This is a genomic window from Cohnella faecalis (genome assembly GCF_003570905.1).
GTDB classification, from domain to species: domain Bacteria; phylum Bacillota; class Bacilli; order Paenibacillales; family Paenibacillaceae; genus Cohnella; species Cohnella faecalis.
Genome location: NZ_QXJM01000052.1, coordinates 1 through 57671 on the forward strand (window position 1 = coordinate 1; position 57671 = coordinate 57671).

At 55.6% G+C, this 57671-nt stretch carries 55 protein-coding genes and 5 pseudogenes (1 of these 60 running past the window's edge); 47 read left to right on the forward strand and 13 right to left on the reverse strand.

Annotation, left to right across the window (positions count from 1 at the left end):
- The 10 genes and pseudogenes from D3H35_RS27590 to obgE form a co-directional block, all read left to right on the forward strand.
- Positions 1–184: pseudogene (locus tag D3H35_RS27590) on the forward strand (FtsW/RodA/SpoVE family cell cycle protein); the annotation flags it as partial.
- A 380-nt stretch (positions 185–564) separates the two neighbouring features.
- Entirely contained in the window at positions 565–897 is a 333-nt protein-coding gene (locus D3H35_RS27595; protein WP_147355966.1) for a hypothetical protein, read from the forward strand.
- A 4-nt stretch (positions 898–901) separates the two neighbouring features.
- Complete coding sequence (locus D3H35_RS27600) at positions 902–1390, forward strand: M23 family metallopeptidase (protein WP_158594308.1); 489 nt, start codon at positions 902–904, stop codon at positions 1388–1390.
- Positions 1383–2258 carry a M50 family metallopeptidase gene (locus D3H35_RS27605; RefSeq protein WP_199728629.1) on the forward strand — a complete coding sequence of 292 codons (876 nt, stop codon included), beginning with the start codon at positions 1383–1385 and terminating at the stop codon, positions 2256–2258. Before D3H35_RS27600 ends, D3H35_RS27605 begins: the two co-directional genes overlap by 8 nt.
- Positions 2259–2293: 35 nt before the next feature.
- A pseudogene (locus D3H35_RS27610) lies at positions 2294–3528 on the forward strand (Rne/Rng family ribonuclease).
- Between the two features lie 164 nt (positions 3529–3692).
- The gene (gene rplU / locus D3H35_RS27615) at positions 3693–4004 is read left to right on the forward strand and encodes a 50S ribosomal protein L21 (protein WP_119152331.1); all 312 of its coding nucleotides are present in this window, start codon (positions 3693–3695) and stop codon (positions 4002–4004) included.
- 13 nt (positions 4005–4017) lie between these two features.
- Positions 4018–4347, forward strand: coding sequence for a ribosomal-processing cysteine protease Prp (locus D3H35_RS27620; RefSeq protein WP_119152332.1), 330 nt, complete (start codon positions 4018–4020; stop codon positions 4345–4347).
- 17 nt (positions 4348–4364) lie between these two features.
- Positions 4365–4676, forward strand: coding sequence for a 50S ribosomal protein L27 (gene rpmA, locus D3H35_RS27625; RefSeq protein WP_119152333.1), 312 nt, complete (start codon positions 4365–4367; stop codon positions 4674–4676).
- Between the two features lie 158 nt (positions 4677–4834).
- Entirely contained in the window at positions 4835–5590 is a 756-nt protein-coding gene (locus tag D3H35_RS27630; protein ID WP_158594309.1) for a Spo0B domain-containing protein, read from the forward strand.
- A gap of 15 nt (positions 5591–5605) precedes the next feature.
- A complete protein-coding gene (obgE, locus tag D3H35_RS27635) occupies positions 5606–6940 on the forward strand; it encodes a GTPase ObgE (RefSeq protein ID WP_119152335.1) in 1335 nt (444 codons plus the stop codon).
- Between the two features lie 858 nt (positions 6941–7798).
- Here the strand turns inward: obgE and D3H35_RS27645 are convergent.
- Positions 7799–8833: an HD-GYP domain-containing protein gene (locus D3H35_RS27645; protein ID WP_158594310.1), complete on the reverse strand. Its 1035-nt coding sequence runs from the start codon at positions 8831–8833 to the stop codon at positions 7799–7801.
- Between the two features lie 238 nt (positions 8834–9071).
- Here D3H35_RS27645 and D3H35_RS27650 point away from each other — a divergent pair, with 238 nt between their 5' ends.
- The 18 genes and pseudogenes from D3H35_RS27650 to yajC all read left to right on the forward strand — a co-directional run bounded on the left by D3H35_RS27650 (position 9072) and on the right by yajC (position 24817).
- Positions 9072–9509, forward strand: a complete 438-nt coding sequence (locus D3H35_RS27650; RefSeq protein WP_119152338.1) for an ACT domain-containing protein — start codon at positions 9072–9074, stop codon at positions 9507–9509.
- Between the two features lie 61 nt (positions 9510–9570).
- The gene (locus D3H35_RS27655) at positions 9571–10857 is read left to right on the forward strand and encodes a homoserine dehydrogenase (protein ID WP_119152339.1); all 1287 of its coding nucleotides are present in this window, start codon (positions 9571–9573) and stop codon (positions 10855–10857) included.
- Between the two features lie 61 nt (positions 10858–10918).
- Complete coding sequence (thrB, locus tag D3H35_RS27660; protein WP_119152340.1) at positions 10919–11962, forward strand: homoserine kinase; 1044 nt, start codon at positions 10919–10921, stop codon at positions 11960–11962.
- The gene (gene pheA / locus D3H35_RS27665; protein WP_119152341.1) at positions 11959–12846 is read left to right on the forward strand and encodes a prephenate dehydratase; all 888 of its coding nucleotides are present in this window, start codon (positions 11959–11961) and stop codon (positions 12844–12846) included. Before thrB ends, pheA begins: the two co-directional genes overlap by 4 nt.
- A gap of 19 nt (positions 12847–12865) precedes the next feature.
- Positions 12866–13790: pseudogene (ilvE, locus tag D3H35_RS27670) on the forward strand (branched-chain-amino-acid transaminase).
- 985 nt (positions 13791–14775) lie between these two features.
- Positions 14776–15018 (forward strand): LysM peptidoglycan-binding domain-containing protein, encoded by a 243-nt coding sequence (locus tag D3H35_RS27680; protein WP_233568201.1) that lies wholly within the window; start codon positions 14776–14778, stop codon positions 15016–15018.
- The gene (locus tag D3H35_RS33795) at positions 15015–15140 is read left to right on the forward strand and encodes a hypothetical protein (protein WP_267901466.1); all 126 of its coding nucleotides are present in this window, start codon (positions 15015–15017) and stop codon (positions 15138–15140) included. The genes D3H35_RS27680 and D3H35_RS33795 overlap by 4 nt, the downstream gene beginning before the upstream one ends.
- On the forward strand, positions 15137–15640 hold the full coding sequence (locus tag D3H35_RS33800) for a hypothetical protein (protein WP_119152343.1): 504 nt from the start codon (positions 15137–15139) through the stop codon (positions 15638–15640). The genes D3H35_RS33795 and D3H35_RS33800 overlap by 4 nt, the downstream gene beginning before the upstream one ends.
- A 14-nt stretch (positions 15641–15654) precedes the next feature.
- Positions 15655–16398: a hypothetical protein gene (locus D3H35_RS27690; RefSeq protein ID WP_119152344.1), complete on the forward strand. Its 744-nt coding sequence runs from the start codon at positions 15655–15657 to the stop codon at positions 16396–16398.
- 65 nt (positions 16399–16463) lie between these two features.
- Positions 16464–17159 (forward strand): BofC C-terminal domain-containing protein, encoded by a 696-nt coding sequence (locus D3H35_RS27695; protein WP_158594311.1) that lies wholly within the window; start codon positions 16464–16466, stop codon positions 17157–17159.
- Positions 17160–17522: 363 nt separating this feature from the next.
- Positions 17523–18026 (forward strand): crossover junction endodeoxyribonuclease RuvC, encoded by a 504-nt coding sequence (gene ruvC, locus D3H35_RS27700; RefSeq protein ID WP_119152346.1) that lies wholly within the window; start codon positions 17523–17525, stop codon positions 18024–18026.
- The gene (gene ruvA / locus D3H35_RS27705; RefSeq protein WP_119152347.1) at positions 18023–18649 is read left to right on the forward strand and encodes a Holliday junction branch migration protein RuvA; all 627 of its coding nucleotides are present in this window, start codon (positions 18023–18025) and stop codon (positions 18647–18649) included. The genes ruvC and ruvA overlap by 4 nt, the downstream gene beginning before the upstream one ends.
- Positions 18650–18703: 54 nt before the next feature.
- On the forward strand, positions 18704–19681 hold the full coding sequence (ruvB, locus tag D3H35_RS27710; protein WP_158594318.1) for a Holliday junction branch migration DNA helicase RuvB: 978 nt from the start codon (positions 18704–18706) through the stop codon (positions 19679–19681).
- Between the two features lie 30 nt (positions 19682–19711).
- Positions 19712–20176, forward strand: coding sequence for a thiol-disulfide oxidoreductase DCC family protein (locus D3H35_RS27715; protein ID WP_158594312.1), 465 nt, complete (start codon positions 19712–19714; stop codon positions 20174–20176).
- On the forward strand, positions 20160–22286 hold the full coding sequence (locus D3H35_RS27720) for a SpoIID/LytB domain-containing protein (protein ID WP_158594313.1): 2127 nt from the start codon (positions 20160–20162) through the stop codon (positions 22284–22286). Before D3H35_RS27715 ends, D3H35_RS27720 begins: the two co-directional genes overlap by 17 nt.
- A complete protein-coding gene (gene queA, locus D3H35_RS27725; protein ID WP_119152351.1) occupies positions 22283–23329 on the forward strand; it encodes a tRNA preQ1(34) S-adenosylmethionine ribosyltransferase-isomerase QueA in 1047 nt (348 codons plus the stop codon). The genes D3H35_RS27720 and queA overlap by 4 nt, the downstream gene beginning before the upstream one ends.
- 21 nt (positions 23330–23350) lie before the next feature.
- Positions 23351–24484, forward strand: coding sequence for a tRNA guanosine(34) transglycosylase Tgt (gene tgt / locus D3H35_RS27730; protein WP_119152352.1), 1134 nt, complete (start codon positions 23351–23353; stop codon positions 24482–24484).
- Positions 24485–24502: 18 nt separating this feature from the next.
- Complete coding sequence (gene yajC, locus D3H35_RS27735) at positions 24503–24817, forward strand: preprotein translocase subunit YajC (RefSeq protein ID WP_119152353.1); 315 nt, start codon at positions 24503–24505, stop codon at positions 24815–24817.
- A 90-nt stretch (positions 24818–24907) separates the two neighbouring features.
- Here yajC and D3H35_RS27740 read toward each other — a convergent pair whose 3' ends face one another.
- The gene (locus tag D3H35_RS27740) at positions 24908–25765 is read right to left on the reverse strand and encodes a phosphatase PAP2 family protein (RefSeq protein ID WP_119152354.1); all 858 of its coding nucleotides are present in this window, start codon (positions 25763–25765) and stop codon (positions 24908–24910) included.
- 67 nt (positions 25766–25832) lie between these two features.
- The gene (locus D3H35_RS27745; protein ID WP_119152355.1) at positions 25833–26237 is read right to left on the reverse strand and encodes a TIGR04086 family membrane protein; all 405 of its coding nucleotides are present in this window, start codon (positions 26235–26237) and stop codon (positions 25833–25835) included.
- A 241-nt stretch (positions 26238–26478) separates the two neighbouring features.
- Between D3H35_RS27745 and D3H35_RS27750 the strand changes: the two are divergent.
- Positions 26479–27170 (forward strand): annotated as a pseudogene (locus tag D3H35_RS27750) (DUF421 domain-containing protein).
- On the opposite strand, the gene spoVB reads toward D3H35_RS27750, so the two are convergent.
- Complete coding sequence (spoVB, locus tag D3H35_RS27755) at positions 27171–28733, reverse strand: stage V sporulation protein B (protein WP_119152411.1); 1563 nt, start codon at positions 28731–28733, stop codon at positions 27171–27173.
- A gap of 178 nt (positions 28734–28911) precedes the next feature.
- Here spoVB and D3H35_RS27760 point away from each other — a divergent pair, with 178 nt between their 5' ends.
- The 9 genes and pseudogenes from D3H35_RS27760 to D3H35_RS27800 all read left to right on the forward strand — a co-directional run bounded on the left by D3H35_RS27760 (position 28912) and on the right by D3H35_RS27800 (position 38699).
- Positions 28912–29190: a post-transcriptional regulator gene (locus tag D3H35_RS27760; RefSeq protein ID WP_233568202.1), complete on the forward strand. Its 279-nt coding sequence runs from the start codon at positions 28912–28914 to the stop codon at positions 29188–29190.
- A gap of 175 nt (positions 29191–29365) precedes the next feature.
- Positions 29366–30619, forward strand: a complete 1254-nt coding sequence (secD, locus tag D3H35_RS27765; protein ID WP_119152356.1) for a protein translocase subunit SecD — start codon at positions 29366–29368, stop codon at positions 30617–30619.
- A gap of 40 nt (positions 30620–30659) precedes the next feature.
- Complete coding sequence (gene secF / locus D3H35_RS27770) at positions 30660–31514, forward strand: protein translocase subunit SecF (RefSeq protein ID WP_233568204.1); 855 nt, start codon at positions 30660–30662, stop codon at positions 31512–31514.
- Positions 31515–31546: 32 nt separating this feature from the next.
- Positions 31547–32467: a cation diffusion facilitator family transporter gene (locus tag D3H35_RS27775; protein WP_233568205.1), complete on the forward strand. Its 921-nt coding sequence runs from the start codon at positions 31547–31549 to the stop codon at positions 32465–32467.
- Between the two features lie 59 nt (positions 32468–32526).
- On the forward strand, positions 32527–34986 hold the full coding sequence (gene recJ, locus D3H35_RS27780; RefSeq protein WP_119152359.1) for a single-stranded-DNA-specific exonuclease RecJ: 2460 nt from the start codon (positions 32527–32529) through the stop codon (positions 34984–34986).
- A gap of 39 nt (positions 34987–35025) precedes the next feature.
- Positions 35026–35538 carry an adenine phosphoribosyltransferase gene (locus D3H35_RS27785; protein ID WP_119152360.1) on the forward strand — a complete coding sequence of 171 codons (513 nt, stop codon included), beginning with the start codon at positions 35026–35028 and terminating at the stop codon, positions 35536–35538.
- A 227-nt stretch (positions 35539–35765) separates the two neighbouring features.
- A pseudogene (locus D3H35_RS27790) lies at positions 35766–37966 on the forward strand (RelA/SpoT family protein).
- 18 nt (positions 37967–37984) lie between these two features.
- Positions 37985–38428, forward strand: coding sequence for a D-aminoacyl-tRNA deacylase (gene dtd, locus D3H35_RS27795; RefSeq protein WP_119152361.1), 444 nt, complete (start codon positions 37985–37987; stop codon positions 38426–38428).
- Positions 38429–38516: 88 nt separating this feature from the next.
- Positions 38517–38699, forward strand: coding sequence for a hypothetical protein (locus tag D3H35_RS27800; protein ID WP_119152362.1), 183 nt, complete (start codon positions 38517–38519; stop codon positions 38697–38699).
- A gap of 174 nt (positions 38700–38873) precedes the next feature.
- Here D3H35_RS27800 and D3H35_RS27805 read toward each other — a convergent pair whose 3' ends face one another.
- The 9 genes from D3H35_RS27805 to D3H35_RS27840 form a co-directional block, all read right to left on the reverse strand.
- A complete protein-coding gene (locus D3H35_RS27805) occupies positions 38874–40436 on the reverse strand; it encodes a hypothetical protein (RefSeq protein ID WP_119152363.1) in 1563 nt (520 codons plus the stop codon).
- A gap of 29 nt (positions 40437–40465) precedes the next feature.
- A complete protein-coding gene (locus tag D3H35_RS27810) occupies positions 40466–41701 on the reverse strand; it encodes a glycosyltransferase (protein ID WP_119152364.1) in 1236 nt (411 codons plus the stop codon).
- Positions 41619–42599: a glycosyltransferase family 2 protein gene (locus D3H35_RS34355; RefSeq protein WP_325050176.1), complete on the reverse strand. Its 981-nt coding sequence runs from the start codon at positions 42597–42599 to the stop codon at positions 41619–41621. The genes D3H35_RS27810 and D3H35_RS34355 overlap by 83 nt, the downstream gene beginning before the upstream one ends.
- The gene (locus D3H35_RS34360; protein ID WP_325050177.1) at positions 42518–44044 is read right to left on the reverse strand and encodes a GspE/PulE/PilB domain-containing protein; all 1527 of its coding nucleotides are present in this window, start codon (positions 44042–44044) and stop codon (positions 42518–42520) included. Before D3H35_RS34360 ends, D3H35_RS34355 begins: the two co-directional genes overlap by 82 nt.
- The gene (locus D3H35_RS27820; protein WP_119152365.1) at positions 44041–44289 is read right to left on the reverse strand and encodes a hypothetical protein; all 249 of its coding nucleotides are present in this window, start codon (positions 44287–44289) and stop codon (positions 44041–44043) included. The genes D3H35_RS34360 and D3H35_RS27820 overlap by 4 nt, the downstream gene beginning before the upstream one ends.
- Before the next feature lie 179 nt (positions 44290–44468).
- Positions 44469–45632: a cellulose biosynthesis cyclic di-GMP-binding regulatory protein BcsB gene (locus D3H35_RS27825; RefSeq protein WP_158594315.1), complete on the reverse strand. Its 1164-nt coding sequence runs from the start codon at positions 45630–45632 to the stop codon at positions 44469–44471.
- Positions 45629–46504: a cellulose biosynthesis cyclic di-GMP-binding regulatory protein BcsB gene (locus D3H35_RS27830; RefSeq protein WP_119152367.1), complete on the reverse strand. Its 876-nt coding sequence runs from the start codon at positions 46502–46504 to the stop codon at positions 45629–45631. Before D3H35_RS27830 ends, D3H35_RS27825 begins: the two co-directional genes overlap by 4 nt.
- Before the next feature lie 22 nt (positions 46505–46526).
- Entirely contained in the window at positions 46527–47390 is an 864-nt protein-coding gene (locus D3H35_RS27835; RefSeq protein WP_119152368.1) for a diguanylate cyclase domain-containing protein, read from the reverse strand.
- Between the two features lie 42 nt (positions 47391–47432).
- A complete protein-coding gene (locus tag D3H35_RS27840) occupies positions 47433–48461 on the reverse strand; it encodes a sugar phosphate nucleotidyltransferase (RefSeq protein ID WP_119152369.1) in 1029 nt (342 codons plus the stop codon).
- A 678-nt stretch (positions 48462–49139) separates the two neighbouring features.
- Here D3H35_RS27840 and hisS point away from each other — a divergent pair.
- From hisS to D3H35_RS27890, 9 genes are all read left to right on the forward strand, one after another.
- Positions 49140–50429: a histidine--tRNA ligase gene (gene hisS / locus D3H35_RS27855; protein ID WP_119152371.1), complete on the forward strand. Its 1290-nt coding sequence runs from the start codon at positions 49140–49142 to the stop codon at positions 50427–50429.
- Entirely contained in the window at positions 50426–52273 is a 1848-nt protein-coding gene (aspS, locus tag D3H35_RS27860) for an aspartate--tRNA ligase (protein WP_119152372.1), read from the forward strand. The genes hisS and aspS overlap by 4 nt, the downstream gene beginning before the upstream one ends.
- A gap of 27 nt (positions 52274–52300) precedes the next feature.
- Positions 52301–53050: a tRNA threonylcarbamoyladenosine dehydratase gene (locus tag D3H35_RS27865; RefSeq protein ID WP_119152373.1), complete on the forward strand. Its 750-nt coding sequence runs from the start codon at positions 52301–52303 to the stop codon at positions 53048–53050.
- A 5-nt stretch (positions 53051–53055) separates the two neighbouring features.
- Positions 53056–53712, forward strand: coding sequence for a YdeI/OmpD-associated family protein (locus tag D3H35_RS27870; protein WP_119152374.1), 657 nt, complete (start codon positions 53056–53058; stop codon positions 53710–53712).
- A 148-nt stretch (positions 53713–53860) separates the two neighbouring features.
- Positions 53861–54370: a hypothetical protein gene (locus D3H35_RS27875; RefSeq protein WP_119152375.1), complete on the forward strand. Its 510-nt coding sequence runs from the start codon at positions 53861–53863 to the stop codon at positions 54368–54370.
- Complete coding sequence (locus D3H35_RS33805) at positions 54346–54477, forward strand: hypothetical protein (protein ID WP_267901469.1); 132 nt, start codon at positions 54346–54348, stop codon at positions 54475–54477. Before D3H35_RS27875 ends, D3H35_RS33805 begins: the two co-directional genes overlap by 25 nt.
- 54 nt (positions 54478–54531) lie before the next feature.
- On the forward strand, positions 54532–55587 hold the full coding sequence (locus D3H35_RS27880) for a CotH kinase family protein (protein WP_119152376.1): 1056 nt from the start codon (positions 54532–54534) through the stop codon (positions 55585–55587).
- 56 nt (positions 55588–55643) lie between these two features.
- Entirely contained in the window at positions 55644–56951 is a 1308-nt protein-coding gene (locus tag D3H35_RS27885) for a replication-associated recombination protein A (protein WP_119152377.1), read from the forward strand.
- Between the two features lie 240 nt (positions 56952–57191).
- Positions 57192–57671: the 5' end (the start) of a hemolysin family protein gene (locus tag D3H35_RS27890; protein ID WP_119152378.1), read on the forward strand. It continues 861 nt past the right edge of the window; only the first 480 of its 1341 coding nucleotides appear in the window; its start codon is at positions 57192–57194; its stop codon lies beyond the right edge, outside the window.

The window sequence follows — 57671 nt, forward strand, 5'->3', positions numbered from 1 at the left end:
GCGAGGAATTCGGGTTTCAAGGCGCTGCATTGCTTATTGCTGCTGTATTTCATATTTATTTACAGGCTCATCATTATCGCCTATCAATGCTACGATTTGCGAGGCTCGTTCATTATTATCGGCATCGCATCGATGCTCGTGTTCCAAATTTTTTCAGAATATCGGATGATGATCGGGTACCAGAGGATCAATACTGCATCCATCACGAGCTCCGCGGGACAAACCGCAGCTATGAAGATCATGCTCCGGCATCGTCCGGAGACGGCTATTTGAAGGGCGAATCGAAGAACAAGCTTCCTTACACATACTCGTTCGATCTTCGTCGTCGTTGGCGAGGAATTCGATGGCGCTGCGCTATGATGCTGTATTTCATATTTAGCGGCTCATCATTATCGGTCTATCAATGACGGAAGAGGCTCTTTTTTCGCCGCATTGGTCATAATCGTATCGTCCGCCAAGCGTTGCGTAAGGGCGTGCGGACGATGGAATCCGGGCAATGTCCGTCAACGAAGGCGGGAAAGAATCGAGCTATCATCGGGACGACAGCAGCGCGGGAGAGGCGTCATGATCGAGCAGCCTGCCAAAGCGTCTTCGATCGCACGCCGACCGCCGCGGACCGATCCGGAGCTGGGTGGATCGCCAGCAGAGGTGGAAAGATCGGCAGGCGCGCGGCAACCGGCGATCCGGAGGAAAAAGGCGGAGAGGCAAGCCGTGACCCCTCCGGAAAGCTTGCAGACGCGCGTTCGTTGCGCGGTTCGCGCAAGGCTTCCTGCTTCGGCTGATCGGGTCGATCGCCGTGTTCGCGATTTGCTGGGGCTGGATTCGTTCGGATATTCCGGGCGGCGAGGAAGCTCGCCAATGGACGGTTCGCGCCGTTACGCAAGATATGGACTTTGAGGCCGTGGAGGCATGGTACGGACAAACGTTCGGAGGCTCTCCCTCGTTTCTGCCGAGCTTTCGGGGAGACGATCCGGCTGCGGAGGCGTCCGCGGGCTGGAGCCGCGATGCGACGGTGCTCCCGGTCGACGGAAGGGTCGTTCAATCGTTCGCCCAGAGCGATACCGGCATCATTCAAATCGCGGCGCCGCTAGGCAGCGATATACTGGCCGTTCATGCAGGACGAGTGACGCAGGTGACGACGGACAACGGCGGGAAAGCGACGATTATCGTGCAGCATTCCAATCGCGTAATGACCGTGTACGGAGATATTTCCAGCCCTGTCGTCAAGACGAACGACTGGGTACAAGCCGGTCAGAAGCTCGGAGTGATCGGAGCCGCGAACGAGGATGCCGCCGCAATCGGCGATCGGGACGGGGAAGGTACGCTGCGCTTCGCAGTCAAACAGAACAATAACTACCTCGATCCGGCGGAAGTGATTCCGTTTGATTAAGTGGCGCGGAATTGTTTTTCGGCTGCATCCTTTATTCGTGTTAATTATGCTGGCATCGCTCCTAACCGGGCGATTCGTGGAGCTAGTCACTTTGTTTTTCATCGTACTTTTCCATGAGCTTGGTCATCTGGCCATGGCGCTGAGATTCGGCTGGACCGTTCGCGAAGTGAAGCTGCTGCCTTTCGGCGGCGTCGTAGAGGTGGAAGAAGCGGGCTCCGTGCCGGCAAGGGAAGAGCTGGCTGTCGCGCTTGCCGGTCCCGCCCAGAACGTTTTTCTGGCGGGGGTCGGCTGGGCGCTCGGCCATTTGGGCTGGGTGGACAGTCTTTGGGCGGAGCATTTCGTTCGCGCGAACGTGCTGATCGGCCTTTTTAATTTTTTGCCGATTTTGCCGTTGGACGGCGGACGGATTGCTCAAGCCTGGATCAGTCTGCGCGTGCCGTATCATCGGACGCTGCTGTGGAGCGCGCGAATAAGCCTTCTTTTCAGCGTTCTCGTCGTTTTGTATGCGGTGTACCCGCTGCTGCGCGGCGACTTGCTGCAATTGAATCTTCTTGCCGTCGGCCTGTTTCTTTGCTTTTCCAACTGGACGTATTTGCGCAATGTCCCTTTCGTATTTCTTCGTTTTCTCGTTCATCGCAATCGCCGTTCCGAAGTCCGCTTCGATCAGGGCACGCTGGCACGTCCGATCGTCATCGGCGACGATGGATCGCTGTCGCTCGTCGTCCGATTGTTCATGAAAGAAAGCTACCATCTCGTCTATGTGATGAAACAAGGCCGAATCGCGAACGTCGTGCCCGAAAAAACCGTTCTCGACCGATTTCTCGGACGACTGTCTTCGGGGAATGCGGATTTGCGTTTTTTCATGTAAAATGAAGGGAAAACGGACGATTAACGGAGGTCAGCATGAAAAGGTTGCTTATCCACACTTCGCGAAACGTAACCCAGGCTGCTGTCCTCGAGGACGGAAAACTGGCGGAATTCAGTGTCGAACGGTCGGAAGGAACGTCTGTTGTCGGAAATATTTATAAAGGCCGGGTCGTGAACGTGCTGCCGGGAATGCAAGCGGCGTTCGTCGACATCGGTTTGCAGAGAAACGCTTTTTTATATATCGATGACGCGCTTCACCCGCATTTGGACAAACAACCGAAGGTCAAGCCGTCGATTGCCGAGCTGTTGAAACCGGGAACCGAATTGTTCGTTCAAGTTATGAAGGAGCCGCTGGGAGGCAAGGGAGCCCGCGTCACGACCCACTTCTCGCTGCCCGGCCGATGGCTCGTCTATATGCCCGAAGCGGATTACGTCGGCATTTCCAAAAAAATCGAGAACGAAGCGGAGCGCAGCCGTCTGAAATCGTTGGCGGAAGAAATTCGCGGAGACGGTGAAGGCGTTATTTTGCGGACGAATGCGGAAGGCGAAAGCCGGGAGGCTCTCGAAGACGATTTGAACGCGTTGCGCCGAATATGGCTTAACGTGCAGCGAACCGGCCAGACCGGCGCCGCCCCGTCGGAGCTCCATCGCGACTTCGGTCTCGTTCAGCGAATGATCAGGGACGTGACGACGGTCGATACGGAGGAGCTTATCGTGGACGACCGCGGAAGCTTGCGGGATGCGGTCGCTTATTTGCATCAGACGGCCCGGCTCTGGAGGGGCGGGTCCGTCTGTATCGCGAAGCGACGCCTCTGTTCGAGAAATTCGGAGTGAGCGAGCAGCTCGATCGGGCGTTTCAATCGAAAATATGGCTGGATAGCGGCGGCTACCTCGTCTGGGACCAGACGGAGGCGCTTACGGTCATCGATGTGAACACCGGCAAATATACGGGAACCGACGATCTGGAGGATACCGTGTTCCGCACGAACGTCGAAGCGGCGGACGAAATCGCGAGGCTGCTGCGGCTGCGCGACGTCGGGGGCATCATTATCGTCGATTTTATCGATATGGGGACGGAGGAGCATCGTCACCAGGTCGTCCATAGGCTGGAGGCGACGATGAAGCGGGATCGGACGAAGTGTCAGGTCGTCGGCTGGACTCGCCTCGGGTTGCTGGAGATGACGCGCAAAAAGGCGCGTGAAAGCGTTTCGACTTTCTTTTTCGAGACTTGCCGGGCTTGTCAGGGACGAGGAAAACTTCCGGTCAGGTAGGGATTGAATGTCCCGGCATTATGTGATAATATACTTGGGTGCGTGCAAAAGGTTTGCATGCTGTAACCGCTCTTTACCGGGTCGGCAAGCCCGGCAGCCCGACCGATTAGGCCGCGAGCTCCGGCACCCTGCGAGGCGAGTCTAAGTATGAGGAGGTGCACCAAATGTACGCAATTATCGAAACCGGCGGAAAGCAATACAAAGTTCAAGCGGGCGACGTCATTTTCGTGGAGAAACTTTCCGCTAACGAAGGCGACAGCGTAACGTTCGACAAAGTGTTGTTCGTTTCCAAAGAAGGCGGTTTGACGACGGGATCCCCGCTCGTGTCCGGCGCGTCCGTAACGGGCAAAGTCGAGCAACACGTGAAAGGCGAGAAAATCATCGTCTACAAGTACAAACCGAAGAAAAACTACAAGCGCAAGCAAGGCCATCGCCAACCGTACACGAAAGTGACGATCGAAGCCATCAAGGCTTAAGAGGTCTCTTACGATGATCACGGTAACGATCGTGCGAAGCGCAGAAGGCCGGATTCGGCGGTTTTCTATCGCGGGACATGCGAACTACGACAAGATCGGCAAAGATATCGTCTGCGCCGGAGTGTCGGCGGTTACCGTAGGCGCCGTTAATGCGATCGAGAAGCTGACGGGATTCGTTCCCGAAGCGACGATCCGCTCGGGCTGGCTTACCGCACAGTTCCCGATATGCGAAGAAGCCGCGCGCGAGGCCAACGTCCAGCTTTTGCTGGAAGGTATGGTCGTAGCGCTCGAAACCATCGTGGACGAATATGGGAAATACGTGAGAATACAACAATCTGAATAGCAAAGGAGGGTGACACCATGTTGAAGCTGAATCTTCAGTTGTTCGCCTCGAAAAAAGGGGTCGGTTCGACGAAGAACGGACGCGACAGCCAATCGAAACGTCTTGGCGTGAAGCGTTCGGACGGTCAAGCCGTTACTGCGGGCAGCATCCTCGTGCGCCAACGCGGCACGAAGATCCACCCGGGCAACAACGTCGGCATCGGCAAAGACGATACGCTGTTCGCGAAAGTGGAAGGCGTCGTGAAATTCGAGCGCTGGGGACGCGACCGTAAGAAAGTCAGCGTTTATCCGGTTGCTGTAGCGCCCGTTGCGGCTGCTCTCGAAGGTTAATAAGGCATCTAGAACCCCGGCCTGCGAATATGGCCGGGGTTTTTGCGTTAAGGGATGCATCTTTCCCAATCCATGGTATAATGGGAGCGGTCAATCGATTCCCGCAATCCGGAGCGGTTTGCAAGGAGAAGAGGAACGAAACGGGGAAGGTTTCAACGATGGATAAGAAAAAGTGGCAGATAGGGGCGGCGGCATCCCTTGTCGTTCCCATTACCGCTCTTTTGCTTTGGCGCGAGGCAGGGTGGTCTCTCATCCTGTTCGTCGTGTGGACGATAGCGGCCGCTGCGGCTGCGGTAGCGCTCGAACGGCGCCATGGTCGCGAACAGACGATTCGCATGCGCGAGCATTCCAATCGGACCTTGATCCGAACGCTTAGTCATCACCGGCACGACTGGCTGAACGAGCTTCAGCTCGTCTACGGGTATTTGCGGATGAGCAAGTCCGATAAAGCGGTCGGCGTCGTGGAAAGAATAAGAGAACGGATGAACCATGACAGCAAGGTGACGCATCTGGGCTCGCCGGAGCTGATCGCGTATTTTTTAACCTTCCGGACGCTTTGCAATACGATGCGGCTGGACGTTGAGGTCGAGGAAGGGATTTATTTGGATCGGCTCTTTCCGAATTCGGATAAATTGCCGGATGTCATCATCGGTCTCGTCAATGCGTTTCGTCGGAGAGCCGCAAGTGCGGAGGTTAGTGCGAATGTGCTTAAGGTGTCGTTCAGCAAGCTGGAAAAGGAACGCCGACTCGTTATCGCTTTAGGGTACGAAGGAGAATTGGCATCGATAGACAGTCTGGAAAGCGAACTGAACGGTTTGCTGGACGGATGGGGTACGATAGCATCGGAAGAAGCCGGGGCGGAAGAACACACGAAGGCGCATCGAATGGCCGCGCACATTCCGCTGCCCGCATAACGGAGTGAACTCAGCATGTTTGTAGACAAAGCGAAAGTGTATGTAAAAGGCGGAGACGGAGGCGACGGACTCGTTGCGTTCCGACGCGAGCTTTATGTACCGGAAGGCGGACCTGCCGGAGGAGACGGAGGCAAGGGCGGCAACGTCATTTTCCGTGTCGACGAAGGACTGCGCACGCTTATGGACTTCCGGTATCAGAAGCATTTCAAGGCGACCCGCGGAGAAAAAGGCCGGAACAAAACGCAGCACGGAGCGAATGCCGACGATATGATCGTTCGGGTCCCTCCCGGTACGGTCGTTATCGATGACGATTCGGGCGAGACGGTGGCCGATTTGACGCGTCACGGTCAGGAAGTGATCGTGGCGAAGGGAGGCCGGGGCGGCCGCGGCAACACGCGTTTCAAAACCTCGGTCAACACCGCGCCCAGCATCGCCGAGAACGGAGAGGAAGGCCAGGAGCGCTGGGTCAATCTGGAGCTGAAGGTTATGGCCGACGTCGGCCTCGTCGGATTTCCGAGCGTGGGCAAGTCGACGCTGCTCTCGGTCGTCTCCGGAGCGCGTCCGAAAATCGGCGCTTATCACTTCACGACGCTCACTCCGAATCTCGGAGTTGTCGATTTGGGCGACGAGCGGAGCTTCGTCATGGCCGACTTGCCCGGCTTGATCGAAGGCGCGCATACGGGAGTCGGACTCGGTCACGAGTTCCTCCGCCACGTGGAACGTACCCGCATTATCGTGCACGTCGTCGATATGTCGGGCATGGAAGGCCGCGATCCGTTCGAGGATTGGACAAAAATCAATGACGAGCTGAAGCTGTACAATCCGAAGCTGGCGCAGCGTCCGCAGATTGTCGCGGCCAACAAGATGGACATGCCGGATTCGGAAGCGAACCTGGACGAATTCCGCAAGCGGGTCGAGGAGACGAGCCCCGGCGTCGAAATTCTCGCGATTTCGTCATTGACGCGGCAGGGCATCCCCGAGCTGCTCTATCGGGTGGGAGATCTGCTCGATTCTTTACCGGAGCCTTCCGCGCTCGAAGAGACGGCGGAAGCGGGCGGAGACGAAGGCGTCGTATACCGGTTCGAATCGAAGGATTCCCAGGATTTCACGATCCGTCGCGAGAACGATACGTTCGTCGTCGAGAGCGAGTCCATCGAAAGATTGCTTAGACGGACGCAGTTCGGTTCTTACGAGGCCGTCATGCGTTTCGCCAAAATTTTGCGCACCATGGGCGTCGACGCGGAGCTTCGCAAACGCGGAGCGAAGGACGGCAATCTGATCCGCATCGGCGAATTCGAATTTGAATTTTTCGAAGGCGGAGCGGACAGCTACTTGTACGAGGATCAATAGAGCAAAAAAGGGCTGGGCAGAAGGTTATTCTGCTCGGCCCTTTTGCGTACCGGATGGACGGCAATTGTTGCGATTTCGCCGGATGTAGGGTACCTCTTCCCACTGTTGCGCCGATCCGCCAGCCAACCGCCGAAAGAATGGTACCTCTTCCCACTGTTGCACCGATCCGCCAGCCAACCGCCGAAAGAATGGTACCTCTTCCCACAGATGCGTCGATCCGCTAGCCAACCGCCGAAAGAACGGTACCTCCTCCCACTGTTGCGCCGATCCGCCAGCCAACCGCCGAAAGAAAGGTACCTCTTCCCATTGTTGCGCCGATCCACCAGCCAACCGCCGAAAGAACGGTACCTCGTCCCACTGTTGCGCCGATCCGCCAGCCAACCGCCGAAAGAAAGGTACCTCTTCCCATTGTTGCGCCGATCCACCAGCTAACCGCCGAAAGAATGGTACCTCTTCCCACAGATGCGTCGATCCGCCAGCCAACCGCCGAAAGAATGGTACCTCGTCCCACTGTTGCGCCGATCCGCCAGCCAACCGCCGAAAGAATGGTACCTCGTCCCACTGTTGCGCCGATCCGCCAGTCAACCGCCGAAAGAAAGGTACCTCGTCCCACTGTTGCGCCGATCCGCCAGCCAACCGTCGAAAGAATGGTACCTCTTCCCATTGTTGCGCCGATCCGCCAGCCAACCGCCGAAAGAACGGTACCTCGTCCCACTGTTGCGTCTGTGCGCACACATTATGTCGGATGTATGGTAGTGCGTCCCACTGTTGCGTCTTTGCGGACATAGCTTCTTAAAGTTACTTCGCTGGCTCATGGTCCGATTTCGGCAGCTGCGGGGCCCTTGATCTAGGCAGACTTTATCCCACGATTTGCTCCATGCGGATTCCCGGTTCCCGGCTCAAATCGAGAAATTGCCGGCCGATTTGAATAAGAGGCCTCGTCGGATCGACCGGATTGATCAGAACGACTTTGCCCACCCGGCCGTCGGTCAGTTCGACCTCGCTTCCGACAAGAGCATTCATAAGTCTGCGGGTAAACGTTCGCAAGATGGCGCGATCGAACGGACCGAGCGTTCCGGTGTACATGCGATGAAGGATTTCATAAAAAGGCGAGGCGGCCCGATAGACCCGGTTGCTCGAGAGGGCATGGAACACGTCCGCTACGGAAACGATTTTGCTCAAATAGTCGATTTTGTCGGAAGCAATTCGCAGAGGATACCCCGTCCCGTCGTCTCTCTCGTGGTGCTGCAGAGCGATCAACGCCGAGCGCCGGGATAAGCCTACGCAACTTTGAAGCATCTCGTACCCGTAGATAGTATGCTTTTTCATAATATCGTATTCTTCGTCGGTCAATTTTCCTTTTTTGTTCAGGATGCTCTCGGGTACGCGCATTTTGCCGACATCGTGAAGCAAGGCGCCGACGGTTAAGACGGCGAGCTCGTTCTCGGGAAGCCCGAGCCAACGGCCGAGCATGGAAGAAATCGCTCCGACGGCGACGTTATGGCGATAAGTATATTCGTCTTTAGCTTGGAGGGACAGGAGCAGTGGGAACACTCGCACATTTTCCGTCGATTCGTAGATGGCGGGCAGCACTTCGTTTCGGATTTCCAGCAGCGGTATTTGGCCCTTCAGACGGATGTTTTTAAAGATATCCTCCATCTGGGATACCGACTGCTCCAACGCTCGTAGTATTTCCGACTCATGCTTCGGTTTTTCGATATCTTGCTCGGACAATACAATTCCGTGCTCTGCGAGTCTGGACAAATCGTCCGGAGAAAGGCGGTGGGAGGCGTTCAGAATGAGCACGCCATTCGGTTTGAACAGATCGCGGCCAAGCCTCTTACCGACCCATTTCAAGGCAGAAGCTTCCCGGGAAGAAGGTTCCGGATTCATCGATGGCACCGCCCTTCGGTTGGTGGTAAAACAAGGAATAGGATGAATCGCTACGAGTATAGCACCGGGCGCTGACAAATTTCTTACAAGACGATTACCGGCCGAACGTTTGCATCCTGTCGCAGATTGGCAAGAAAAATGTCGACGCATTCGGGAAACAACCTATTGCCGCCAGGCGCGCATTCCGATATAATGTCCACTATATATAAACATTCGTCTTTCCTGGGAGGACGCAAAAATGGCGGAACGGTATTATGTCGTCCGCGAGGATTTGCTGCCGGAAGGCATTCTGAAGACGGAGCAGGCCAAAGAGCTGCTGCGTCGAGGAGAAGCGGCCACCATCCACGAGGCGGCTGAACGGGTAGGACTTAGCAGAAGCGCGTTCTATAAGTACAAAGACGGCGTCTACTTGCTGGAGCAAACGAACCGGGAACGGATCGTTACGCTGTCCACGGATCTGGAGCATCGCTCCGGCGTTCTGTCGAAGGTGCTCGGAACGCTCGCTTCAAGCGAAGGCAACGTGCTGACGATCCATCAGTCCATACCGCTTCAAGGGATGGCTAACGTCGTCGTATCGTTGGACACTTCCAATATGGCCGGCACGCTGACGGAGCTGTCCGATCGGCTGCGCAATATAGACGGAGTGAAACGGGTAGCGATTATCGGACGAAGCTAGGCTAGGCGGCACGAGCAAGATCAACATACGGATTTACGAGAGAGCGGAGGATTACACGAATATGAAACAAGTTAACGTAGGGCTTCTAGGTCTGGGCACAGTCGGAACTGGCGTTGTACGCATAGTGGAAGGTCATCGCGAGGATTTGCAAAGCCAGACGGGTTCTCCAATACACATCTCCAAAATATTGGTGAAGGATCGCGCCAAAACTCGAAGCATTTCCGTAGACAGCTCCAAGCTGACGGAAGATCCGTGGGAAATCGTTCGCGACCCGGCGATTGACGTCATAGTCGAAGTAATGGGCGGAGTCGGGGAAACGAAGCAATATATTTTGGAAGCGCTGGAGCTGGGCAAGCACGTCGTTACGGCGAACAAGGATTTGATGGCTCTCCACGGGCAGGAGCTTCTTGCCAAAGCCCGCGAAAAAGGCTGCGACATCTACTATGAAGCGAGCGTAGCCGGAGGCATTCCGATCATCCGCACGCTGATCGAAGGCTTCTCGTCCGATCGCATCACCAAAATTATGGGGATCGTCAACGGAACGACCAACTACATTTTGACGAAAATGAGCCAAGAGGGCGCGGCGTACGGCGACGTGCTCAAAGAGGCGCAAGCTCTCGGCTATGCGGAATCGGATCCGACCTCGGATGTCGAAGGATTGGATGCCGCGCGAAAAATGACCATTTTGTCGACGCTGGGCTTCCGTGCTAACGTGGCTCTCGACGATGTCGATGTCAAGGGGATCAGCTCCGTCACCCAGGAGGATATCCAATATGCGAAGCAGTTGGGCTATGAGGTTAAGCTGCTGGGAATCGCCGAACGTCAGGACGAATATATCAGCGTAGCCGTGGAGCCTACGCTAGTGAAGAAGAGCCATCCGATCGCTTCCGTTAACGGCGTTTTCAATGCGGTGTACGTATACGGCGAAGCGGTAGGAGAGACGATGTTCTACGGACCCGGCGCAGGAGAGCTTCCGACGGCAACGTCGATCGTCGCCGACCTGGTCGCCGTCGTCAAAAACTTGAAGCTTGGCGTCAACGGCAAACAAGCTGTCACTTCCTACAAAGAGAAGAAGCTGAAGACCGACGAGCAGATCGCTTCCAAGTATTTTCTGCTTCTTCATGTGGAGGATCGCGCCGGCGTGCTGGCGCAAATCGCTCAAGTGTTCTCCGACTGCGACGTCAGCATCGAATCGGTTATGCAGCCGGCTCCGCCCAACAAAGCGGGAGCGGAGCTCATCATTATTTCGCATAACGCAAGCAAGGCGGCGATGAGCACGGTTCTGAAATCGTTCGAAAGCTTGTCCGCCGTCCGCGAAATCAAAAGCGTCTATCGGGTTGAAGGCTAAGCGCCGCCGACGGCATCCATTGTCCAAGGGCGAACATTGAAGGATTGGAAGAGGTACATTTATGAATAGTGAAACGAATCGCACCGATAGGAAAGACGTCAAAGAAGCGGCTATTCGGCCGGATCGCGCCGTCGTCGTCAAAGTGCCGGCAAGCACGGCTAATCTCGGCCCTGGCTTCGATACGCTCGGAATGGCGCTGTCGCTGTACGCGTGGGTTTCCCTTCGTCCGTCCTCCGAGACACGGGTAACTCTCGTTGGCGGCAATCTGGACGGGGTAGCTGTCGATAAGTCCAATCTCATCTATGAGGTTGCGCAATCGGTGTTCCGGCGCGTTGGCGTCGACATCCCGGAGCTTGACATTATTATTAAGAGCGATATTCCGCTGACAAGAGGGCTCGGAAGCAGCGCCTCCGCCATCGTCGGAGCTCTCGTTGCCGCCAACGAGCTTATCGGGGGCGTACTGTCCGAGCACGAGCTGTTCCAAATGGCGACGGCGCTGGAAAAGCATCCCGACAACGTTGGGGCATCCTTGTTTGGAGGCATCATAGCATCGGCGTGGGACGGAACCCGCGCGGAAGCTGTTCGTTTGGAACCGCCGGCAGGCATGGACGTACTGGTGGCTATTCCAGCATTCGAATTGTCGACCAAGAAGGCTCGCAACGTCCTTCCGCAGAGCGTCGCGATGGGCGACGCGGTATTCAACGTGAGCCATAGCTCGCTGCTGACGGCTGCGCTTGCGACGGGAAGGCTCGACCTGCTTAAGATGGCGATGCGAGACCGGCTTCACCAGCCCTATCGCGCGGCGCTCATCCCGGGAATGACGACAATACTGGAAGAAGCGACGAACCATGGCGCGCTCGGCGCGGTGCTGTCGGGGGCGGGGCCTACTCTTCTTATGCTGACGGATCGTGCGGAAGCGCGAGGCGGAGAGCTCGAATCGTTCGTGCGGGAAGTCATGGCGGCGGAAGGAATCGAAGTCGATGCCCGCTGGTTGGAGCCATGCTTGCACGGACCGGCTCATTGGGAGCTGGATACGAGCGCGGCAGACTATCGCGAACAGCTTGGCCGGCTTCTCGAAGCCGCTCCAGAGGAGGTGCAAGTATGAGTAGAACCGACAAACGGCGATCCGTTGCCGTATTGCCGCAAGGCACCGTATCCGATGAAGCCATTCGTTATTTTTTCCCGGACGGCGCCACGGATTTCGTCTATTGCAAAATGATATCAGACGTCTTCCAATCGACGGCAAGCGGAAATACGGACTGGAGCTGCATTCCGATCGAAAATACGATTGACGGATCGGTCAGCCTTCATCTGGACTGGCTTGTCCATGAAGTCGATCTTCCGATTCGTGCGGAATGGGTTTACCCTTCCATCCAGAATCTGATCGGAAGCTCGAAGGAATTAGGCGGGGAGAACGGTTCGTGGGATCCGTTGAAAATAACGAAAGTGATGAGCCATCCGGTCGCAATGGCGCAATGCTATCAATTTTTGCGTGCCCGCCTGCCGCATGCCGAGCTGGAGACGCTGCCGAGCACTTCGACGGCGGTGCGCGCGGTGAAGGATAACCCGGGCAAAGGCTGGGCCGCGATTGGAACGAAGCTGGCTGCTGCGGACAACGAGCTCGATTTGCTTGAGGAAGGCATCACCGATCACGACAACAATTTTACGCGGTTTTTGCTGGTCGGCTCCGTTCCTTACGAAAGGCCGGCAACGAAGTTGCTCAAAACGACGATATTGGTCAACTTGCCGGAGGACTATCCGGGAGCGCTTCATCAAGTGCTGTCCGCGTTCGCTTGGCGCCGCATCAACCTCTCGAAGATTGAATCGCGCCCTACGAAGAAGAAGCTGGGCAACTCGTATTTTTACATCGATATCGAGCTTTCTCTCGACAGCGTATTGCTGCCGGCGGCTATCGCCGAAATCGAAGCGATCGGCTGTCAGGTTCGAATTTTAGGTTCCTACCCTAGCGTGCCTTACGTCAAACGTTAACCGGAGGTGTTCGAGCGGCATGGACGAGCAATGGATATACTTGAACGGGGATTTCGTCACGAAGGAGAACGCGAAAATATCGGTTTACGACCACGGTTTCTTATACGGGGACGGTATTTTCGAAGGAATCCGGATTTACGACGACAATATTTTCAGATGCAAGGAGCATTTGGACAGGCTCTACGATTCGGCCAAATCGATCATGCTGGAAATCCCGCTCTCCTACGCGGAGATGCAAGCTGCATTAGTAGAAACCATTCGCAAAAACGGCCTGCGCGACGGCTATATCCGACTCATCGTTTCGAGAGGCCCGGGCAATCTGGGGCTTGATCCGACTCATCGTTTCGAGAGGCCCGGGCAATCTGGGGCTTGATCCGACTCGTTGCCCGAAGGCGTTCGTCATCATTATCGTCGAGCAGCTGTCGATTTACCCGGAAGAGGCTTACCGCGACGGCCTTCGTTCCGTGTCCGTCAGCCAACGGCGCAACATCCCGGACGCTCTCAACCCTAAGATCAAATCGCTCAATTACTTGAACAATATCCTCGTTAAGCTGCAAGCGAATCTCGCCGACGTCGGCGAAGCCATTATGCTGAACTCGCAAGGCTATGTGGCGGAAGGGTCCAGCGACAATATTTTCATCGTGAAAAAGGGAGTCGTATGGACGCCGCCCACGTATGTCGGGGCGCTTGAAGGAGTTACGCGGGGAGCGATCATGGATTTGTGCGGGCGGCTTGGCATTCCATTGAAGGAAGAGCCGTTCACGCTTCATGACGTTTATACGGCCGACGAGGTGTTTTTTACAGGTACGGCTGCCGAAGTCATCGCCGTTCGCGAGGTTGACGGCCGTGTGATCGGCGAAGGCAAAGCCGGACCGGTCACGACGGAATTGTTAAGGCAGTTCCGGGCCATCGTGTCGCAAGAAGGAGTTCGAGTGTACGACTAAGCTTGTATAGGAACCGTCCGGCCATTGGAAGATGGCTGGGCGGTTTTTATATTTCATTGTATAACCGGCCAGTAACCCGCCCAAACCTCGCTAAATCGCCGAAACCTCCGTCCGCGTTGCCAGTAACCCAACGATACCCGGCTAAATTGCCGAAGCCTCTGATGGCACTGCCAGTAACCCGCCCAAACCTCGCTAAATCACCGAAACCTCCGTCCGCGTTGCCAGTAACCCAACGCTACCCGGCTAAATTGCCGGAACCTCTGATGGCACTGCCAGTAACCCGCCCAAACCTCGCTAAATCGCCGAAACCTCCGTCCGCGTCGCCAGTAACCCAACGATACCCGAATAAATTGCCGAAGCCTCTGATGGCACTGCCAGTAACCCGCCCAAACCTCGCTAAATCGCCGAAACCTCCGTCCACGTTGCAAGTAAAACCCAACGATACCCGGCTAAATTGCCGGAACCTCTGATGGCACTGCCAGTAACCCGCCCAAACCTCACTAAATCGCCGAAACCTCCGTCCGCGTTGCCAGTAACCCAACGATACCCGGCTAAATTGCCGGAACCTCTGATGGCACTGCCAGTAACCCGCCCAAACCTCGCTAAATCACCGAAACCTCCGTTCGCGTTGCCAGTAACCCAACGATACCCGGCTAAATTGCCGAAGCCTCTGATGGCACTGCCAGTAACCCGCCCAAACCTCGCTAAATCACCGAAACCTCCGTCCGCGTTGCCAGTAACCCAACGATACCCGGCTAAATTGCCGAAGCCTCTGATGGCACTGCCAGTAACCTGCCCAACCCTCGCTAAATCGCCAAGCACCACTGATACTTTATTCAATAACAGGGCCGATATTTTAAATATAAATTGTGCAGCTTTTTTCCGGTAATGATGTCAAATGCCCAACACCTGCATAGGATGTAAAGATTGAGAGAGGGCTAATGCCCCGCTCGTGAATGACGACAAGCTATCAGGAGGGAACGGCGTGAAAATCCATATGGTTAAAAAAGGGGATACGTTGTATCTGATTGCGCAAAAGTACAACGTATCGCTCGAAGACGTTTTGAAGGCGAATCCGGAAATCGAAAACCCAGACGTCATCGACGTCGGAATGAAGGTGAAGATTCCGGGGCCTCCAACGCCGGCGCTATTGCACCAGCATATCGTTCAGCAGGGCGATACGTTATGGAAGCTGTCCAAAGCGTGGGAATACCGCTGGAGGAAATGATCAAAGCCAATAAACAGCTCAAAAATCCCAACGTGCTGTTAACGGGAGAAGTCGTCAATATTCCGAAGCTTGCTCCGGCGGGGAACATCACGATTCAACTGGCGGGCAACATCACGACATGAGTCATCATGGCAAAGCCAATACGGGAGTCATGCACGGCGGAACGGAAAAGCCGAGCACCTCCGTCAAACCGAGCACGGAAGTGCTGCCGGAGGTGCCAACTCCACTGCCCGCACCGACTCCATTGCCCGCACCGACTCCGCTCCCGGTCGCTCCGATTGCGCCAGCGCCATATCCTATCGCACCAATTGCGCCAATCGTGCATGCGCCAGCGCCATACCCCGTCGCCCCTGTATCGCCTATCGCAAACGCCCCAATGCCGATCCATCATGCGCCTTCTTACGGTTATGGCGTTCAAGAGCATGTCGATCTGTTCAAGCAATACAATGTGCCTGCGGTGGAAGCAATGGCACCGATCGCTTCGCCCGTCTACCCGTACCCTATGCCTGTTAGCCCTGTTTCGACGGGGGGCACGGTTACGGTCATTACGACCACACAACCGCCGTTGCGCCGGTCACCTCTCCGGTTGAAGAAGAATGCTATGAATATACGCAAGGCATAGGCACGCTCCCGGGCTTGCCGATTGCTCCGATCGGCACTCTCCCGGGTCTTCCGGTCGCGCCGATCGGTACACTTCCGGGCTATCCGATAGCGCCAATCGGTACGCTGCCAGGTTTGCCGATCGCGCCGATCGGTACGATTCCGGGCTATCCGATCGCGCCGATCGGTACGCTCCCGGGCTTGCCGACTGCGCCTATCGGCGGAATCCCGAATATGCCGATAGCGCCAATTGGCACGCTTCCTGGGCTGCCGATCACGCCAATCGGCACTCTTCCGGGCTTCCCGGTCTACGCAGCCCCTGTCAAGCATGGCTGCAAGCCTTGCCAAGCGCCGACTCCGGTATGGCCGACTCCGTTAGCGGCTAGTCCGCTGGCGGTCAGTCCGTCTTCCGTCGGTCCGGCCGGTGTCGGTCCCAACGGCTATTACGACGGAGGGTACGGGTCCAATGTCGCAGCCGCAAATGTTCATGTCCACGCTGCGCATGCAGCCCATGCCCATTACCCGTATGGAGCTCCGACGAGCGTGTCGCCGTTATCGGCTGCCCCGGTCGAATACCCTTATTACTCGGATCAGCAGCATGGGCTGTCTTCCTCCAGCGGCTATTACGATCCGAAGGAGCCGCGTCTACATGCCTCGGAGGAAGAAGATCAGCTTGAACAAACGACAAAGCGGGTCTCCGTTAAACCTAAGTCCAAATCGTCAGCCGCCAGACAGAGCAAGCCCAAACGCAGGGGAAGCTTGCCTTGGATTAAAAGTTAACGAATAGCGAATATTGCCGGAATCCCCAGGGAACACTGGAAAAAAAGGCAGGGATGGGGATTCCGGTGCTGCGCTCACGTGTAATGAAGGAACTTAAAAAAAGACTTAAGCGGAAAAAATGGCCCGTCTGGTCACTAGGTTTAGTGGCGGCGATCTTTCTGATTTCGGCGGCGGTCGGAGCGGCTTCCGTTTATTTGATCGTTTCATCCGGCAAGACGGAACGGGTGGCCGAAGCTTGGTCTCCGGTTATTTCGGCGGACGAGCCCGGGGTGGACGCCACGCCGCGAGAACGGACGCTTCACTCGTTGTCCAGGTGGAACGGCGAAGTCGAGGTCGTGCTCCACCGCGTTTATTTATGCGGGGAAGAGACGCGCATGTTAGGCCGGCACGCGACGTCCGAAGCTCGCGATCTGCTGATCTCCCATTTGGATTGGGACGCGAAGTTCGATCGAACAGGAACCGTCGTTATGGAGGAGAAGATCGACGATTTGTCACCAGCCTGCAGAAGCACCTCCTATATCGGTCTGGACGAGGACGGCAATCTGTCGCTGTTCGACGGTCCGCCGCGCAAAGATAACGTTGTGCGCACTTTTTTTCAGCTTGACGTTGGTTTGCTCGAATCCAGCCTTTCCAAAGAACGGCTGCACGAGCTGGCCAACGGGATCAAAGTATCGGACAAGGACGAATATAACAGCGTTCTGTCTACTTTCAGCGATTATGCGCTGGAAAGATCGGAAAGCGTTCTGCAGCCCAGGACGTAACGGGACAAGCGGACTCGAAAACCATAGCATCCCATACGAAAATGAGCACAGACCACGTCACGGAAAAGACGCTCGAACGCGAACGTCTTTTTTTGCCGTTCAATCATTGCTAGGCGACTGCTTGCAGGTTAAAACTCCCCATTCGATAAAATGACGGAACGAGAGGTGCCGCTTTTCAGCAAAAATTTGGCGGTTGGCCGGGGTTTCATGAGAGGGAACGGCGCTTTAGGGCGCATCTTCGCGTTTCATTGCGGCCTCGTGCTGGCGCCGTTATGTTCTCCTTCCGTTCTCATTGGCGGCAACATTTGATATAATCAGATGAACGCGAAAGAGAACGATACATAAGAACGGGGGAACATCCCTATGCGGGTGCTTGGAATCGACCCCGGAATCGCCATAATGGGCTTCGGATTCATCGATAAAATCGGGCATAAGCTCGTGCCGGTGCAATACGGCTGCATCGAGACGGAAGCGGGCACGCTTCCCGAGGTGCGGCTCAAACAAATCTATGAAGCTTCCTGCTCGCTGCTAGACAAGTATAAGCCGGATACGGTAGCGGTAGAGAAGCTGTTCTTCAATCGCAACGTCACAACCGCATTCAGCGTCGGACAAGCGCGCGGAGTGTTGTTGCTCGCCGCCGCCCAGAGAGGCTTGCCGATCGGGGAATACACGCCGATGCAGGTTAAGCAAGCCGTCGTCGGTTACGGAGCCGCGGAGAAGAAGCAGGTGCAGGAGATGGTCAAAATGTTTCTGAAGCTGTCCGTCGTACCCAAGCCGGACGACGTTGCGGACGCGCTCGCGGTCGCCGTCTGTCATGCGCATTCCTACTCGTTGAACGATAAGCTGAACGGAGCGAAGCGTAGATGATCGATTTTTTGCGCGGGCGGGTTGCCCATCTGGAGACAGAATACGTCGTGCTGGACGTTCATGACGTCGGCTACAGAGTGTTTACGCCTAACCCATACGGACTGTCTCGTACGAACGAGGCCGTCCAATTGTTTATTCACCATCACGTCCGCGAGGATGCCATTCAATTGTTCGGATTTACGACGAGGGAAGAGCAGGCTATGTTCCGGAAGCTGCTGGACGTATCGGGAATCGGACCGAGAGTGGCGCTGGGCGTGCTGGCGGGAGGGCGGCCGGATTCGATCGTGGCGGCTATCCAGCAGGAGAACATCACCTTTTTGACCAAGCTGCCTGGAATAGGGAAGAAGACGGCGCAGCGGATGATTCTCGATCTGAAGGACAAGCTCGGCATTTCCGGCAGCGTGCCTTCCGACGCTCTGGCCGGTTTCATCGTCGTCGATGAAGCGGCGTCTGCCTCGGGCGGAGAATCGTCATGGGCATCCGCGAAGGAAGCGTTGTCCGGGCTGGGCTATCGCGAAGCGGAGCTCGACAAGGCTTGGCATTCCATGAAAAATTCCGTAACCGGAGACGAGACTGTGGACGTCCTTATGAAAAAAGCGCTTCAGCAATTGTTCCAAGGATAATAAGCAGGGAGGCATTCGAGGGTGGAGGATGACCGGATCGTCACGGCTCATTTGATGATGGAGGACCAAGCGGTCGAATATAGCCTGCGTCCTCGTTATTTGGCCGAATATATCGGCCAGGAGCAAGTCAAAGACAATTTGAAAATTTACATAGAGGCGGCCAAAATGCGGCGCGAGCCGCTTGACCACGTCCTTCTGTACGGGCCTCCGGGTTTGGGCAAGACGACGCTGTCTAATATTATCGCGAACGAGCTTGGCGTCAATCTTCGCACGACGAGCGGACCGGCTATCGAAAGGCCGGGAGACCTGGCCGCGATTCTCACGAATCTTCAAGAGAACGACGTTCTGTTCATCGACGAGATTCATCGGCTTCACCGCACCGTGGAGGAAGTGCTGTACCCGGCCATGGAGGATTTCGCCCTGGACTTCATTATCGGCAAAGGCCCCAGCGCCCGTTCCGTCAGGCTCGATTTGCCGAAATTCACGCTGATCGGCGCGACGACGAGAGCGGGGCTGTTGTCCGCTCCTTTGCGGGATCGCTTCGGCGTCGTCAGCAGGCTCGAATTTTACAACATCGACGAACTGGCTTATATCGTGTCCCGGACGGCGGACATTCTGGGGGTCGGCATTGTCGGAGAGGCATCCGTCGAGGTGGCCCGCAGATCGCGCGGAACGCCCCGGATCGCGAACCGGCTGTTGAAGAGGGTGCGGGATTACGCTCAGGTGCGCGGGGATGGCATCATTACGGACGAGATCGCGCACGATTCGCTGGAAAGAATCCAGGTCGATCCGATGGGGCTGGACGCCATTGACCATAAGATGCTCCGGTCGATGATCCAGAATTACCGGGGAGGACCCGTCGGTCTCGACACGATTGCCGCTTCTATCGGTGAAGAGAGCCAGACGATCGAGGACGTGTACGAGCCGTATCTTATGCAGATCGGTTTTTTGCAGAGGACGCCGCGCGGCCGGGTCGTCTCGCCGCTTGCTTACCGTCATCTCGGACTGCCGATTCCGGATAATAACGTCTGATCAGTCATGAAGCGGGAGGAATCGACGCGTATGGGCAACTTTCCCAAGCTTACGCTCGTCTATGACGGCGAATGCAATTTGTGCTTGGCTGCCGTGGACAAGATCAAGTCGATGAAGGTGCGGGCGAACGTCACATTCGTACCGCTTCAGGCGCTTGTCAACGGCAAGCTTCAGCCTTGGCCGGGAATCGCAGACGTCCCGCTGGACGAGCTTGCCGGGCAGATGCACGTTACGGATGAAAGCGGAAGAAGACATAGCGGCTCGGACGGCGTGCTGTTGTTGCTGAGGCACGTCCCCTCGCTCGCTTGGCTGGGAGTGCTCGGTAATATCCCCGGGCTGCGCGGCATAAGCCGACTGGCGTACCGCATCGTCGCACGCAACCGCTACCGGCTGTTCGGCCGAGCGTCCTGTTCGGACGGAGTCTGCTCGCTTCCTCGCGGCAACCAAACAAATCTACAAGATGGAGGCGCGCCCCCTCATGACGAACGACGGTAACCGTTTTTTCAAACGAATACTTTTATTGGCATCCGCTGCACTGATCGCTTCGTCGGGATCGACGGGAATCGTATCCTACGGAGCGGGTACGTTCTCGGTTCCGAGTCAAATACGCGTCGGACTGTTCCTTAATCTCGGAGCGGGCAAATTTCAGTCGCTTACGAACGCCGCGACGCTGCAGTCGGCCGGAGGCTTGAAGCTCTTATGGAGAGAGCCCGGAGGCAGCTATAATATCGGGAATGCCGCGCCCGGGCAATCGATCCGGTTTGCCCTTGACGGCTACAAAGCTTTGGTGCTGGAAACCGGCGATTTGAGCGGTGCTATTGCGGCGCTGAAGAAGATGCAGGCTTCTTCCTCGGCCGCCTTCATTACGAAGGTGACCAAGAGGGGAGCGCCCGTCTATCAAGTGACGGAAGGCGTCTACTCGACGGCCGCAGCCGCATCGACCGCATTGGAAAAATGGAAGAACGCGGGAGTTGCCGCAAGCGTTACAGCTCTCGCTCCACCGAAAATTGCCGGTCCATGGGCGGTGGAAGCCGGTCCGTACGGAAGCATGGCCGAAGCGTCCGCCGCCGCCGATCGTCTCGGAGCGGCCGGACTTGACGCTTTCGTTACCTTGAAGCTGCAAAGCGGCGGCATCGCTTTCGGCGTGCGAATCGGCCAAGAGAGCTCCGCCGCCGCGCTGCCCGCGCTGCAGCAAGCGGCAGCGGCAGCCGGAGCTCCTAATGTCGTCATTCCCGAACCATCTGCGAAATATGCGGTCGTTCGCAACGACATGACGGTGAACGGAGCGGCCGGAAGCCCGATGCAGCTCTACGCAGTGCCTCTGGCGGCCGGAGTTACGCTCCGGGCGGATCCGGCCGCAGACGCTCCTATCCAACTTGTCGAACGGTCCAAGAGAAATTACCGGGGAAGCATGGAAGCAAGCGCGCTGAACGGTTCGCTTGCCATTATCAATGAAGTAGGCTTGGAGCCGTATTTGTATTCGGTCGTTGGGGCGGAAGTAGGCTCGGGGTGGCCGGCGGAAGCGCAGAAAGCGCAAGCCGTCGCGGCTCGCTCGTACGCGGTGTCTTCGGGAATGGGCTTTCAAATTGCGAACGTCGTCGACACGACGTTAAGCCAGGCCTACAACGGAACAAGCTCCGAGAACGCCAATTCGACGTCGGGAGTAAACGCGACGGCCGGCGAAGTGGTTATATCGGGCGGGAAAGTGTTCAACGCCATGTTCTCTTCGAACGCGGGCGGAATTACGGCCGACAGCAAAACCGAAGTGTGGGGCAACGATGTTCCCGGCTTGGCCAGCGCTGTGATTAGCCCCGACTCCGGAGCGGGCGCCGGTCAGTTGAATTGGTACAATGTCTTGCTGGCTTCGGGTCAAACCGGCTATATTCGCGAGGATTTGCTTGTGGACGACGGCCAAAAGAACGCCGCGGGTCTTAAGCTGCTTCGGGTAAAGGGAGAGGCGACGACCGTTCGGACGAAGCCGATCATCGATAACACGATTGCTCCCGTCGATAAGCTGTCGGCGGGCACGATAGTCGTATCGCTCGACAAGGTTCCGGCTAACGGCGACTATAGCTGGATCGAAGGGCCGTATACATCGGAGCAGATGGCTGCTCTCGCCAAGTTCGTAAACGCGACGGGACCGGTGAAAACCGTGGAAATTACGGGCGTAGGCCCGTCGGGCCGCATTACCGAGGTTACGGTGAACGGAGTGCCGTACAAGCCGTCGTCTCCCTACGGCTTCAGAGCGGCGTTCGGCGGGCTGAAGAGCACGCTGATTTCGGTGGAGCAGACCGGGAAATATACGGTTCTGGATGGCAACGGAACGAAGAGGGAGCTGCCCCAAGCCGTCGGAGCCGTTCATGTCATCGATGGTGACGGCAACGTCAGTCCGTCCGACGGCAATCTCGTTATTATGGACGACAAGGCTCAAGTACGCGTCGTAACCGGAGAGCCGACCTTTGTCATCCACGGCAAAGGCAACGGCCACGGGCTCGGAATGTCCCAATGGGGAGCGCGCGGGCTGGCCGAACAAGGGTATGACTACAAATCCATTCTGCTATACTATTACAAGAACGTTACAATCGAGAAGGATGCAGCCATATGAACGTAAGCGACTTTGATTTTGAACTGCCCGAGAGTTTAATCGCGCAGACGCCTTTGAAGGAGCGAACCTCGTCGCGTCTGCTCGTGCTCCATCGGGAGAACGGGCTAACGGAGCATCGTTCGTTCACCGATTTGAAATCGTATTTGAAGCCGGGGGACACGCTCGTATTGAACGATACGAGAGTGCTCCCCGCCCGTCTGTTCGGAGTGAAAGCGGACACCGGCGCGAAGGCGGAAGTGCTGCTGCTGAAACGGCTGGAGGCCGATCGCTGGGAAGCGCTCGTCAAGCCGGGCAAACGAATTCGCAAAGGAACGGAGCTGCATTTCGGTTCGGACGAGAACGGGAAGCCTTTGCTCGTCGCCGAAGTGGAAGAGGAAGGCGAGCTGGGCGCGCGCACGATCGCGTTCCGGTACGAAGGAATATTCCACGAGCTGCTCGACAAGCTCGGGCATATGCCGCTGCCTCCATATATCAAAGAGACGCTGGACGATCGAGACCGTTATCAGACCGTCTATGCAGCGCACGAAGGGTCGGCGGCCGCTCCTACGGCGGGGCTTCATTTTACGGAGCCGTTTCTGGACGAACTGGCGCAATACGGAGTGAAGCTGTGCCGTATTACTCTGCATGTCGGACTAGGGACGTTCCGGCCCGTATCCGCCGACACAATCGAAGAACACGAGATGCATGCGGAATGGTATTCGGTAAGCGATGAAAGCGCCCGTCTGCTGAACGATGCGAAAGCAAGCGGAGGCCGGATCGTGGCGGTCGGCACGACCTCAGCCCGTACGCTGGAATCGATCGGCCAACGGTTCGCGCCGGGGCAGATTGAAGCTTGCAGCGGCTGGACGGACATCTTCATCTATCCGGGCTACAAGTTCACGATGGTAGACGCCATGCTGACCAATTTCCATCTGCCGCGTTCAACGCTCGTAATGCTCATTAGCGCTCTGGCCGGAAGGGAAGCCGTGCTCGCCGCTTATGCCGAGGCGGTGGACCGGCAATACCGGTTTTTCAGCTTTGGCGATGCCATGTTTATAACATAAGCAACCGGAAGGGAAACGATTATGGCCGTTACTTACGAATTGATTAAGACATGCGCTCAGACGGGGGCGCGTTTGGGCAGAGTTCATACGCCGCACGGAATCATCGACACGCCGACGTTCATGCCCGTCGGAACGCAAGCGACCGTCAAAGGGATGAGCCCGGAGGAAGTGAAAGAACTCGGCGCGCAAATCATTCTTAGCAATACCTATCATTTGTTCGTTCGTCCCGGGCACGAGCTGATCCGCGAGGCGGGCGGCTTGCACAAATTCATGAATTGGGACCGGCCTATTCTAACCGATAGCGGCGGTTTCCAAGTATTTTCGCTGGCCGAGAATCGTAAAATTACCGAGGAAGGCGTCACTTTTCGCTCCCATCTGAACGGAGACAAGCTGTTTCTGTCGCCGGAAGTGGCTACCGGCGTCCAAAACGCTCTCGGCTCCGATATTATTATGGCGTTCGACGAGTGCCCGCCTTATCCGGCGGAGTATGAATACGTCAAGAAATCGACGGAAAGAACGAGCCGATGGGCGGAGCGATGCCTCAAGGCACACGCCCGGCCGAGCGATCAGGCACTGTTCGGGATTGTTCAGGGCGGCATGCACGCGGATTTGCGCCGCCAGAGCGCGGCGGATTTGACTTCCCTCGATTTTCCGGGTTATGCTATGGGTGGACTGAGCGTTGGCGAGCCTAAGCATCTAATGTACGAGATGCTCGAAGAGACGGTACCTTTTCTGCCGTCGAACAAGCCTCGTTATTTGATGGGAGTAGGTTCTCCGGATGCGCTTGTCGAAGGGAGCATGCGCGGAGTCGATATGTTCGACTGCGTGCTTCCGACGCGAATCGCCCGCAACGGCACGACGATGACGAGCCGAGGCCGGCTTGTCGTGAAGAACGCCAAGTATGCCAGCGATTTCGGTCCGCTCGACCCGGATTGCTCCTGTTACGCGTGTCGCAATTATTCGCGCGCCTATATCCGCCATTTGATCAAGGCGGACGAGATGTTCGGACTTCGTCTGACGACCATACATAATCTTCATTTTCTGGTCCATCTCATGCAGGATGTCAGGCAAGCGATTCAAGAGGACAGGCTTCGCGATTTCAGGGACGAATTTTTCGAAAATTACGGAATGGCCGGCAACGAAAGCGGTTTTTAGAGAAGGGAGGGGACATCGATGTGGTTGGCAGAAGGCGGCGGCAGCAGTATTTGGGGAATGATTCTTCCTTTCGTGCTTATGTTCGCGATTTTTTACTTCTTGTTGATTCGTCCTCAACAGAGGAAATCGCGGGAGCGCGGAAGCATGCTGAGCGCTCTTAAGAAGGGCGATAAAGTCACGACGATCGGCGGCCTTCACGGTACGATCGACACCATCACCGACGATACGATCGTACTGAAAGTGAACGACGTATCGAAGCTTACATTCGATCGCTCCGCGATCAACAATGTGACGGCGCGTTCGACCGAAGTTAAATCGGAGAGCGAAAGCTAGAACGGATTATGAAAAAGCTGCCCGAAAGCCGAATGAATATCGGCATCGGGCAGCTTTTTTGTACGCGGCGAGCGCTCTCCGAAATCGAAATTACGACCCGAGAGACCTCGACGTCTGCATCTTCGACTTTTTGCGCCGGAGCAGAGGATCGGGAGATGTACGGTCCGCCCATGCACCTATTTTGAGCCCGATCGTCGCGGCAAAGACGGACAGAGCGCATCCGGCCAGCATATCCGTCATCCAGTGAATGCCCAAGTAGAAAATCGACAAAATAATGATCCCCGCATTGATCCAGGCGAATATCATCCACCTTCGGTTGCCCGAACGGCTGGCGATCAGCGCCATCGTAACGGATATGGACGTATGCAGGCTCGGAAAGCAATTGTCCAGTCCCGACAAGCTCCGATATGCATGCTCGAATGTAGGGAAGGAATCGAGCATTAGAAACCGCACTTGCGGCTCCGCGAACCATACTTCGTTTACGGGAACGAACAAATAGAAGGGAACGGCGATGCAATAGTTGAGAAGCAGCGCGATGCAGAACGAGTAATACATTTTCAAGTTGCGATCTGCCGTATAGACTCCGATGGACGCGATCATGACCGATTGGAAGACAACGACGTAAAAAAATACGCAGACGGCGGTCAACCAGTCCGAATGTAGAAAGCTTTGAAAGCCGGCGTGCCACGAGCCTTCCCAGCCGGTTAACGTTTTGGTCAGGTCGTAAGAGACGTCAAAATGGCGCTCCAGCTTTAATTCGTTCTTGTTCAGCATAAGAATCGCAGACATCGAAACGAAGAAAAGCAAATACTTACGGGATGTCGCCAAGGAGCGTAATAACAAATAAGCGGTTCCGAACGGCTGCCGCGAGGTTCCGTACCAGATCAGAATGGTCACGGTCAGCGCGGACCACATGGTGACGGATGACATGGATTGAAACAAAATCATTCTGAGTCCCCCGGCTATCGTAATGCCTGTCCAAACGCCGTCTTAGTATAGCATATTTATGCCCGCATTATCGAACGCGAGAGCTTCCTCCGGAATTAACCCCCAGCATTCCTCCGAAAGCGCCGGTCAAGCTCGTTAGTCCAAGTACGACGAGCACTCGCAGCGTCCAATCGATATCTGTGGCAAGAAAGCTTGTGAGCAGAATCAAAAGCGTGTACAGCAGTCCGTTCACAAAGCCGAAATACCAGCCTCTGCGGCCGGCGCGCCGAGCGGATACAAAACCGCCGCACAAGGAAGCGAAGCCGTGTATCCCGATTGCAAGCGATGGGATGCCGTCTTCTTTGACGGATGTGCTCGCAAGCAGGAAAGACAGAAAGAGCGCACCGATTCCTAGCCAAATGAACGACCAAATCAAACCAGATAAGACCGGGGAAGCAATTCGAATTCCGAACAGCCGGGAAATTGCGCTCATAAGGAAACACTCCTTTTTCCTATTCGTGCTTTGTACAGCTTATGGCGGCTGCCGCCAATCTAGTACAAGCTTTCCGTCGGAAGAAAATTCAGGGAGCCTGCCCTTGCATACGAACGTTCTGCCACATATTCCGTTCGAATGACTTGCATGATGCCAAGGACGCGCGGTGAAACTACAGGCTCAAGCGGCCGCCGGCGGCGCTGCGGACCACGCTAACCGATATTGCCATGGAGGGATCGACATGGAGCTCACGGCCATCCTGCTGCGCACGGTGATCATGTATTTCATCGTTTTTGCTTCTCTCCGTCTAATGGGCAAGCGCGAAATCGGCAAGCTGTCCGTCTTCGACCTCGTTATTTCCTTCATGATCATCGAGATCGCCGTTATCGTCATCGAAGAACCGGCTAGACCGTTTGTTAACGGAGCTGCGCCAATTATACTTCTTGCGTTCATGCAATTAGGCATCGCCATCGTTACGCTCAAAAATCGCAAAGCAAGGGACTGGTTCGACGGGAAAGCAAGCGTGCTGATCAGCCAAGGCCATCTGAATAAAGACGAAATGCGCAGGCAGCGTTACAATTTGAACGATTTGATGATGCAGCTTCGGGAAAATAAACTGACGAGCGTCGAAGAGGTGGAGCTGGCGGTGCTGGAATCTTCGGGGAAATTATCGGTTATTCCGCGCGACCCGAAGGAGGAGAAGCCTTCGGATCGAATCGGGAAAGAACCTTTGTCGTGGAAAATCAGATACGAGCTGCTCCCTTTGCCGCTCATTATGGATGGCAAAGTTCAAGACGAGAGCTTGGAGAAAATCGGAAAAAACCGTTTTTGGCTGAACAAGGAATTGAAGGAGCAGGAGTAGAAGGTTTCAAAAGCGTCTTTTTTTGCAGCGTCGATCACAGGGGCAAAATGTACGTCGACCGCAAAGACTGATTACCGGAACAATCGGCCGAGCAGAGGAATGCGCTCGACGTCGTGCCGGTCAACGAGACGGAACAGGATGAGCAGCAGCAAATAGACGAGCGTCGACAGCAGCGATGCGGTACCGAGCTCGATGCCGTCTCCCGGGAGCCAATTTCGATTCCATATCCAGAGAGCGACGGCGCTCATTATCGTCATAGCTCCGGTTACTTTCAGAAAATCGAAGGGCTGCATTCGAAAGCCCGTTAACCGGGCGATGCTGAACCAGTGGAGCACGGTGACAAGAGCCATATTAGCGGCGATGGCGATAACGGCTCCGAGTATGCCAAGCTTGGGATCGGTCGCCAATTGGACGATCAGTGCCAGCTTGACGGCAGCTCCGGCGAACGTATTGAACAAAGCGGTTCCCGGACGGTTGAGCGCTTGAAGCGCTGCTTGCAAAGGGGCTTGCATGTACAAAAATATCGCGATGGGAGCAAGCCAGCGCAGCATGCTCGCCATGGAATCGTCCCCGTACAAAAGCGTACATATCGGATCGGCGAGCATGCCCAGAAGGACGACGAATGGCGCTCCGGTTACGATGGCAAGGCGCATCGACTGATGGAGCCGCTTGTGAATCGTCGGCCAATCCTCTCTGGCGGCTGCCTCCGACAGTGAGGGAACAAGCGAGACGGCTAGCGAATAGGTCAACGCGCCGGGCAAAAGCAACAGAGGAATGACCATGCCTTGAAGAGCCCCGTATTGGGCGGTAGCCGCAGCCGCCGTAAGTCCGGCCGCCGCAAGGCTTCGGGCGGTAAGAATCGATTCCAGCAAGTACGAGAGAGAGCCGATCAGCTTGCTGCCGGTTACCGGAACGGCTATTCGAAGCAACTGGCGGGTATAAGAGTTGGCGCGCCTCGGAGCCGCTGTCTTCGCCTCCGGATCGGCGTTCGTCTTTTCCGGCTTTCTGTCCCGAACGATCTGAATCCAGAGAACGAACAGTCCCGCGAGCTCGCCGGTTACCATACCGACAACCGCCCCGGCCGCTGCGGCTTCAAGTCCGTATGGGATAAGCGCGGCAGCCCCAATGAGGGTCATTACAATCCGAAAGATCGTTTCTACCGTCTGGGAGAGCGCCGTCGGAATCATGTTCTGTTTTCCTTGAAAATAACCTCGCCATATGGACGAAATTCCGACGAGCGGCAGCACGGGAATCATCGTCAAAAACGCGGCATGAACTCTCGGGTCCGTCATGACTCGGCTAGAAATCCAGTCGGCCAGCGCGATGCAAATCGCGGCTGCGGTCAAGCTTAAGCCGATAGCGAGCGACATCGCCGTCCTGACGATCGGCCGAATTGCATCTTTGTCGTTTCTTGAATTGGCTTCGGCAACCAGCTTGGCGACGGCCAGCGGCAAGCCGCCGGCTATAATCGTAAGCAGGACGATGGTGAACGGATAGACAAGCTGGACGAGCCCGACGCCTTCGGCGCCGATCATTCTAGGAAGCGCGATTCGGGGCACGAAGCCGAGCAGCCTGTTCAGCACTCCCGCGGCCAGAAGGATCATCGCCCCTTGAATAAACGATTGCTTGCGCAGAGTCAAGGCCATCCCTCATCTTTACGTTCGGATAGTTCCATATGTATGCCCCGATCCGATCGCTTCATGACTGCCCGTCCCTTCATTATTTCAGAGACCGGAAGGAAATCGGGCAGCGGGCGGAGAACAACAAGTAGACGGAAAGCAAACGCGCGACAGAGCAGGAGGGATCAATCAGGTGAGCGATACTGACGAAGCGAAGGCATCTCCCATCGACGACGAGATGAACAAAACCATTGAAAGTCTATGCGAGAGCAAGGCCGAGGAGTTCAAGCTCATCGGCTACGATCACGTAAGCGGGGCGGATGTGTGGGAATGCGTCAGCGACAAGTACCACGTCAAGGGAACGCCTGCGCTGCACGTGATTGTGAACGATATTTTGTCGTTGAAGGTGAATCAGTTCATGAATTTTATTACGTTGAACATGTATCGGGGAGATTACCGCCCCAAGCGGTAGGCGATCTTTCGCCGCGCTCTCCCAATAATTGGCGGCTTCTGCGCCCTGTCCGGGCGGCGAAGCCGTTTTTTGCTTGTTATTTCGGAGCTTTTCACCTCTTTTCGGCAAATTGACTTCCATTTCCGGCGATAGGTATAATAGGAACATTGAGAATCGAAAGGGGATCGCACCACCAATGAATCGACTTCTTGCTTTCGTGCTCGTCGTTGTCGTAACTTTCGGGGTTATTGGCTTCACTACTCCCGGATTGCTGCACAACACGAAGCTCGGGCTTGACCTGAAAGGCGGCTTCGAAATTTTGTATGAAGCCGAACCCTTGACCCCCGGCGGGCAAGTGACGAAAGATTCGCTCAAACAAACGGCCATCAGTCTGGAAGCGCGGGCCAACAAATCCGGCGTATCCGAGCCTGAGGTGACGACGGAGGGCGAAAACCGGATCCGCGTCAAAATCGCGACGGGCAAAGGCGACGAAGACGCGGTTCGCGACTTGATGAAGCGTCCCGCGGATTTGGAATTCCGCAGCGCTTCGGGCTGCTCATCCGCCACCGATTACTGCAAGGTTGAGCTTGTAGGCGGAGACTTCAAGGAGAACGCCGCGACGACGGGCTTTGACAGCCTCAATCGTCCGCTCGTCAACATTGTCGTCAAAGAAAAATCCAAGCTGGCCGAAGTATCTTCCCGATTGGTCGGACAGAATCTGGCTATCTTCCTTGACGGAGTGCTTCAATCCGACCCCGTCGTTCAATCGGCTTTGACGGATGGAACCGCTCAGATCACGATGATAGAGTCGATGGATAAGGCTCGCGAGCTGGCAAAAGTTATTAACTTGGGCGCGTTGCCGCTCAAGCTGACGGAGAAATATACGCAAAGCGTCGGCGCTTCTCTAGGCCAGAAATCGCTCGATCAGACGCTGTTCGCCGGAGGCCTCGCTTCCATCCTGATTTTGCTGTTCATGCTCGCGCTGTACCGGCTTCCGGGCCTGATCGCGTCGATCTGCTTGATTACGTTCGTCTGGCTGCTGCTCGGCGTATTCTGGCTCATGGGCGCGACGCTCACGCTTCCGGGCATCGCGGCGTTCGTTCTCGGAATCGGGATTGCCGTCGACTCCAACATCATTACGGCCGAACGGATCAAGGATGAGATCCGGCACGGCAAGACAGTCGCTTCGGCGCTTCGTTCCGGCGCGAAGAACAGCTTCCGTACGATTATCGACGCGCATATTACGACGATAATCGCGGCCGGCGTCCTGTACTTCATGGGACACGGCATCGTAAAAAGCTTCGCGATCGTCTTGATCGCAAGTATTATCGCGAACATCTTGACCAACGTGTTCATGCCGCGTTTCCTGCTTCAGCTCCTCGTGCGCAGCGGACGCTTCACCAAGCCTGGCTTATATGGCGTGAAGGAGAGTGAAATCGGTGCACTCTAATAAAAAATTCAATTTCGTACACACGAGTCGCACTTTTTTGATGATCTCTCTGATCATTACCGTTCTCGGAATCGCAGCCGTCGGCATTTTCGGCTTGAATTACGGAATTGATTTCAGCGCGGGCACCGCACTGGATATTACAACGAACAAGCAAGTCGAAAAAGCCAAAATCGAATCGTTCCTCGACGAACAAAAGCTGGGCGAGTATACGCTCGTCACTTCGGACAACCGGGCATCCGTTCGGTTCAAGGCGGCGCTTAACGACGTTCAGGAAAAGAAGATCAAAGCCGATTTCAGCAAGCAGCTGGACGACAAAGCGGACTACGAAATGCATATCGTAGACGCCGAGATCGCCCGGGAGCAGCAGCGGAGCGCATTGATCGGAATGGCCGTCGCCTGCCTCGGGATCGTTCTCTACGTCAGCATTCGGTTCGAGTGGCGCTTTGCCATTGCGGCGGTATTGTCGCTTATTTACAACGCCTTTTTCGTTATCGCCGTCTTCTCGATTTTCCGGCTTGAAGTAAACTTGCCGTTCATCTTGGCGGTATTGACCATTATAGGTTATTCCATCAACGATACGGTCGTTATCTTCGACCGGATTCGCGAAAACCTGCGGTTCGCCAAAATCAAATCGACGTCCGATCTGGACGTCCTGGTCAACAAGAGCATCTGGCAGACGCTCGCGCGTTCGATCAACACGGTTATTACGGTATTGATCGCAGCCGTCTGCTTGTTCATCTTCGGCAGCGAATCGATCAAGCTGTTCTCGCTCGCCATGATTCTGGGTCTCGTCAGCGGAGCTTATTCCTCGATCTTCATCGCAAGTCCGATCTGGCTGTACCTGAAGAAAAAAGAACCGTTGAAAAAAGCGGTCAAAACGTCCAACGCGCAGTAATCGCATGTAAAAAAGGGGTGGCTCTTGTGAAGATGGAGCAACGTTACGCATCTGCGGAACGAAGCGCTCTCGTTTCCCTGCTGGGGCTGCTCGGCTTGACGGTGGCCAAAGGCGCAGCCGGCTGGCTGACCGGAAGCAAGGCGCTTCTCGCCGACGCTTGCCATTCGGCCGCGGATTGCGCCGGCTCGTTGACCTCCTTCATGGGCATTCGAAATTCGAAGCAGTCCGAAGCGAAAAAGCAGACCGAGTCGGCTATTGCCATCGTCCTGTCCGCGTTTTTGCTCGTCGCGGGCATCGAAATCGGCGTTTCGTCCGTCCGGAGCATGGCTGCCGGCGCGGATCAGCCTCCGGAGTGGGGATCGGTCATCGTTATCGTCGCGGGCATAGGAGCCCGCGAAGCTCTGGCCCGTTACAAGCGCAGCAAGGACATTCAGCTTGGCATCCGCGCGGAACGTTCGGGCGAAAGCCGTTCCGACATCTTCGCCTCCATAACCGCCTTGGTCGGAACGACGGGGGCAATAGCGGGGGATTTGCTGGATATTCCGATTTTGTACGTCATGGACCCGGCAGCGGGAATTGTAATCGCCGCATTCGTCTTGAGAATGGGCTACCAGCTTATTACGACCGTTCTTCAATCGACAGGCCGGAGCGCTCTTAACGAAATCGACGCGCAGACGCTATTGGAATCGATGCAGCGTATCGACGGAGTTGTGGCCGTGGAGGAATTGAGGGCTCGGGAGCAAGGGCATTATCTCGTTCTCGATGTCGTCATTCGCGTCAATCCCCGTATTAGCGTTACGGAAGGACAAGAAATCGCCTTAAGGGTCAAACGGCATTTGACGAAGAGGTTTCTGCACATTTGCGACGCTTGCGTTCAAGTCCAGCCCTATGATCCGGGTTTTCCTTATAAATCCAATCATCACGAAGAAGAACTGCCGTCCTTTATCCAATAAGACATCGAATTCCGCCGCGCATCTGCTGGCGGATTTTGATTTTACTCTGGGGGTTTCCAATGTTTGCATCCCGTTACCGATGGGAATGGCGCGAGCCCGATGAAGCGGGAGCTCGCGATTTGGCAGAGAAGCTGGGCTTGCCGATGCTCGTGGCGAAGGTGCTCTCGTCCCGTGGCTGGACCGATCCGGACGCTGTCGAACGTTTTTTGAATGCCGGCGAACAGGGCTTGGAGGATCCGTTCCTTATGAAAGGGATGACCGAAGCCGTCGAACGGATTCGGAGAGCGCTGAAAGAAGGCGAACGAATTCGGGTTTACGGCGATTACGATGCGGACGGAGTAACCTCCACCGCACTAATGAGCCGTCTGCTTGCCAAGCTTGGGGCGAGCTTCGATACATACGTTCCCCATCGCAGCCGGGAAGGATACGGCTTGAATAACGGTGCGATCGATCTGGCTGCGGAAGCCGGGGTCAAGCTGATCGTAACGGTCGATAACGGAATAAGCGCAGCGGCGCAAATCGCTTATGCGCGAGAGATAGGGATAGACGTCGTCGTCACCGACCATCATGAGCCGCCGGAGCTGCTGCCCGAAAGCGCATGCGCGATCGTGAATCCGAAGCAGCGCGATTGTCCTTACCCTTACAAGGGATTAGCAGGTGCGGGGGTCGCTTATAAGCTTGCCCATGCCTTGCTCGGAAGGCCTGCGACGGAATATTCCGATTTGGCCGCCATAGGCACCATAGCCGACTTGATGCCGCTGACCGGCGAGAATCGAATCATCGCTCGATTAGGGCTGTCTATGATGCGCAACGATCCTTCGCTCGGCATTCAAGCGCTGGCCGCCGTTTGCGGAATTGAAGCGAAAGAGCTGTCGAGCGGGCGAATCGGCTTTGGCGTCGCTCCTAGATTGAATGCCGGAGGCCGGCTCGACAGCGCGGAAAGCGCCGTGCGTCTGCTCGTTACCGAGGATCGGTCGGAGGCGGAGCGGATTGCGGGCGAGCTGGACTTGCTCAATTCGGAGCGTCAAAGACTGGTGGAGGAAACGGTTAAGGAAGCGGAAGCCAAGTGGGAGCAACGTCGCTCGGATTGGGGAGGCCAAGGCCCGCGGGTCATCGTTCTGACCGGAGAAGGCTGGAATGCGGGAGTGGCGGGGCTTGTCGCTTCCAAGCTGGTCGAGAAGCATTACCGTCCGGCTATCGTTCTGGCGTACGATGCGGGGACGGGCAAGTGCAAAGGCTCGGCCCGTTCCATAGAAGGCTTCGATATTCATGCCGCGCTCTCGGAATGCTCCTCTCTCATGGATCATTTCGGCGGTCATCAGGCGGCGGCGGGAATGACTCTGGCGATCGACAAGGTTCCGGAGCTGGAGCTCGCCTTGGACCGGATAGCGGGCGAGAGGCTGACTGCCGAAGATTGGCAGCCGAAGAAAAGGGTCGATCTCGTCTGCGAGCTGACCGATGCGTCTCTCTCTGCGGTGGAAGAGCTGTCTCGCCTGGAGCCCTTCGGCAGCGGCAATGCGACGCCCCGGGTGCTGATTCGGGATTTGAGCTTGCGCGAATGCCGCACGCTGGGCAAGGACGGCAAGCATCTCCGCATGACCGTCGTGCGGGAGGGACGTCCGCTTGAGGCGGTCGGCTTCGGTCTGGGCGAATGCGTCGAGCGTCTCGCCGGCGGAGTTTCCGTCGATTTGCTTGGAGAGCTCTCCGTCAACGAGTGGAACGGCAATCGGAAGGTTCAACTGATTTTGCAAGATTTTCGCTCGGATGAGCTTCAAGTATTCGATCTCCGGGATGCGAAGGATGCGTGGAAAGAGCTGGACAAGCTCGCTCGCAGCCGCAGGGGAAGCTTGCTTGCGCTAAGTCCGTCTCCTCGGACGGCCGGCGAAGCGAAGGAGCGGGAAGGTTTGGAAGGCATTGCCGTTCTGCCGTACGATTTCGATCGATCCGGAATAGCAGCGACGTTAAGAGAAGTAGCCGCAGGCTCGATGCTTGAAGCCGAACAAAGCGGAGGCCCGCGGCACCTCGCTTTGCTGGGACTGCCCGAAAAGCCGGAGGAAGCGGAAGCGCTAGGGCAAGTTCTCTCCGAACTGAAACGCCTGGAGAGCGTTCATATTTTCAAGCTTCCCGGCAGGCGAAGCGAACCCGGCGCCTCTGGCTCGTCGTTTCCCGACCGGAGCCGATTCGGTGAAGCGTACGCGATGTTCCGCGAACGCGGCGCATGGATAGACGGTCCGGACGGCTATTTGCGTCAAATCTCGATCCGGACGGGCATGTCTCTCGCGGTCGTTCGAATGATGCAAGAAGTGTTCGAGGAGTTGGGATTCATCAGGGCGCGCGGAGCGGAACGGAAGATGAACGACAACCCGCCGCGCAAGCCTTTGGAGGAATCGGAAAGGTATCGCAAGGCCAAGCGGCAGGCGGAAGCGTTGCGCTTGGCGGACATGCCGAAGGAGCGGCTGGCGGAATGGCTGACGGGGTTGAAAACAGAGGGTAGTCAGACGACGGTCAAAAGGGTATAATGCTCTTCGGAAATAGAAAGCAAAAGGAGCTCGATTCCAGTGGATTTTAAAGAGTATATCCGGGTTATTCCCGATTATCCGCAGCCAGGAATTCGTTTTAAGGATATTACGACGCTGTTGAAGGACGGGCCCGCTTACCGGGCGGCCATCGAAGCTCTTAAAGAAAAAGTGGCGGGACTCGAAATCGATCTCGTGGCGGGTCCGGAAGCGCGCGGCTTCGTCGTCGGCGCCCCTCTTGCGATAGCGCTTGGAGTCGGCTTTGTTCCGATTCGCAAAAGCGGCAAGCTGCCGAGCGAGACGATCGAAGCGTCTTACGATCTGGAGTATGGCAAAGACAAGCTGGCCATCCACACGGATTCGATCAAGCCCGGTCAGAAAGTGTTGATCGCGGACGATCTGCTCGCTACCGGCGGCACGATCGCCACGACGGTGAACCTGATCCGTCAGCTCGGCGGGGAAATCGTCGGCGCCGCATTCCTCATTGAGCTCGGGTATTTGGACGGCCGCGACAAAATCCAAGGGATCGAGGTTTCCTCGCTGGTTACCTATTAATACGCCCCCAGACTCCTGCGAGAGACGCTTCATAGCCGTCCGCAGGAGTCTTTTGTTTTCTAACGGAATAGTTGTCGACACGGAATGACAATTGGGCAATTCTTTCTCTTGATTTCAGAGGCGGAAGTCCCGTATGCGGTTGACGTTTCACGTCGCAAAGAGGCATAATGAAAGGAATACCTCATGGGAAGTTCACGGCGGGAGGCGCCGACGGAAAGGAAACAGGCATGGGCATGGAGCAGTTGCTCGAGAAGGCTTCCACCTATATGAAAGAGCCGGATTTGAACCGCGTTCGGATCGCCTATGAATATGCGGAGGAAGCGCATAGGGGGCAGACGAGGAAGTCCGGCGAACCTTATATTTTGCATCCGGTAGCCGTTGCCGATATTTTGGTGAACATGCAGATGGATGTCATCACCGTAGAAGCGGCGCTGCTGCACGACGTCGTCGAGGATACGAAAGTAACGCTCGATGATCTTCGCGATAGATTCGGCGATACGCTGGCCGGACTCGTGGACGGATTGACCAAGCTGGAAAGAATTCAATTCCGCTCCAAGGAAGAACAGCAGAACGAGAACTATCGCAAAATGTTCGTGGCGATGGCCAACGACATTCGCGTTATTCTGATCAAGCTGGCGGACCGCCTGCACAATATGCGGACGCTTAAGTTCCAATCCGAGGAGAGCCAGCGGCGAATCGCGCACGAGACGCTCGAAATCTATTGCCCGATCGCCCACCGCCTCGGGATGAGCGCGATCAAGTGGGAGATGGAGGACATCGCTCTCCGCTTTCTCAATCCGCAGCAATATTATCGCGTCGCCCACCTAATGAAGAAGAAGCGGGCCGAACGCGAGCAGTATATTTCCGAGCTGATCGGCAAAATTCGCGAGAAGCTCGAAGAGATGGGCATTCAAGGCGATATTAGCGGGCGCCCTAAGCATATTTACAGCATTTTCAAAAAGATGACGACGAAGAACAAGCAGTTCAACGAAATTTACGATCTTCTGGCGATTCGCATATTGGTCGAGAACGTGAAGGATTGCTACGCGACGCTCGGCATTATTCATACGCTTTGGAAGCCGATGCCCGGCCGCTTCAAGGATTATATCGCTATGCCGAAGGCGAATATGTACCAGTCGCTCCATACGACGATCGTAGGACCTACGGGCGAACCGACGGAGGTGCAAATCCGCACCTGGGATATGCACCGGACGAGCGAGTACGGGATCGCGGCTCACTGGTCCTACAAAGACGGCAATTCGGGGGAGTCACTCCGGGTACGTTCGGCGACAAAATGAACTGGTTCCGCGAAATTATCGAGCTTCAGCACGAAACCCGCGATGCGGCCGAGTTCATGGAATCGGTCAAAATGGATTTTTTCACCGACCTCGTCTTCGTGTTCACGCCAAAAGGCGAAGTGTTCGAATTGCCTTCGGGAGCGGTTCCGCTCGATTTTGCTTATCGCATTCATACCGAGGTCGGCAACCGGACGATCGGCGCGAAGGTGAACGGTCGGATCGTGCCGCTCGACCACAAGCTTAAGACGGGCGACATCGTCGAAATATTGACGTCCAAGCATTCTTACGGTCCGAGTCAGGACTGGCTTAAGGTTGCCCAGTCCTCGCATGCCCGCGCCAAAATCAAGCAATGGTTCAAAAAGGAAAAGCGCGAGGAGAACGTCGAGAAAGGCCGCGACCTTCTGGAAAGAGAGCTGAAGCGGATCGGTCTGGAGCCTCACGAGTGGATGTCGGACGACAAGCTTCTGGAAGCGGCCAAAAAATTCACGTTCAACGATCTTGAAGATATGATGTCGGCGATCGGCTTCGGCGGCATTACGGCGGCGCAAGTGTGCACGAAGCTGACGGAGAAGCTCCGCAAGGAGGCCGAGGAAGCTCAGCAAATCCAGCTTACGAGCGCCGTCAAAGAAATGAAGCAGTCCGCCGCCGCTCAAGCGGCTGCCGAGCGCAAGCGCCCGACTCACGGCGTCAGCGTCAAAGGCGTGGACAATCTGTTAGTCAGGTTCGCTCGCTGCTGCAATCCGGTGCCGGGCGACGACATTATCGGATATATTACTCGCGGGCGCGGCGTGTCGGTTCACCGGACGGATTGCGCGAACATACCGACCGCATCGGACGGCGAGGAAGCTGCGCGCGTCATCGAGGTCGATTGGGAAAACGCGGTGGAAGCGAATTACAGCGTGGAAATTGAAATTCTCGGCCATAACCGGAACGGGCTTCTGAACGAAGTGCTGGCGACGGTATCGGAGAGCAAAACGAACATTTCGGCCGTCTCCGGACGGTCCGACAAAAACAAGATGGCGATCATCCATATGACCATTCTTATCCGCAACAAAGACCATTTGCATTCGGTCGTGGAGAAAATCAAGCGGGTTAAGGACATTTTTTCCGTTCAGCGGATGATGCAATAGACGGAGGCCCTTCAGCATATGAAAGTCGTTGTTCAACGCGTCTCGCAGGCGCGGGTTACCGTAGAGGAGAACGTCGTCGGAGAGATCGGCTACGGTCTCTTGCTGCTCGTCGGTATCGGTCACGAGGACGGGGATGCCGATTTGGCGTGGATGGCGGATAAGCTTGCGGGTTTGCGGATTTTCGAGGACGAGGACGGCAAAATGAATTTGTCGGTCGTTGACTCGAAGGGAGCGATTCTGTCCGTATCTCAATTCACGCTGTATGGCGACGTTCGCAAAGGAAAGCGTCCAAATTTCATGGCGGCGGCTCGTCCCGAACAAGCGGAGGCTCTGTATGAGCGGTTCAATGCCATGCTGAGGGAGCGCGGCCTGCAAGTGGAGACCGGACGCTTCGGCACTATGATGGACGTGTCGCTCGTCAATGACGGTCCCGTAACGCTGATCGTGGACAGCAAGTCTTAGCCTCTAGGCGACGCCAAGATTGAAGATGCCGACTTGCGGCAACACTACATGTCGAGATCACTTTTTCCATGTGGAAAGGATGAGCGGCATGCGGCAATCGCGCAAGGAAGCCAAATTGGAATGGATGATGAGGGAAGGGCTGTTTCCGGAGCGCCGGGAAGCGATGGCTTTTCATGAGGGGAGCCGGACGGAGTTCGCGGACGAGTGGTCCTCGGGTTCTCCCGCAGGCTCTAGAAGCGGCAAGCGCAACTCGCCGGGCGGCAGAGGGTAAAGCTTCTGTCCCAAGCTTAGGTGACAAATTGCAGCGCTTACTTTATTGTAATCTAACTGTAATCTCTTTAACATCAATCCTTAACCTAATTGGACTAGGATAAAGAAGACCCCCTTTTTTCAATAGAGTGAAATTGAACCTGCCGGATTCCCGGCAGGTTATTTTCTGTTCATTTTACGGATGCGGCTCGCCAACGATGCGATAGAGCTTCCAACGGTCGTCAATATCGAACACAAGCTTTGCCCAATCGGCGTTACCCTCGTACAGCAAAGGGTATTTGACGTGAACGGCGTTAAGAGCGGAGAGCCCTTCCGGCTTCGGAACCAATAAATATTCGACATGGAATTTCAACGGTTGATCCAGCACGGCTTTGAAATCGCGGTCTGTCGTATTCACGAAACGGCGGGGATTCCGGCTGTTCAGGATAATCTCGAAAGCGTTGAAGGAATCTGCAATAACCAAGGCGTTCGGATCGCTGTCGAAAATTTCACGATCGAGCTTTTGCGATATTTTCCGGTTCAGCAGCGTCTTTTGATAAGTTGCGCTGTCGCGATAATGGATAACCGAATATTCCTCGGGCGACAGAGAGGCGTTGTTCATGACGGGAACGACCAGAACGGCGGAAACGGCTAGTGCCGCGAGCATGCTTGGCTTCAGAGCCCGGGCCATGCTCGGCTGGGCGTTCGAAGATAATTCGTAGGGAAGCCAGGCGATCGTTATGAGCAGCGGATAATAGAAAAACCGGAGCCAGCCGAAGGACAGGCCGCCGTACAGCATATACCATTGAAAAAGAGGGATGGAAAACGTTAAAACGGTGAATACGAGAAAATCCCAGCGAAGCGCCGTCCGCGAAAGCAAACGAAACAGGAGGAGGACGGCATAAGGAATCGCAAATACGGCAATTCTTTTGCATACGAATTTGAAGCTGGCCTCAGGATTTCCGATTAGGACCGACATAACGGGGTTGTCGGCCAGAAATTCCGATTGTCCCGCATTGGAATATGAAGAATGCAAAAAGTAAAGAGCATCTCCCATAATCGTGTAATTAAGCACTAGCCAAACGGTTACCGTAAAGAGGACAGGCAGCAATAACATAAGCAGAGTGCTTTCGATTTTTGCGAATACTGATTTTTTGGCGAGCATGTACCAGAAGGTCGCAAAAACGATTGCAGCGCTGAACGGTATAGCTTCGTAACGGGTAAGGAAGGCCAAGCTGAGCATGAGGGATACCATCGTAAGCGAATGGACGCTGTTATCGCGAATCCATTGCGTCCAGTGAATGACGGAGACAAGGAGAAAAAAACCGAATAACGCTTCGCTCATGCCGTTGGCCCCGTACCAGAACTGGAAGGGATTCAAAACGAAGAGCAGCGTGCAGGCGATCCCGAAAAACGTCGCGGAGCCCAGATTTTTATAGAAGGCTTGCAAGAGGACAACCGCCGTCAATCCGGCGAACGCGGAAGTTATAATGACGCTTGAAAGCCCGGCGGAAGATAAAGTCGGCAGCCACGGTTGGAACAGCAAAACGGGCATTGCCAAAAAGCTCGGCAGAGGGTTCCAAATAAATCCGACAGCGGCGAGATGCGGATCGCGGCTGTAGAGCACGTAGAAGGCGTTCGCAACCCTGCTGATTGCGTCTCCATTAATATAGGGAAGATGCACGGCAACATAATATCCGAAGATAACTTCCAAGATGAATATGAATGCGAACACGACCGTATATGTTTTTTTGGTCATTTCAATCACCAGCTTTTTCGTTTCATCCGTTAGAGGGGCGGGTCTTTGGAAATCGGAGACAGAATCGCCGGCAGTTTCTTGAACGTCCAAACGTTATTCAACGCGAAGTTGGAGCCGGTCGAGACAAGTATGCCTATTAAGCCGGCTACCAAGTAATGGACGCCGAACCAGGAATGAAAGCAGGTCACAATGAAGCTCGACAAGCATAGTCCGCTTAGGCTTACCAACGAAAACTTGAAAATACGATACCAAAGCTTGTCGCTCTTGCTATCCTTCCACGTTAACAGGTTGTTCCAGGTGAAGTTGTTGAAGGTGGCGACGATCGTTGCTCCGGCAAAAGAAAATCCGATGGGAACGCCGAGGTGAACAAGCAGCACATAGACTAGCGTATTAACCGCTACCCCGCTGAGCCCTACGGCACAAAATATCCAAAACCGCATATCCGATTCGCTGCTTCTTAGCAGCCTGCCCAGATGACGAATATAGTTCCATTGCTCCTTCAAGTTGAGCTTGGAGCTGCCGAGGTCTCTTGAGTGGAAGGAGTACGGAATTTCCCTGACGTTCGAATAATCGGAGCGTACCAACAGCTCCAGCAATATTTTCCAACCGATCGGCTGAAGGGGCCGACTGAAGGCGACGTCGCGGCGCACGGCGAAATAGCCGCTGGTCGGATCGGTAACCTTCCATACTTTGCGTATAAGCAAACGGGCCATCATCCGAGCCGTCCACGAGACGAGTCGTCTCCATGCGTTAAGGCCGCCGTCGCTGCCTCCCGGAATGAATCTGGAAGGAACGATGACTTCGGACCGTTCCGATCGGATCTCCTCGATGAGGGCGGGCAAGCTTTCCGGAGGATGCTGCAGGTCGGCGTCCATGACGATAAACCAATCGCCCTTGGCCATCCGACAGCCTTCCAAGATGGCGGAGCTTAAGCCTCCTCCGTTCTCGCGATGCAAATATCGAACGAACGAAAATTGCCGACTCATCCGATCCAATCTTTCGGGAGTATCGTCGGAGCTGTCGTCCACGAATACGATCTCATAGGTGACGTCGCCAGGAACGGCGCGCAAAATCCGATTCGTCAATATTTCCACGTTAGCTCCCTCATTGCGGCAGGGAACGATTATGCTAATTTCCATAATGACCAGTCCTTGCTTAAGAAGTATGGAATGCCGGTCGCGACTACAGGTTGGCCTGCTCGCTTTTCGTCTTTTCGTACGGCATCGCCGTCGATCCGTGCGGTTCGTCCGATTGATCGAGTCCATGCGTCGTTTTTTCCCAGTAGAAGGGCTTCGTAATCAATTGCCAAGCCGCTTTGTAAGCGGAGATGCTCATCATGATCCAATAAAAGGGCGTTAGCAGGGCATATTTGACGAGCCTGTGGGAGATGTACGGCTGCGATTTTTTCTCCATATCGTTAATGACCCAATAGACGCCGGCGATATTGCTGTATACGAAAAAGAAATTGGCGACGAACAGTTCGAGTGCAGCCAGATAATAGATGATGCCGGGAAACAGCTGCGGAATAAAGTCGAATTTCCAGCCGAACCAGAGCAAAACCATGAGCCAGTAGACCGGATTCAGCAAAGGAATGACAGGGGTAGCCAGCACCATGACCTGGAATCCGAAAAAGCCTTTGGCGCCGATGTCTTTCCACAGCTGAATCGGATTGCGCATATGGACAAGCCATGTTTGCATATAGCCTTTGATCCATCGCGAGCGTTGGCGGATCCAGTTGCCGAAGCGGCTGTTCGCCTCTTCCCAAGTCCGGGAATCGACGATGGCCGTTTTGTGTCCCGCTTTGTACAAGCGAATGCCCAAATCGGCATCTTCCGTTACGTTGTAAGGATCCCAGGCGTTCAGCTCTTTCAACACGGATGTCTTGAAGTGATTGGACGTGCCTCCGAGAGGGATGGGGATATCCAGCCTCATAATGCCGGGAAGCAGCAGTTCGAACCACATGCTGTATTCCTGGGTAAACCAGCGGGTCAGCAAATTTTGCTCGCTGTTGAAATAATTCAGCTTCGCCTGCACGCAAGCGGTGCTCTCCGAGCAGCTTTCGAACGTCAAATGCACTTTTTTTAGCTGATCAGGGTCCGGCCGGTCTTCCGCATCATAGATGACGGTATATTTCCCCGCGCGCGGATCAAACCGAAGTTGCATGCCTTTGGTTTCGTTTTCGGCAAGCTGTCAGGGACGACAAGCACGGTGTAATAAGAAGGAAGCTTCATTTTCTGGATAAGCTCCTGAGCCTCGATGTCGTCCGTTTCGATCAATAGCCGAACGTCCAGCTTCGCTTTCGGGTAATCGAGTTTTTCCAGGTTCCGAATAAGCTGAGGGATAACTCCGCTTTCTTTATACATAGGGACGAGTATCGTATAGGGCGGCAAATCGCGCTCGTCTATGCTTTTGATTTGTTCGTCGGTGAAGCGGTACTGCGCGCCGCTGCGCGATCCGTACATGATGATCATGAATTTGAACAAGGTCATGAAGAAATAAAAGATTTGAACAAGTACGTTGACCAAGACGATCGTCGCAAAAAAGTTCCAGAACAAACCGCCGACGAATAGAGCGACGGTTAATGCGAGCGACAAAATCTGCGGCTTCGTAAAAGTGGTGCTGGCCGAGTTGTGCGGCTGCTCGATCGCGAGCTTGGAAGTGCTCTCTTCGAGCATCTCGTCGCCGTATACCTCCGACCAGAACAGCTCCATCTCGTTCTTGGTTGCGAGAACTTGTTCGATCGGCATTTCGAGCCTATGCTCCAGCACGGATATGATTTCGTCGGACAGCGGTTCATTGACGGCTACAAGCAAACGGTTCTCGTATTGATGGATAATGACAGCGCCGTATTCTCGGGCAATCGGCTCCGGCAGCTTCATATCCGGATCGAAGCTGATTTCGTTGCCGATGCGTCCGATGTTGTTCTGGTTAGCGATAGCGCGGTAAAGCTGCTCGGGCTCAAGAAACTGAAGCGACAGCAGCACGTCTCCGAGCATCCCGCCGCTTTTGCGTTGGAAGGACAATGCTTTTTCCAATTGATCCTTGGTCAGATAACCTAATTGAAGGAGTACGTCGCCCAATCTGCCCTTGTTGGGCTGGTTGCTGATGTAAGGCAGCAGTTGCTCGGCCGATACGTACCCGAGATCGATTAGAATGTCTCCGAGACGTCCTCCCGTCTCCTCTTGCTTAGCCATCGCCTCTTCCAATTGCTCGACAGAGATGATTCGGTCCCGAATGAGCAGCTCACCCATTTTGGCGCGAGGCTTCGCATTAACCGGAGCTTCTTTGGGCGGAAGAGGCGCTTCTCGTTGAGTGACCGTTTCGGATGGGGGCAATTCCGCTGCCGCCGCTGCGGAATTGTCCGGTCGAAGCGGCAGCCAATCGCGGCCTTCTCCTTGCTTGAGATAATAGATTCGTGTCTGCGCGGCCAACAACCGGCGCTTGAGCTCTTCCGTTTCCCATTCTTGACGAAGAAGCAGCGCCGCGTGCATGGCTCGCTGCCGTCGCAGCTCGTTTTTCCTCTCCTCGAGCACCCACTGTTCCCATCGAACGCTTTCCCGAGCGGATCGCGGCCATAAGCTTCGAATTCCGTCCTTCAGCAGGCTCACCTTGCACCCCAGCTTTCCAGAAGCCGACGTTCCTCGGAGAGAGCTTCCTCCAGCTGCAGGGACAGTCGATCGCCGAAAATTCGCTTTTGCTCTTGCAGCTCAAGGAAAGCGGTCTGCTCCTGTTTCATGACGGACTCCACGAGATGAATGCGAGCTCGTATCGCATCGATTTGACGGTTGGCGGCTTCGGGCTTGAACCAGGCGGATGAACGGCTTTTTTTTCGGCTTGACCGCGGTTTTCTCATTGGATGTACCCTCCCTCTGAACGGCATTGGCGGGTTAGCCGGTCATTAATCTAGCTTGCCTTTGCGTTTGCGAAGTACGACGAACAGGGCGGCTAAAGAGACGACTACTGCCACGAACACTCCGGCAAAAACATAGCGGCTGTAGGGCAGCGGACGATTGACTGCGGGAGGGTCGACGATTACCGGGCACTAGGCTTCCTGGCGTCGATCGTATCGTTGAAGGAATACACTTGCTCGCGTTCGTCAATGACGACCAATCGGCCTCTTATTTGGTTGCTTTTTTCGACGTCCGTCCATATTTTTCCCATCGACAGAAGACGATTCCGATCCGGAGCGACGAGCAAAAGCACGCTTCTGTCCGGATTAAGCGGGGAAGACGTCAACTGCAGGATCGTCGATTTTTTCGTTAGCTCCGCTAATATTTCGGCCTTGTCGGAGATGGATTGAACGGCATCCGGGGAAAAGATGACGTAGCTGTTGTCGTAGCCATTCAAGAAATCGGGCAGTTCCTTGGAAGAGCCGACAAAAATCACGTTGCGGTCCTTCAGCTTGTCCTGAAGCTGGCCGGACGCGATGTCGGCCAATTGAAAGTCCGATCGATCGGTTATGACCGTATCCATCCTATTGATCAAGGAGATTGCGGAGCTTAGCTCCTCCGAGCCGCGATTGTTCATTAGAATCGTCGTAGAATTCCATTCGTCGCCTGCAACGAATGGATAAGGGAGCGAATCCAAATTGTAAGTCAGCCTGTCGGACGGCGTAAAAGTAAGATAGGAAGACTTGTCGACGACGGCCCAATTGCCCAGCAGCGTATCCGAGCAGAACGAGGAGGCTGCTGCACTGGCGGTATTGTCCGAGCCGTTCACAAATTGGAAGCCGATTTCCACCGACAGCGTTCTATTCGTTCCGATCACCGTTGGATCGAGCGGGACGTCCAAGGTGCCTCCGTCGCTTGTAGCCTTGCCGAGCTTAACACTTTGGACGGGAACTCCGTTCAGCTTGACCGTCATAACCGATTTGTCGTATGAGATCGATTTGGAGTGCTTGTAGGATAGGTGGAGGAGCGCTCCGTTCGTTAAATCCCAGTTGTTCGGAATCGGATAATTAATGGACGAAGCTCCTTGCAGCACTTCAGCGGTTACGAGATTCCCATAACCGAGCTGCTCCAAAGTCAACGCCTTGGAATTGTCCGAAGCCGCGTTGGAATCAGACGAAGCGACGTTTCCGGTCAGAACTTCCGGGATGACCGAATAACTCCCTCGCAGCTGCGCGTACAGCGTGTCTGTCGTTAAAATAGTTGCGGCGTTCGCAAGCTGTTTGCCTGTTCCGCTTACGAGCATCATCGTATTTTTGGCATTCCAGGGTGAAGGCGTTTCGCCGACAATCCTTTTGCCAGCTGGTCCGCATCCTTCGACTGGGCGAACGCTTCCGTCACGGATTTCCCTTTGGCCAGCCATCGGTCGGCTTTTCCTATCCAGACGATGGAATGGCTTCGAGCCAAAGCATCGGTTACGTCCGATTCCACGTAGACGGGGACGTTCAGACGATGGTTAGGCGTTTGGAGCGCGAAAAATCGAGAGATCCGCGCTGCCGCTTTGAATTCATCCTGATTGAATTTGTCCGGAAGAACGATGATTGCCCGAAGCGGGTCCGGAGATCCCCGTTCGATGAAAGGGCTAGGGTATTGGGTAAGATCCGCTTTTTCATAGCTTTGCTCCAAATGAAGAGCGACGGCGCTTTTCTTGTGGATGACGAGCCACGCGGCGCTGTTCTCCGGATCCTCGCAAATAACGTTGGAAACTTTCATTTTTCCCCAGAACGACAGCTTATGGAACCCGGGCTTCAAAGAGAGGTTCGAAAGATCGATGCTCCATAGCGTTTCCTTCTCGTTCTCTTTGCTCAAAGTAACGCTCCCTAGAGGAACGTCGTCCAGAAGGACGGTTAAGTTCGAATACTCGGGCAGCAGCGTCTCGGAATGGGAGTAATAAATATTGATCGAAGAGCCTTGTCGAGCCTCAAGGCCTTTGCCGATTTCAAAATAAGAATCTTGCCGCGCGTTTTCTCCTCGAAAAACCCGTTCTTCGGAAAAGATGCTGCGCGATTCGTTAGCAGACGAGCTCTGAGCGCCTGTTTCCGCATATGCCGCCGATTGCGAGGACAGGATGACGACGATCATCGCAACCATTAGGATCCAATTAGATGCCGTTCTTTTCATGCAAGCGGTCCTTCCTTCATTCTTATGTTTCTTTCCATCTAAGCACGGACTGGGCGCTTTCCATCAGCGATCGGGCTTCAATGCCGTCCTCCGGGCACTCCGAGACTCCAAACCTCAGCTGCAGCTTTACGTTCGCTTCTCTGCGCGGGCGATTCATCCGCATATCCAGAAACAAGCCCGCCAATTGCTGCTGCATCTCGTCTACGACCGAGCGATCCTCTTCCGGAACGATGCAAGCCAGCATCGACTCTCCTACTTTTGCTTTCGCGCTTAGAGAATATTTCTGAAGCCATTCGGCCAGTTGGTTTAGCAGAATTGCGGCTTGGACTCCGCCGAAAATACGTTTGAATTCCTGCAGCCTTTCGACTTCGATCAGTACCAAGTGAAACTTCTGGCGGTCTCTGAGCGCCTTGATTACTTCTTCTTCCAGCTTATACAAGAAGGCAGGGCCGCTTAAGAAGCCGAAGCGTTCCTCGATCCCTAAAGCCTCATCTTGCTGGATACCCGGCGCGTCCAGAGGATCGAGAAAAGCGAATGCCGAGTCCTCTTGCGACGTAAATCGCTCTTTGTTCATTCCTCCAAGCAAGGAGACGGCAGGGAACGAGACGAGCCAGATCAGATCGTTCCAGTCGGCATCGACAGGCGAGGCGGCGAACCAAAGGCTATATGTAGCAAGCCCACCGTAAATCAAGACGAACCCGAGTGAAACCAGAATCGTTTCGACGGTCGGGCGGAGCAGGCCATACAAGAAGAGCAGGCCGGAAGCGGCAAGCCAGTAGCCGTTATTCGGTTCGTCCGGAATCGTCATATAGACATACAGGGCAAGGAGCGTTAGAGCGGCCAATTGGACGAATAAGTTCGCGTAAAATCGTTCCGGGGCAGACAAAAGGGTTCACTCCTATCGTAACTGTTGCTCTTATTTGGGATATTAACCGTTCTCGGCTCGGCCGATACTCGACTTGAGAGATTCGACTTGATCGACCAAGGGTTTGATCAGATGGGAATAGTCTTTGTCGCTGATCAGTATACCGTCGGGGCCGGCGGCGATTACGGCGTTAGGGATACCGGCGACGATAATCGGCAAATGCAGCTGATTAATGACGTAAGTGCCGTCGCAATTGCCGTCCTTGATGACATTGCTGTCGTTATCGTGGTCGAGCAAATGAATCATTTCCGTCCAGGATCCGAGATCCGTCCATACGCCCTCGTAACGGATGCACGCGATGCGGGTCTCGGGCTCGACAACCATATAGTCGAAGCTTATTCTTGGAATCTGATGATAGGAGCCGGTTAATTCCGTGTAATCCCATGGTTGGTTAAGACGTTTGAGAGTTTCTTCCATATAGCGGAGCCGAAACGTAAATACGCCGCCGTTCCATAGAGCTCCCTGCTCGATCAGCTCTGCCGCGGTTTCCGTTTCCGGTTTTTCGTGAAAACGGCTGACGTCGAAGGAAGAGGGATCGCCGGCAGGCGCAAAAGGAATAATGTAGCCGAACTTTTCCGACGGATAGGTGGGCCGGATTCCAATCAGCCCGAGATTGGCGCGGTCTTGCCCGATCAATCGGTCCAAATCTTCAAGCTTGTCGTAAAAGTCGGGATCCACGTAGGCATCGACGGGCAGGACGGCAATCGTCTCGTCCGGGTTCACGCCAATGGACGAAAGATAGGAGCAGGCGACAGCTATTGCGGCGAACGTATCGCGCTGCGACGGCTCAAGAATCAAATTCGCGTCCTCGCCTAATTGTTCGGCAAGGATCGAGTGATGATGGAGCCCTGCGGCGACGAAGACGTTGTCCGTGCCGAATTTGCCGGAGAGGATGTCGTGAGTCCGTTGGATCATGGAAATCGAATGGTTATATTTACTTTTAATTACTTTCAAAAATTGCTTTGGCAACATTTCACTGGACAAGGGCCATAATCTTTTGCCGGCGCCCCCGGATAACAATACGATTTTCATCGCGTAACCCCCCTTGCAACGAAGTACGGCTTTTTAATGCGGAACAGGGCTGCGTATCATGTCGAAATATAGGCTATTAGAACTATATTAACAAATTAGGTCTATAATACTATAACACAATTTCGAACAACTAGTTATCAATATATCAACGTGATCTGAACATTATCTGAACAAAATAACAGAATCAAATTAGCTATTTTCGACAAAAATTCGACAAAATACTACAAAATCTATTATGGCTTATTAGACAACGAATCGAATGAGAAAAAGGTCGCGAATTTTGTGTCCTATTCCGGGCAGCTTGACACTGTCGGATGTTGATCGGTACAATAGATAGCAATTGTATCCTGCCCCTGATTCGATGACGGGAAAGAGTACTCCGGCTCCACGCCCCCAGAGAGGAAAGCCTTCGGCTGCAAGCTTTCCGGCGATGATCGGACGAACGACCTCCCCGAGAACCTGACGCGAAAGGACGCGCGCGCCGTTCGGCGCAATGCGGCTCATTAGCGTATTGGCGTATACCGGGCGTTAACCGGATTAAGCTGCGGAAGCGCGTCGGCATGTCATGCGCCGTTTCCGAACACGGGTGGTACCGCGGGAGAATTAACGCTCTCGTCCCTGACGATGTTTGTTGGGGGCGGGAGCTTTTTTATTTGTCGGAAGAGAAGGTGAACGATGATGGCTTTTCAAAAACCAAGGGGTACGCAGGATGTCCTTCCCGGCAGCTCGGGAACCTGGCAATTCGTCGAACGGACGGCCCGGGACGTTTGCCGCCGATTCGGCTTCGGTGAAATCCGCACGCCGATTTTCGAAGCGACCGAGCTATTCAAGCGCGGCGTCGGCGAGACGACGGACATCGTCGAGAAAGAAATGTACACCTTCACGGATCGCGGGGACCGCAGCATGACGCTGCGTCCCGAAGGGACGGCGGGCGTCGTCCGTTCTTATGTGGAGAACAAGCTTTACGGAGAGCCCGATCTTGCCAAGCTGTACTACATCGGCCCGATGTTCCGGTACGAGCGGGCGCAAGCCGGAAGGTACCGCCAGTTCCATCAGTTCGGGGTCGAAGCGATCGGATCGAGCGATCCCGCTCTCGATGCGGAAGTGATTGCGCTCGGCTATTCGTTCTACCGCGAGCTTGGACTGACTGGAATAACGGTGGAGGTCAATTCGGTCGGAACGCCGGAGGTAAGAGCGGCCTTCCGCGCGAAGCTGCTCGAATTTCTGGAGCCGATGCGCGGAGAGCTGTGCGAAGATTGCCAGTCGAGAATGGACCGCAATCCGCTTCGCGTGCTCGACTGCAAGGTCGACCAGGCGAAGTTCGAAGGGGCTCCGTCCATTCTGGACAGTCTGGACGAGGAATGCGAAAGGCATTTCGCAGCGGTCAAGGAGCACCTCGATGCGGCGAATATTCCTTATCTCGTCAATCCGCGCATGGTGCGCGGGCTCGATTACTACACGCACACGGCTTTCGAATACAAGGCGCAGGGCATTGGCTCGATCGACACGATCGGCGGGGGCGGGCGTTATAACGGCCTGGTCGCGGAAATCGGCGGAGACGACCGTCCGGGCGTCGGTCTTGGACTCGGTCTAGAACGCACGCTGCTGCTGCTTGAGAGCCAAGGAGTCAAGCCGAATGTCGAGGCGGGCGTCGATTTGTTCGTTATTCCGCTCGGCGAACGGGCGGAGAAGGCGGTCACCGGCATCGTGCAGCAGCTTCGGCTGGAGGGCATAGCGGTCGAACGCGATTATCAAGGACGCAAGCTGAAGACGCAGTTCAAAGCCGCAGAGCGCGCAGGCGCCGCGTTCACGGTCGTCATCGGAGACGATGAGCTGGACAAAGGCGAGGTCGCGCTGAAGCCGCTGAAAGAAACGGCGTCGGGAGAGCAGCGGCTCGTGCCGATTGCCGAGCTTGCCCGGACGATTCGCATTTCTATACAAGATGAAAAGGGGAACAACAACCAATGATGCTCAAAAACCATGATTGCGGAACGCTTGGACAACAAAACGTCGGGGAAACCGTCGTCCTTAACGGATGGGTGCAAGGCTGGCGCGACTTCGGAGGCATTCTGTTCATCGACTTGCGCGACCGCACCGGCATCGTGCAAATCGTCTTCAACCCGGCCTTCTCGGGGCAGGCGCTTGATCTCGGCGCCCGCGCCCGCAACGAATACGTCCTCGCGGTCAAAGGCGTTGTCGTCGGACGCGATCCGGAGACGTACAACCCGAACATCGCCACCGGTGAAATCGAGCTGCAGGTGCACGAGGTGGAAATCATCAACTCCGCGAAGACGCCTCCGTTCCCGATCGAGGACGGCGTCGAAGTCGATGAATCGCTTCGCCTGAAATACCGTTATCTGGATTTGCGTCGTCCGGAAATGCAAAAGACGCTGCGCTTGCGCTCGAAAGCGACCAAGGTGTTCCGCGATTTCCTCGACGAGAACGATTTTATCGACGTTGAGACTCCGATCCTGACGAAGAGCTCACCGGAAGGCGCGCGAGACTACCTTGTACCGAGCCGCGTGCACCCGGGCGAATTTTTCGCTTTGCCGCAATCGCCGCAGCTGTTCAAGCAGTTGCTGATGGTCGGCGGTCTTGAGCGTTACTACCAAGTCGCCCGCTGCTTCCGCGACGAAGACCTTCGCGCGGACCGTCAGCCGGAATTCACGCAGGTCGACATCGAGACGTCGTTCCTGACTCAGGATCAACTGCTTGCCATGATGGAGAGCTTGATGGCGAGATTGTTCCGCGAAACGATCGGCGTCGAAATTCCGACTCCGTTCCAACGTCTCACTTACAACGATGCCATTCATAAATACGGCTCCGACAAGCCGGATCTTCGTTTCGGACTCGAAATCGAAGACGTAACCGATATCGTCAAGAACAGCGACGTGAAAGTGTTCGCATCCGTTGCTTCGTCCGGCGGCGTCGTGAAGGCTCTTAACGCCAAGGGCTGCGCAAGCTGGAGCCGCAAGGAGCTGGACGACCTGCAGCCGTTCGCGACCCGTTACGGCGGCAAAGGAATAGCTTGGATTACCGTCAAGGAAGGCGAATGGCGCGGTCCGATCGTCAAGTTCTTCAAGCCGGAGGAAATCGCGGCACTGACCGAGAAGCTCGGAGTAGAGGAAGGCGACTTGCTCTGCTTCTCCGCGGACAAGCTGAAGACGGCTGCCGACGTGATGGGCAACCTGCGTTTGAAGGTCGGCCGCGAGCTTGGCCTGATCGACAACAGCGCGTTCAAATTTCTGTGGGTCGTCGACTTCCCGCTGCTCGGCTACGACGAGGAAGCGAAGCGCTGGGTTGCCGAACATCACCCGTTCACCCGTCCGCGCGACGAGGATTTGGAACTGTTCGCGACCGACCCGGGCGCGATTCGCGCGCAAGCTTACGATATCGTGCTTAACGGCTACGAGGTCGGCGGCGGCTCGATGCGTATTTACCGCCGCGAAGTGCAAGAGCAAATGTTCTCCGCGCTTGGCTTTACGCAGGAGGAAGCGAAGAAGCAGTTCGGCTACTTCATGGACGCGTTCGAATACGGTACGCCTCCGCACGGAGGCATCGCGTTCGGCCTCGACCGTCTGATCATGCTGCTCACTGGCCGAACAAACCTTCGCGAGACGATCGCTTTCCCGAAAACCGCGAGCGCGACGGATTTGCTATGCGACGCTCCGTCGGCGGTCTTCGATCGTCAGCTTGACGATCTGCACATCCGCCTGTCGGCCAAGGCGATCGCTGCGCAAACCAAACCGAACGCATCCCAAGAGGGAGCCCCGCAGGATTCGCAGAACGCCGAACCCGCGGCGCAGTCTTAATACGCCAAAAGGAGCGTCGATGCGAAGATGCTGCATCCATTTTCCCGCACGGAGCTTGCGATAGGCCCCGAAGGGATTGAGAAGTTGAAAGGGAGTACCGTCGCCGTTCTCGGAATCGGCGGCGTCGGCTCCATCGCCGCTGAGGCGCTTGCCCGTTCCGGCGTCGGCCGGCTGATCTTGATCGACAAGGACGTCGTCGACATTACGAACATCAACCGGCAGATTCATGCGCTGACGACGACGGTCGGCCAGCCGAAGGCGGATCTGATGCGCGACCGGATCAAGCTGATCAACCCGGAATGCGACGCGATTTCGCTTCGGATGTTCTATACCGAGGAGACGTATGAGGAGCTGTTCAAGTATCCGCTCGATTATGTGCTCGACGCCTCGGACACCATTTCGTACAAAATCCATCTGATCAAGGAATGCTTGCGCCGCGGAATTCCGCTTATTTCCAGCATGGGAGCGGCTAACAAGATGGATCCCACTCGCTTTCAAGTGGCGGATATTTCGAAAACAAGCGTCGATCCTATCGCTCGGGTCATTCGGCAAAAGCTTCGCAAGGAAGGCATCAAGAAGGGCGTCAAGGTCGTCTTCTCGACCGAAGACCCGATGAAGCCGCGCGAGGACGTCACTCAGCGGATCGTTCCGGATACCGCTCCGAAGGACATCCGCAAGGCGCAGCAGCCGCCGTCCAGCAATGCGTTCGTGCCGCCGGTCGCCGGTCTGATCATGGTTAGCGTCGCGGTCAAAGAGCTGGTAGAGCGAGGGAGCTGATTCGGATGGATGAGGCGCTGGTCAAAAAGCTGAAGCTGCCGCATGGAGGCCATATCGCGATTGTGCAGCCGCCCGAAGGGTATTTGGCTTCGCTCGGCTTGTCGCCGGAGGAAACGAGGCTGGACGTAGCGCGAGTCGGCGAGTACGATTTCGTGCAGCTGTTCGCCTACGGCTCCGGGGACGTGGAACGGCTCGGGCCCGCCGCCGCAAGAGCGGTTAAGCCGGGCGGCTTGCTGTGGGTGTGCTACCCGAAGGGAACTTCCGCCATCAAGGCGGACATCAACCGCGATCGGGGCTGGGGCCCTCTGGCCGAGGCGGGCTTCGAGGGAGTTGCCCTCGTTTCCTTGGACGAGACGTGGTCGTCCATGCGGTTTCGTCCGGCATCGGGCAAGCCTCGCGTCACCCCTGCGGAGCGCAAAGCCGCTGTCGCCGGGGAGCCATCCGCCTCCGAAGGCGTCTTGGACACGCCGGAGGATTTGCTGGCCGAGCTGATCAAGCATCCGGAGCAGGCCGCTTTGTTCGAGAAGCTTGCGCCTTCCCATAAGAAGGAGTACGTCCGCTGGATCGTAGAAGCGAAGAAAGCCGAAACGCGGGCTTCAAGGATCGGAAAAGCGATCGAGAAGCTCAGCCAAGGGCTCAAGCGTCCATCCGACAAGATCTGATTCTCCCATGCATCGCAGAAAGCCCGTCAAGTCCTTAGTGGACATGGCGGGCTTTCGCCCTTTTTTCAGGGATGCCTGCACCTGTCTCTATCCGCGAAAGACCCGCCTACATAGACTGAATCATCTTCGCAAAGGAGGCGTTGCCCTGTTGAGCATCAAACTGCAATCGACCAAACGCTGCTCTTGCCATCATCCCCCCAAAAAAAGACGCCGCAAACGTCGCCATAACACGTATCAAGGCAATACCGTCACTTCACCCGCAGAAACGGTGTATCCTCCGGGAGCGGGCGGAACCGGCGATTGGGTCGACGGTTTTGGAGGACTTGGATTGGGAGACCTGGGCGGCAGCTGGCCTGCCGGAGAGGGAGAGAATACCTACGCGGCTAATCCGGTCGATCATCGTACGGCCGGCCGCCACCATACGGGAGGCCATCACCGCACGGGAGGGCATCATCGCACGGGAGGCCATCACCGCACGGGAGGCCATCATCGCACGGAAGGACATCACCGCACGGCAGGGCACCATACGGCGGGACATCGTACGGCCGGCTATGAGACGGAGCATCGTACGCAGGGTTATGTGGCGGGCCGTCTGGCCGTTCCGCGTAAGCGGTCGAAGCCGGCAAGCAAGAAATGCGGCTGCAAAGGCCGCAAGTAAAAGGCCGCACGAACGGCAGCCTTCAGGGAGCGATCGATTCGATCCCGGAGGCTGCTTTCTTTTGCGTTCGTTGCGGGACGATCGCCGTTTCCTTGCCTGCCGGATAGCATACGTTACGGATACGCGGCACAGCCGATCAAGGAAGCGAGGCGGACGACGGAATGGCACTGCCGGTTGTTCATTTGAGACTGAATGCCTCGACTGTAGCGGCGATGGAGAAAAATGTGTGGAGCGATCGGTTCGCGACGGCTCATATGCTGACGGAGTCCGGTCAGGATCCGATTCGAGTTCGTTACAGGGGAGGCCATACGCGAAATTATCCGAAGCGTTCGTACGAGGTCGTTCGGAACGGTCGCATTTGGCATTATAATGCGGAATACGACGATCCTTCGATGATCAGGAACGCGCTGTCCTTCGCCTTCTTTCCTTGGCTTGGCGTAAGCGCGCCGCGTACCCAGCATGTGCTGCTCTATCGCAACGGGGAGCGCCTGGGCGTTTATTTGGAAATCGAAGGCGTCGACCGCTCGTTTTTCCGAAGGCGAAACATTGGCGCGACCGCTTTGTTTTATGCGAGCAGCAGCAAAGCGGACTTCGAGCTTAACGCGCCCGGGACGGATAAACCTAAGCGAACGCTTCTGGCGGGCTACGAGCATCGTTTCGGCGGGTTAGAGGGTAAGGAGCTGCTGACCGGCTTCATCGCAGGCTTGCATCGGGGGACGGGGAGGCAGCTCGCTTCGTTCATTCGCTCCAGGCTCGACACCGACGCTTATCTACGTTGGCTTGCCGGGGCGGTGCTGACGGGCAACTTCGACGGCTTTGAGCAAAACTACGCGATTTATCGGCATCGCAATTCCGGCAAGTGGAGAGTTTTGCCATGGGACTACGAAGGTACGTGGGGGCGGAATTGCTATGGCCGTCTGGTCGAAGCGGGACTCGTATCGGTAACCGGCTACAATGCCTTGACGCGCAAGCTATGGGAGCATCGTCCGTTCCGGCGAGCGTACGCGGGCATTCTCAAGGAAGCTTTGGACGGTCCGTTCACGGAGCTGCGGCTCATGCCGCTCGTCGATAGAATGCTCGGTAACGTTTCGGCCGAAATTCGCAAGGATGCCGCAAGACGGTATTCCGCCTCTGAATTTTCGGGCGAGGCAAGCGTTATCCGGCGCTATATTCGGGAGAGGCGCGCAATTGTCGCCCGCGAGGCGGAACGATTGTAATTCAAAAGCGGCTGGCCGATCTGCTATGATAGAGAAAGCGGAAAGGCGGGAGCAAGATGGATTTGTTCAGCTACAGGGAAGAAGCGGAGCCGCGCAGAAGGCTGCTGGCGGACCGGATGCGTCCGGAGACGCTTGACGAATATATTGGCCAAGAGCATATCGTGGGGCAGGGCAAGCTGCTCCGGCGCGCGATCGAGAACGATGCGGTAACCTCGATACTGCTGTTCGGCCCTCCGGGCTGCGGCAAGACGACGCTCGCTCATATCATATCGAAGCAAACCTCCGGCGATTTCGTCCGGCTTAATGCGGTGGACGCCTCCGTGAAGGATGTCAGGGAAGTGATCGAGCAGGCGGAAAAAAACAAAAACATGTACGGCCGCAAAACGATACTGTTTCTGGACGAGGTGCATCGCTTCAATTCGGCGCGTCAGGATGCGCTGCTGCCGGCGGTGGAGAAAGGAATTATCGTCTTCATCGGGGCGACGACGGAGAATCCGTTTCACTCCATCAACGGGGCGTTGCTGTCCCGCTCGACGTTGTTCCGGCTTCAGCCGCTGACAAAGGAGCATTCGCTGGCGGCGATGCGCCGGGCGTTGGAGGATCCGGTCAAAGGGTTGGCTTTCATGAAGCTTTCCGTTGACGAGGAGGCGCTGGACCATATCGCTTCGATGGCGAACGGCGACATCCGGCGCGCTCTTACGGCGTTGGAGCTGGCTGCCGTCACGACTCCTTCGCAGCCCGACGGCTCGGTGCGGGTGACGGTAGAGGTCGCGGAGGAATCGATCCGACAGCCGACCGTGATTGCCGACGAATCGACCCAGTACGATGTGCTGTCGGCTTTTCATAAAAGTGTCAGAGGCTCCAGCGACGCGGCTCTATTCTGGTTTTTGTACGCGGTCGAAAAGCTGGGCATGGATCCGATGACGTTCCTTCGCCGCTTGACGGTCGCGTGCAGCGAAGATATCGGCCTTGCGAATCCGCAAGCGATGGTTCAGGCGGTCAGCGCCATGGAAGCTTATCACCGGATCGGCTGGCCGGAATCCAAATATATCGCGGCCCAAGCCATTTTGTTTGCGGTGGAGAGTCCCAAGTCTAATGCGGTGGCGACAGCCATAGGACGAATCACGACCACGCTCGACCAGGCGAAGTCCGCCGAAGTTCCGCTGCATCTTCGGGACGGTCATTACAGCGGCGCCGCAAAGCTCGGGCATGTCGGCTATCAATATCCGCACGATTTTCCAGGACATTACGTCGACCAGAACTATTTGCCGGACAAGCTTCAAGGGGCCGTGTTTTATGAAGCCACGGAGCAAGGAACGGAAGATAAAATCAGGCAAAATCAAGCGAGAAGAAGAAAAAGGTAAATGCGGAACGTCGTTATTTTCCGGTTTTGCGCCTTCTGAGCCGAAAATCGGCATAGGGGGCAGGCTCAGACGAATAGAGATGGGTACTACGGCGAATTACGCGGCGAAACGAGGTTTGACGGGCACGAGCAAAACGTCTAAGCTATAGAAAAGCTATGCGGATTGCATTTTTCCAACGATTATATTTTTTTAATTATAAAGGAGGTGTACCTATTCTCCGAATCGGGGAATAGGGTTTTATTGGACAGTGACCCCTTTCCGCTAGTCGTGGACTTGATCCTGATAGTGCTTTTGGTGTTTTTGAACGGCTTTTTCGTAGCGGCCGAATTCGCCATGGTGAAAGTACGCGGTACCCGGATCGACACGCTTGTGCAGGAAGGCAACTCAAGAGCGAAGTTAGCCTCCAGAATTACGAATCATCTCGACGCTTATTTATCGGTCTGCCAGCTTGGCATTACGCTGGCGTCTCTCGGGCTCGGCTGGCTTGGCGAGCCTGCCATTTCGCGCATGCTGGAGCCCGTGTTCGAATGGCTGGATATCGGCGAATCCTACGTTCATCCGGTTTCGTTTCTAGTCGGGTTCTCCGTCATCACGGTCATGCATATCGTACTCGGCGAGCTCGCTCCGAAGTCGTTCGCGATTCGCAAGGCGGAGTCGGTCACGATGTGGACCGCCATTCCGTTGATCGGATTCCGCAAGCTAATGAATCCGTTCATCTGG

Bases quoted from the DNA above. Each gene is read 5' to 3' on its own strand.
- D3H35_RS27595 (WP_147355966.1), top strand. From the start codon at position 565: ATGATCGAGCAGCCTGCCAAAGCGTCTTCGATCGCACGCCGACCGCCG.
- rplU (WP_119152331.1), top strand. From the start codon at position 3,693: ATGTACGCAATTATCGAAACCGGCGGAAAGCAATACAAAGTTCAAGCG.
- D3H35_RS27620 (WP_119152332.1), top strand. From the start codon at position 4,018: ATGATCACGGTAACGATCGTGCGAAGCGCAGAAGGCCGGATTCGGCGG.
- rpmA (WP_119152333.1), top strand. From the start codon at position 4,365: ATGTTGAAGCTGAATCTTCAGTTGTTCGCCTCGAAAAAAGGGGTCGGT.
- D3H35_RS27630 (WP_158594309.1), top strand. From the start codon at position 4,835: ATGGATAAGAAAAAGTGGCAGATAGGGGCGGCGGCATCCCTTGTCGTT.
- obgE (WP_119152335.1), top strand. From the start codon at position 5,606: ATGTTTGTAGACAAAGCGAAAGTGTATGTAAAAGGCGGAGACGGAGGC.
- D3H35_RS27645 (WP_158594310.1), bottom strand. From the start codon at position 8,833: ATGAATCCGGAACCTTCTTCCCGGGAAGCTTCTGCCTTGAAATGGGTC.
- D3H35_RS27650 (WP_119152338.1), top strand. From the start codon at position 9,072: ATGGCGGAACGGTATTATGTCGTCCGCGAGGATTTGCTGCCGGAAGGC.
- D3H35_RS27655 (WP_119152339.1), top strand. From the start codon at position 9,571: ATGAAACAAGTTAACGTAGGGCTTCTAGGTCTGGGCACAGTCGGAACT.
- thrB (WP_119152340.1), top strand. From the start codon at position 10,919: ATGAATAGTGAAACGAATCGCACCGATAGGAAAGACGTCAAAGAAGCG.
- pheA (WP_119152341.1), top strand. From the start codon at position 11,959: ATGAGTAGAACCGACAAACGGCGATCCGTTGCCGTATTGCCGCAAGGC.
- D3H35_RS33795 (WP_267901466.1), top strand. From the start codon at position 15,015: ATGATCAAAGCCAATAAACAGCTCAAAAATCCCAACGTGCTGTTAACG.
- D3H35_RS33800 (WP_119152343.1), top strand. From the start codon at position 15,137: ATGAGTCATCATGGCAAAGCCAATACGGGAGTCATGCACGGCGGAACG.
- ruvC (WP_119152346.1), top strand. From the start codon at position 17,523: ATGCGGGTGCTTGGAATCGACCCCGGAATCGCCATAATGGGCTTCGGA.
- ruvA (WP_119152347.1), top strand. From the start codon at position 18,023: ATGATCGATTTTTTGCGCGGGCGGGTTGCCCATCTGGAGACAGAATAC.
- ruvB (WP_158594318.1), top strand. From the start codon at position 18,704: ATGATGGAGGACCAAGCGGTCGAATATAGCCTGCGTCCTCGTTATTTG.
- D3H35_RS27715 (WP_158594312.1), top strand. From the start codon at position 19,712: ATGGGCAACTTTCCCAAGCTTACGCTCGTCTATGACGGCGAATGCAAT.
- D3H35_RS27720 (WP_158594313.1), top strand. From the start codon at position 20,160: ATGACGAACGACGGTAACCGTTTTTTCAAACGAATACTTTTATTGGCA.
- queA (WP_119152351.1), top strand. From the start codon at position 22,283: ATGAACGTAAGCGACTTTGATTTTGAACTGCCCGAGAGTTTAATCGCG.
- tgt (WP_119152352.1), top strand. From the start codon at position 23,351: ATGGCCGTTACTTACGAATTGATTAAGACATGCGCTCAGACGGGGGCG.
- yajC (WP_119152353.1), top strand. From the start codon at position 24,503: ATGTGGTTGGCAGAAGGCGGCGGCAGCAGTATTTGGGGAATGATTCTT.
- D3H35_RS27740 (WP_119152354.1), bottom strand. From the start codon at position 25,765: ATGATTTTGTTTCAATCCATGTCATCCGTCACCATGTGGTCCGCGCTG.
- D3H35_RS27745 (WP_119152355.1), bottom strand. From the start codon at position 26,237: ATGAGCGCAATTTCCCGGCTGTTCGGAATTCGAATTGCTTCCCCGGTC.
- secD (WP_119152356.1), top strand. From the start codon at position 29,366: ATGAATCGACTTCTTGCTTTCGTGCTCGTCGTTGTCGTAACTTTCGGG.
- secF (WP_233568204.1), top strand. From the start codon at position 30,660: ATGATCTCTCTGATCATTACCGTTCTCGGAATCGCAGCCGTCGGCATT.
- D3H35_RS27775 (WP_233568205.1), top strand. From the start codon at position 31,547: ATGGAGCAACGTTACGCATCTGCGGAACGAAGCGCTCTCGTTTCCCTG.
- recJ (WP_119152359.1), top strand. From the start codon at position 32,527: ATGTTTGCATCCCGTTACCGATGGGAATGGCGCGAGCCCGATGAAGCG.
- dtd (WP_119152361.1), top strand. From the start codon at position 37,985: ATGAAAGTCGTTGTTCAACGCGTCTCGCAGGCGCGGGTTACCGTAGAG.
- D3H35_RS27800 (WP_119152362.1), top strand. From the start codon at position 38,517: ATGCGGCAATCGCGCAAGGAAGCCAAATTGGAATGGATGATGAGGGAA.
- D3H35_RS27805 (WP_119152363.1), bottom strand. From the start codon at position 40,436: ATGACCAAAAAAACATATACGGTCGTGTTCGCATTCATATTCATCTTG.
- D3H35_RS27810 (WP_119152364.1), bottom strand. From the start codon at position 41,701: ATGGACTCGATCAATCGGACGAACCGCACGGATCGACGGCGATGCCGT.
- D3H35_RS34355 (WP_325050176.1), bottom strand. From the start codon at position 42,599: ATGCAACTTCGGTTTGATCCGCGCGCGGGGAAATATACCGTCATCTAT.
- D3H35_RS27820 (WP_119152365.1), bottom strand. From the start codon at position 44,289: ATGAGAAAACCGCGGTCAAGCCGAAAAAAAAGCCGTTCATCCGCCTGG.
- D3H35_RS27825 (WP_158594315.1), bottom strand. From the start codon at position 45,632: ATGATGCTCGTAAGCGGAACAGGCAAACAGCTTGCGAACGCCGCAACT.
- D3H35_RS27830 (WP_119152367.1), bottom strand. From the start codon at position 46,504: ATGAAAAGAACGGCATCTAATTGGATCCTAATGGTTGCGATGATCGTC.
- D3H35_RS27840 (WP_119152369.1), bottom strand. From the start codon at position 48,461: ATGAAAATCGTATTGTTATCCGGGGGCGCCGGCAAAAGATTATGGCCC.
- hisS (WP_119152371.1), top strand. From the start codon at position 49,140: ATGGCTTTTCAAAAACCAAGGGGTACGCAGGATGTCCTTCCCGGCAGC.
- aspS (WP_119152372.1), top strand. From the start codon at position 50,426: ATGATGCTCAAAAACCATGATTGCGGAACGCTTGGACAACAAAACGTC.
- D3H35_RS27865 (WP_119152373.1), top strand. From the start codon at position 52,301: ATGCTGCATCCATTTTCCCGCACGGAGCTTGCGATAGGCCCCGAAGGG.
- D3H35_RS27870 (WP_119152374.1), top strand. From the start codon at position 53,056: ATGGATGAGGCGCTGGTCAAAAAGCTGAAGCTGCCGCATGGAGGCCAT.
- D3H35_RS33805 (WP_267901469.1), top strand. From the start codon at position 54,346: ATGCGGCTGCAAAGGCCGCAAGTAAAAGGCCGCACGAACGGCAGCCTT.
- D3H35_RS27880 (WP_119152376.1), top strand. From the start codon at position 54,532: ATGGCACTGCCGGTTGTTCATTTGAGACTGAATGCCTCGACTGTAGCG.
- D3H35_RS27885 (WP_119152377.1), top strand. From the start codon at position 55,644: ATGGATTTGTTCAGCTACAGGGAAGAAGCGGAGCCGCGCAGAAGGCTG.